Source organism: Polymorphum gilvum SL003B-26A1, assembly GCF_000192745.1.
Lineage (GTDB): Bacteria > Pseudomonadota > Alphaproteobacteria > Rhizobiales > Stappiaceae > Polymorphum > Polymorphum gilvum.
The window spans coordinates 1,144,726-1,201,073 of the sequence record NC_015259.1 but is presented as its reverse complement, the minus strand read 5'-3'; the positions used below and the strand labels follow the sequence as shown (position 1 = coordinate 1,201,073).

Annotated in this window: 51 protein-coding genes (2 of these 51 only partly in view); 33 read left to right on the top strand and 18 right to left on the bottom strand. The window is 68.9% G+C overall.

The features are described from left to right. The 3 genes in view from SL003B_RS05650 to SL003B_RS05640 are tightly spaced (at most 24 nt apart) and all read left to right on the top strand, a layout consistent with a single transcriptional unit that may run on beyond the window. On the top strand, positions 1-1,396 hold the 3' portion of the coding sequence (locus tag SL003B_RS05650) for a tripartite tricarboxylate transporter permease (protein WP_013651863.1). The gene continues 143 nt to the left of window position 1, outside the view; the window shows 1,396 of its 1,539 coding nt (coding positions 144-1,539); the start codon falls outside the window, past its left edge; its stop codon occupies positions 1,394-1,396. A gap of 16 nt (positions 1,397-1,412) precedes the next feature. Continuing rightward, positions 1,413-2,870: an aldehyde dehydrogenase family protein gene (locus SL003B_RS05645; RefSeq protein ID WP_013651862.1), complete on the top strand. Its 1,458-nt coding sequence runs from the start codon at positions 1,413-1,415 to the stop codon at positions 2,868-2,870. A 24-nt stretch (positions 2,871-2,894) separates the two neighbouring features. Continuing rightward, the gene (locus tag SL003B_RS05640) at positions 2,895-3,983 is read left to right on the top strand and encodes an AbrB family transcriptional regulator (protein ID WP_013651861.1); all 1,089 of its coding nucleotides are present in this window, start codon (positions 2,895-2,897) and stop codon (positions 3,981-3,983) included. A gap of 64 nt (positions 3,984-4,047) precedes the next feature. On the opposite strand, the gene SL003B_RS05635 is transcribed toward SL003B_RS05640, so the two are convergent. Beyond that, the gene (locus SL003B_RS05635) at positions 4,048-5,082 is read right to left on the bottom strand and encodes an ABC transporter substrate-binding protein (protein ID WP_013651860.1); all 1,035 of its coding nucleotides are present in this window, start codon (positions 5,080-5,082) and stop codon (positions 4,048-4,050) included. Between the two features lie 241 nt (positions 5,083-5,323). Between SL003B_RS05635 and SL003B_RS05630 the strand changes: the two genes are divergently transcribed. From SL003B_RS05630 to SL003B_RS05605, 6 genes are all read left to right on the top strand, one after another. Next, positions 5,324-6,178, top strand: a complete 855-nt coding sequence (locus SL003B_RS05630; protein WP_013651859.1) for an ABC transporter permease — start codon at positions 5,324-5,326, stop codon at positions 6,176-6,178. Next, positions 6,175-6,951: an ABC transporter permease gene (locus tag SL003B_RS05625; RefSeq protein ID WP_013651858.1), complete on the top strand. Its 777-nt coding sequence runs from the start codon at positions 6,175-6,177 to the stop codon at positions 6,949-6,951. Before SL003B_RS05630 ends, SL003B_RS05625 begins: the two co-directional genes overlap by 4 nt. Positions 6,952-6,967: 16 nt before the next feature. Continuing rightward, positions 6,968-7,723, top strand: a complete 756-nt coding sequence (locus SL003B_RS05620) for an ABC transporter ATP-binding protein (RefSeq protein WP_013651857.1) — start codon at positions 6,968-6,970, stop codon at positions 7,721-7,723. A gap of 48 nt (positions 7,724-7,771) precedes the next feature. Next, entirely contained in the window at positions 7,772-8,602 is an 831-nt protein-coding gene (locus SL003B_RS05615; protein ID WP_013651856.1) for a DODA-type extradiol aromatic ring-opening family dioxygenase, read from the top strand. Between the two features lie 2 nt (positions 8,603-8,604). Further along, on the top strand, positions 8,605-8,889 hold the full coding sequence (locus tag SL003B_RS05610) for a hypothetical protein (RefSeq protein ID WP_013651855.1): 285 nt from the start codon (positions 8,605-8,607) through the stop codon (positions 8,887-8,889). A gap of 68 nt (positions 8,890-8,957) precedes the next feature. Continuing rightward, positions 8,958-9,947: an ABC transporter substrate-binding protein gene (locus SL003B_RS05605; protein ID WP_041375872.1), complete on the top strand. Its 990-nt coding sequence runs from the start codon at positions 8,958-8,960 to the stop codon at positions 9,945-9,947. Here the strand turns inward: SL003B_RS05605 and SL003B_RS05600 are convergent. The 4 genes from SL003B_RS05600 to SL003B_RS05585 form a co-directional block, all read right to left on the bottom strand. Continuing rightward, the gene (locus SL003B_RS05600; RefSeq protein ID WP_013651853.1) at positions 9,944-10,915 is read right to left on the bottom strand and encodes a LysR family transcriptional regulator; all 972 of its coding nucleotides are present in this window, start codon (positions 10,913-10,915) and stop codon (positions 9,944-9,946) included. The genes SL003B_RS05605 and SL003B_RS05600 overlap by 4 nt on opposite strands. Before the next feature lie 93 nt (positions 10,916-11,008). Further along, entirely contained in the window at positions 11,009-11,980 is a 972-nt protein-coding gene (locus SL003B_RS05595) for a Gfo/Idh/MocA family protein (protein WP_041375871.1), read from the bottom strand. A gap of 180 nt (positions 11,981-12,160) precedes the next feature. Beyond that, positions 12,161-13,048, bottom strand: coding sequence for an intradiol ring-cleavage dioxygenase (locus tag SL003B_RS05590; protein WP_013651851.1), 888 nt, complete (start codon positions 13,046-13,048; stop codon positions 12,161-12,163). Positions 13,049-13,123: 75 nt separating this feature from the next. Further along, on the bottom strand, positions 13,124-14,185 hold the full coding sequence (locus tag SL003B_RS05585; protein ID WP_013651850.1) for a maleylacetate reductase: 1,062 nt from the start codon (positions 14,183-14,185) through the stop codon (positions 13,124-13,126). A gap of 182 nt (positions 14,186-14,367) precedes the next feature. On the opposite strand from SL003B_RS05585, the gene SL003B_RS05580 reads away from it, so the two are divergent. After that, a complete protein-coding gene (locus SL003B_RS05580) occupies positions 14,368-15,318 on the top strand; it encodes a LysR family transcriptional regulator (protein WP_013651849.1) in 951 nt (316 codons plus the stop codon). 113 nt (positions 15,319-15,431) lie between these two features. Here SL003B_RS05580 and SL003B_RS05575 read toward each other — a convergent pair whose 3' ends face one another. Further along, positions 15,432-16,352, bottom strand: coding sequence for a MurR/RpiR family transcriptional regulator (locus SL003B_RS05575; RefSeq protein WP_013651848.1), 921 nt, complete (start codon positions 16,350-16,352; stop codon positions 15,432-15,434). A 167-nt stretch (positions 16,353-16,519) separates the two neighbouring features. Here SL003B_RS05575 and SL003B_RS05570 point away from each other — a divergent pair, with 167 nt between their 5' ends. The 6 genes from SL003B_RS05570 (at position 16,520) to SL003B_RS05545 (ending at position 23,633) form a co-directional block, all read left to right on the top strand. Beyond that, positions 16,520-17,485, top strand: coding sequence for a TAXI family TRAP transporter solute-binding subunit (locus tag SL003B_RS05570; RefSeq protein WP_013651847.1), 966 nt, complete (start codon positions 16,520-16,522; stop codon positions 17,483-17,485). Positions 17,486-17,585: 100 nt separating this feature from the next. After that, positions 17,586-20,231 (top strand): TRAP transporter permease, encoded by a 2,646-nt coding sequence (locus tag SL003B_RS05565; RefSeq protein ID WP_013651846.1) that lies wholly within the window; start codon positions 17,586-17,588, stop codon positions 20,229-20,231. A 10-nt stretch (positions 20,232-20,241) separates the two neighbouring features. Next, entirely contained in the window at positions 20,242-20,667 is a 426-nt protein-coding gene (locus SL003B_RS05560) for a universal stress protein (protein WP_013651845.1), read from the top strand. 7 nt (positions 20,668-20,674) lie between these two features. Further along, positions 20,675-22,000 carry an aspartate aminotransferase family protein gene (locus SL003B_RS05555; protein WP_013651844.1) on the top strand — a complete coding sequence of 442 codons (1,326 nt, stop codon included), beginning with the start codon at positions 20,675-20,677 and terminating at the stop codon, positions 21,998-22,000. Between the two features lie 139 nt (positions 22,001-22,139). After that, positions 22,140-22,568: a DUF2267 domain-containing protein gene (locus SL003B_RS05550; RefSeq protein WP_013651843.1), complete on the top strand. Its 429-nt coding sequence runs from the start codon at positions 22,140-22,142 to the stop codon at positions 22,566-22,568. Positions 22,569-22,604: 36 nt separating this feature from the next. Further along, a complete protein-coding gene (locus tag SL003B_RS05545) occupies positions 22,605-23,633 on the top strand; it encodes a hypothetical protein (protein WP_013651842.1) in 1,029 nt (342 codons plus the stop codon). On the opposite strand, the gene SL003B_RS05540 is transcribed toward SL003B_RS05545, so the two are convergent. Genes SL003B_RS05540 through acsA form a run of 5 tightly spaced genes read right to left on the bottom strand, consistent with a single transcriptional unit; the run spans position 23,607 to position 29,879 of the window. Next, positions 23,607-24,578: a ribose-phosphate diphosphokinase gene (locus SL003B_RS05540; RefSeq protein WP_013651841.1), complete on the bottom strand. Its 972-nt coding sequence runs from the start codon at positions 24,576-24,578 to the stop codon at positions 23,607-23,609. The genes SL003B_RS05545 and SL003B_RS05540 overlap by 27 nt on opposite strands. 44 nt (positions 24,579-24,622) lie before the next feature. Continuing rightward, complete coding sequence (locus SL003B_RS05535; protein WP_013651840.1) at positions 24,623-24,868, bottom strand: acyl carrier protein; 246 nt, start codon at positions 24,866-24,868, stop codon at positions 24,623-24,625. Beyond that, positions 24,865-26,100, bottom strand: a complete 1,236-nt coding sequence (locus SL003B_RS05530) for a dihydrolipoamide acetyltransferase family protein (protein ID WP_013651839.1) — start codon at positions 26,098-26,100, stop codon at positions 24,865-24,867. The genes SL003B_RS05535 and SL003B_RS05530 overlap by 4 nt, the downstream gene beginning before the upstream one ends. 3 nt (positions 26,101-26,103) lie before the next feature. Further along, positions 26,104-28,101: a pyruvate dehydrogenase (acetyl-transferring) E1 component subunit alpha gene (pdhA, locus tag SL003B_RS22685; RefSeq protein WP_013651838.1), complete on the bottom strand. Its 1,998-nt coding sequence runs from the start codon at positions 28,099-28,101 to the stop codon at positions 26,104-26,106. After that, positions 28,098-29,879 carry an acetate--CoA ligase gene (gene acsA / locus SL003B_RS05520; protein ID WP_013651837.1) on the bottom strand — a complete coding sequence of 594 codons (1,782 nt, stop codon included), beginning with the start codon at positions 29,877-29,879 and terminating at the stop codon, positions 28,098-28,100. Before acsA ends, pdhA (SL003B_RS22685) begins: the two co-directional genes overlap by 4 nt. Before the next feature lie 149 nt (positions 29,880-30,028). On the opposite strand from acsA, the gene SL003B_RS05515 reads away from it, so the two are divergent. The 4 genes from SL003B_RS05515 to SL003B_RS05500 all read left to right on the top strand — a co-directional run bounded on the left by SL003B_RS05515 (position 30,029) and on the right by SL003B_RS05500 (position 34,879). Further along, entirely contained in the window at positions 30,029-31,147 is a 1,119-nt protein-coding gene (locus tag SL003B_RS05515; RefSeq protein ID WP_013651836.1) for a CapA family protein, read from the top strand. Positions 31,148-31,362: 215 nt separating this feature from the next. Then, the gene (locus SL003B_RS05510) at positions 31,363-32,316 is read left to right on the top strand and encodes a TAXI family TRAP transporter solute-binding subunit (protein WP_013651835.1); all 954 of its coding nucleotides are present in this window, start codon (positions 31,363-31,365) and stop codon (positions 32,314-32,316) included. 101 nt (positions 32,317-32,417) lie between these two features. Then, positions 32,418-34,496 carry a TRAP transporter permease gene (locus SL003B_RS05505; RefSeq protein ID WP_013651834.1) on the top strand — a complete coding sequence of 693 codons (2,079 nt, stop codon included), beginning with the start codon at positions 32,418-32,420 and terminating at the stop codon, positions 34,494-34,496. Further along, positions 34,493-34,879 carry a DUF1850 domain-containing protein gene (locus SL003B_RS05500; RefSeq protein ID WP_013651833.1) on the top strand — a complete coding sequence of 129 codons (387 nt, stop codon included), beginning with the start codon at positions 34,493-34,495 and terminating at the stop codon, positions 34,877-34,879. The genes SL003B_RS05505 and SL003B_RS05500 overlap by 4 nt, the downstream gene beginning before the upstream one ends. A 27-nt stretch (positions 34,880-34,906) precedes the next feature. Here the strand turns inward: SL003B_RS05500 and SL003B_RS05495 are convergent, their stop codons facing one another. The 5 genes from SL003B_RS05495 to pdhA (SL003B_RS05475) form a co-directional block, all read right to left on the bottom strand. Then, positions 34,907-35,119 carry a hypothetical protein gene (locus SL003B_RS05495; RefSeq protein WP_013651832.1) on the bottom strand — a complete coding sequence of 71 codons (213 nt, stop codon included), beginning with the start codon at positions 35,117-35,119 and terminating at the stop codon, positions 34,907-34,909. A 118-nt stretch (positions 35,120-35,237) separates the two neighbouring features. Further along, positions 35,238-36,356, bottom strand: a complete 1,119-nt coding sequence (locus tag SL003B_RS05490) for a Glu/Leu/Phe/Val family dehydrogenase (protein WP_013651831.1) — start codon at positions 36,354-36,356, stop codon at positions 35,238-35,240. After that, positions 36,357-37,454, bottom strand: coding sequence for a dihydrolipoamide acetyltransferase family protein (locus tag SL003B_RS05485; RefSeq protein ID WP_013651830.1), 1,098 nt, complete (start codon positions 37,452-37,454; stop codon positions 36,357-36,359). It lies immediately after the preceding gene. Next, the gene (locus SL003B_RS05480) at positions 37,451-38,431 is read right to left on the bottom strand and encodes an alpha-ketoacid dehydrogenase subunit beta (protein ID WP_013651829.1); all 981 of its coding nucleotides are present in this window, start codon (positions 38,429-38,431) and stop codon (positions 37,451-37,453) included. The genes SL003B_RS05485 and SL003B_RS05480 overlap by 4 nt, the downstream gene beginning before the upstream one ends. Continuing rightward, positions 38,424-39,524, bottom strand: coding sequence for a pyruvate dehydrogenase (acetyl-transferring) E1 component subunit alpha (gene pdhA, locus SL003B_RS05475; protein ID WP_013651828.1), 1,101 nt, complete (start codon positions 39,522-39,524; stop codon positions 38,424-38,426). The genes SL003B_RS05480 and pdhA (SL003B_RS05475) overlap by 8 nt, the downstream gene beginning before the upstream one ends. Positions 39,525-39,940: 416 nt before the next feature. Between pdhA (SL003B_RS05475) and SL003B_RS05470 the strand changes: the two genes are divergently transcribed. From SL003B_RS05470 to SL003B_RS05430, 9 genes are all read left to right on the top strand, one after another. After that, positions 39,941-40,612: a TetR/AcrR family transcriptional regulator gene (locus SL003B_RS05470; protein WP_013651827.1), complete on the top strand. Its 672-nt coding sequence runs from the start codon at positions 39,941-39,943 to the stop codon at positions 40,610-40,612. Between the two features lie 24 nt (positions 40,613-40,636). Beyond that, positions 40,637-41,800, top strand: a complete 1,164-nt coding sequence (locus SL003B_RS05465) for an acyl-CoA dehydrogenase family protein (RefSeq protein ID WP_013651826.1) — start codon at positions 40,637-40,639, stop codon at positions 41,798-41,800. 76 nt (positions 41,801-41,876) lie between these two features. Then, positions 41,877-42,668 carry an ABC transporter ATP-binding protein gene (locus SL003B_RS05460; protein WP_013651825.1) on the top strand — a complete coding sequence of 264 codons (792 nt, stop codon included), beginning with the start codon at positions 41,877-41,879 and terminating at the stop codon, positions 42,666-42,668. Further along, positions 42,665-44,617, top strand: coding sequence for an AMP-dependent synthetase/ligase (locus SL003B_RS05455; RefSeq protein ID WP_013651824.1), 1,953 nt, complete (start codon positions 42,665-42,667; stop codon positions 44,615-44,617). The genes SL003B_RS05460 and SL003B_RS05455 overlap by 4 nt, the downstream gene beginning before the upstream one ends. After that, entirely contained in the window at positions 44,614-45,513 is a 900-nt protein-coding gene (locus SL003B_RS05450) for a branched-chain amino acid ABC transporter permease (protein WP_013651823.1), read from the top strand. Before SL003B_RS05455 ends, SL003B_RS05450 begins: the two co-directional genes overlap by 4 nt. Before the next feature lie 3 nt (positions 45,514-45,516). Beyond that, entirely contained in the window at positions 45,517-46,569 is a 1,053-nt protein-coding gene (locus SL003B_RS05445; protein WP_013651822.1) for a branched-chain amino acid ABC transporter permease, read from the top strand. Positions 46,570-46,623: 54 nt separating this feature from the next. After that, entirely contained in the window at positions 46,624-47,817 is a 1,194-nt protein-coding gene (locus SL003B_RS05440; protein WP_013651821.1) for an ABC transporter substrate-binding protein, read from the top strand. Between the two features lie 24 nt (positions 47,818-47,841). Then, the gene (locus SL003B_RS05435; RefSeq protein ID WP_013651820.1) at positions 47,842-48,639 is read left to right on the top strand and encodes an ABC transporter ATP-binding protein; all 798 of its coding nucleotides are present in this window, start codon (positions 47,842-47,844) and stop codon (positions 48,637-48,639) included. 8 nt (positions 48,640-48,647) lie between these two features. Further along, a complete protein-coding gene (locus tag SL003B_RS05430; RefSeq protein WP_013651819.1) occupies positions 48,648-49,856 on the top strand; it encodes a phenylacetate--CoA ligase family protein in 1,209 nt (402 codons plus the stop codon). On the opposite strand, the gene SL003B_RS05425 is transcribed toward SL003B_RS05430, so the two are convergent. Together SL003B_RS05425 and SL003B_RS05420 are read right to left on the bottom strand one after the other, a co-directional pair. Continuing rightward, positions 49,853-51,037: a CaiB/BaiF CoA transferase family protein gene (locus SL003B_RS05425; protein WP_013651818.1), complete on the bottom strand. Its 1,185-nt coding sequence runs from the start codon at positions 51,035-51,037 to the stop codon at positions 49,853-49,855. The two genes, SL003B_RS05430 and SL003B_RS05425, sit on opposite strands and share 4 nt — an antisense overlap. Further along, a complete protein-coding gene (locus SL003B_RS05420; RefSeq protein WP_013651817.1) occupies positions 51,030-51,662 on the bottom strand; it encodes a TetR/AcrR family transcriptional regulator in 633 nt (210 codons plus the stop codon). Before SL003B_RS05420 ends, SL003B_RS05425 begins: the two co-directional genes overlap by 8 nt. A 176-nt stretch (positions 51,663-51,838) precedes the next feature. Between SL003B_RS05420 and SL003B_RS05415 the strand changes: the two genes are divergently transcribed. The 4 genes in view from SL003B_RS05415 to SL003B_RS05400 are tightly spaced (at most 7 nt apart) and all read left to right on the top strand, a layout consistent with a single transcriptional unit that may run on beyond the window. Beyond that, positions 51,839-53,440 carry an acyl-CoA carboxylase subunit beta gene (locus SL003B_RS05415; RefSeq protein WP_013651816.1) on the top strand — a complete coding sequence of 534 codons (1,602 nt, stop codon included), beginning with the start codon at positions 51,839-51,841 and terminating at the stop codon, positions 53,438-53,440. Positions 53,441-53,447: 7 nt separating this feature from the next. Beyond that, positions 53,448-55,442 (top strand): acetyl/propionyl/methylcrotonyl-CoA carboxylase subunit alpha, encoded by a 1,995-nt coding sequence (locus SL003B_RS05410; RefSeq protein ID WP_013651815.1) that lies wholly within the window; start codon positions 53,448-53,450, stop codon positions 55,440-55,442. A 3-nt stretch (positions 55,443-55,445) separates the two neighbouring features. After that, a complete protein-coding gene (locus tag SL003B_RS05405) occupies positions 55,446-55,931 on the top strand; it encodes a MaoC family dehydratase (RefSeq protein WP_013651814.1) in 486 nt (161 codons plus the stop codon). Continuing rightward, positions 55,931-56,348, top strand: the 5' end (the start) of a protein-coding gene (locus SL003B_RS05400) for an HpcH/HpaI aldolase/citrate lyase family protein (RefSeq protein ID WP_013651813.1). The gene runs 440 nt beyond the window's last position; only the first 418 of its 858 coding nucleotides appear in the window; its start codon is at positions 55,931-55,933; its stop codon lies beyond the right edge, outside the window. The genes SL003B_RS05405 and SL003B_RS05400 overlap by 1 nt, the downstream gene beginning before the upstream one ends.

Below are 56,348 nucleotides of genomic sequence, written 5' to 3'. Positions count from 1 at the left end.
GACCTTCTACATGAGCCCGCTGTCCGCCATCGCCTTCCTGATCGCGATCGCCAAGGGCGGCGCCTTCGGCGGAGCGATCTCGGCCATCCTGCTCAACACGCCGGGATCGCCGGAAGCAACCTCAACCGCCTTTGACGGTTACCCGCTGGCGCAAAGAGGCAAGGGCCTGAAGGCGCTGAAGATGGCACTCTACGCCTCGTTCACCGGCGACACCTTCAGCGACCTCGTCCTGTTCACGGTTGCCGCGCCTCTTGCCATCCTGGCGTTGCGCATGGGACCGCCCGAACTGGCCGGCGTATTCGCCTTCTCGCTGACGATCATCGCGGGACTGGCCGGCCGCTCGCTGCTTCGCGGACTGATCGCGGCCCTGCTCGGCGCCTTCGTCGCCTGCGTAGGGCTCGACATCGAGACCGCACAGCCACGCCTGACCTTCGGCTATGCCAACCTGATCGAGGGCGTGCCGCTGATCCCGATGTCCATCGGCCTGCTGGCGCTGTCGGAAATCCTGATCCAGATCGAGGCCTACACGCTCGGACGCAATCCGCCGGCCAAACGCATCTCGGCCTTCTCCAAGAGCATCCCCGCCGAGGACCGGCGGGTCAGTTTCAAGGAATATTTCGAATGCCGGCGCACGCTGGTGCGCTCGGCGTTGATCGGAACCAGTGTCGGCGCCGTGCCCGGCATCGGCGCCATCATTGCCGGTTTTCTCGGCTATGGCGCGGCCAAGCGAGCGTCGAGGACACCAGAGGAATTCGGCAAGGGCAAGCTGGAGGGCATTGCCGCAACAGAGGCGGCAAACAGCGCCGTCAACGGCGCCAACCTAATCCCCCTGCTGTCCCTCGGGATCCCCGGCAGCCTGTCGGCAGCAATCCTTATCGGCGCCTTCCTTATCCACGGCGTCAATCCGGGGCCGCTGATCTTCAAGGACCATGGCCAGTTGGTCTACGGCATCTTCGCCGCCATGTTCCTCGCCAATTTTGCCAATTTCATCGTCGGCAACATCGGTCTGCGGCTGTTCGCACTCATCGTCAACGTGCCCAAGACGGTCATCCTGCCGGTTGTCGTAGTGCTGTGCGTCGCCGGCGCCTACTCCAACGGCAACACAATGTTCGCCGTGGCGGTCATGATGATCTTCGCGGTGGTCGGCTATTTCATGCGCAAGCTGGACTACCCCTTCGCCACTTTCATCATCGGTTTCGCCCTCGGTGGTACCTTCGAGGAGGCCGTGCGGCAGACCGTGGTCCTCTTCGGCCGGCGCCCGGAAGCGCTTCTCAGCCGGCCGATCTTCATGGCCTTTGTGGCGATGACCGTGTTCGTCATTGCACGCATCGCCTGGCGCGGCTGGCGCGACACACAACGACGCCGCGCGGTCCCGGCAGACGGACCCCAATCGTGATCTCCAGGAGTTCCTCATGACCCACAGCCTGATCCTGCCCGAGCGGCGCGCCCTGTACTACGGCGGCGCCTGGCACGACGCACGCGGCGGCGCGACATGCGAGTGCACAAGCCCGGCCACTGGCGAGAGTTTCGGCCCGGCGAGTTTCGGCGCGGCCGAGGACATGGCGGCGGCGATCGAGGCCGCAGCAGTTGCCTTTCCCGCGTGGAGAGACGCCCCACCGCTCGAGCGCGGACGGCGGCTGCGGGAGATCGCCGCCGTCATGCGCGCCCACAAGGACGAACTTGCGTTGATCGACGCCGCAGACAGTGGCAATCCGGTCGCCGCGATGTTGAAGGACATCGACATCGCCACCAGCCAGCTCGACTTCTTCGCCGGCCTTGTGACCGAAATGAAGGGCGATACGATTCCGATGGGGCCGAACGCGCTCAACCTGACCGTTCGCGAACCGCTCGGTGTGGTCGGGCGCATCGTCGCCTTCAATCATCCCCTGATGTTCTGCGCCGGCAAGATGGCCGCGCCGCTCGCCGCAGGCAACACGGTGGTGCTCAAGCCCGCCGAACAGGCACCCTTGTCGGTTCTGCGCTTCCTGGAACTGATCGACGGCATCCTGCCGCCGGGTGTGCTCAACGTCGTCCATGGCGGACCGGAGGCCGGCGCCGTGCTGGCCAGCCACCCCAAGGTCGCCAAGGTCGGCCTGATCGGCAGCGTCCCGACCGGACGGGCCGTAATGGCCGGCGCCAGCGCGACGGTCAAGGACGTCATGCTGGAACTTGGCGGCAAGAACGCGCTGATCGCCTGCCCCGATGCGGATATCGAAAAGACGGCGCGCGGTATCGTCGCCGGCATGAACTTCGCCTGGTGCGGCCAGTCCTGCGGCTCGACCAGCCGGGCCTTTCTGCATGCAGACGTCCATGACGCGATCCTGGAACGCGTCGTCGCGCTATGTGGTGCGTTCAAGCCCGGAGACCCGACACAGATGGACACGACGATGGGCGCGCTGATCAGCCGGACGCAGCGTGACAAGATCCTGCGCTACATCGCCAAGGGCATCGAGGAGGGTGCCCGCCTGATGTGCGGCGGAAAGGTCCCGGACGACCCGGCGCTTTCGAACGGCAACTTCGTCGAGCCGACGGTGTTCGCCGACGTGACCCAGAACATGACCATCGCCCGGGAGGAGATCTTCGGGCCGGTCCTGTCCGTGCTGCGCTGGCAGGACGAGGCAACGATGCTGGAGGAGGCCAACTCCGTCGAATACGGCCTGACCTGCTCGATCTGGACGCGCGACCTCGCCACGGCGCACCGGCTGGCCGCGCGGGCGGATGCCGGTTTCGTCTGGGTCAACAAGTCCGGCGCCCATTTCCTCGGCGCGCCGTTCGGAGGTGTGAAGCAGTCCGGCATCGGCCGCGAGGAATGCATCGGCGAACTGATCGCCTTTACGCGGGAAAAGAACATCCATATTGCTCTGGACTGACCGCTCCTCCCGCCAGGTCCCAGCATGCTGCCAGTATCATCCCTCGCCGCCGTCCGCACGCCGCTTGCCACCCTTGCCGTGGCTGCCTCCGGCGGCGCGGTTGCGGCCTGGATCGGCGCCCCCCTGCCCTGGCTCATCGGCGCGCAGGTGTCTCTGTGCCTGCTGGCGCTCTCCGGCCGCCAACTGTTCGGCGCGCCGCCGTCCTGGCCACGCAGCAGCCGCCAGATCTTCCTGCCGATCCTCGGCCTGATGATCAGCAACGCGTTCACCTCGGAGATCCTGCGCCAGATTCCCGACTGGTGGTCGAGCCTGCTGCTGCTGTCGGTCTTTCTCGTGCTGGTCCATGCGGCCGTCTTCCTGCTGTTTCTGAAATTCGGCCGCTACGACCTGCCGACCGCATTTTTCGCCTCCTTCCCAGGCGGTTTCGTCGAGGCGACGCTGCTTGGCACCGAGCGGGGCGGCAACCAGCGCCTGATCCTGATCCAGCACTTCCTGCGCATCTCGCTCATCGTTCTGATCATCCCGCTTGTCTTCTGGTGGTTCGGCGGACAAGTGGTCGGCAGCATGGTCCAGTCCGACCTCGTCGGACCCCGTACGCCGCTGAGTGTCTCAGACGTGATCGTGCTGGCCGGCGCCGGCATCGGCGGCACCCTTTTCGCCCGCAGGCTGCGGTTGCCAGCCGCCGACATTTCCGGTGCCATCCTGTTCGGTGCCATCGTCCATCTCGTCGGCTGGACCGACGGAACGCCGCCGGCCGTCCTGATCGCCGTCACCCAGCTGGTGGTCGGGACCTCGCTTGGCGTCGGCTTCGTCGGCATCGCCGCACGCGATCTCGTCCAGGCCCTCGGACTGGCGCTTGCCGCTTTCGCCCTGATGATGACGATGGCCGTTCTGGCAGCCTTTGGATTGCACGGCCTGCTCGGCATGCGCTTCGAGGCCCTGCTGCTCGCCTTCGCCCCCGGCGGTCTGGCGGAGATGAGCCTGATCGCCCTGTCGCTGCACCTCAGCGTCCCCTTCGTGACGCTGCATCACCTCTACCGGATCTTCTTTGCCGTCGCCGTGCTGCCTCAGGCCTACCGGTTCGTCGAACGCACCCGGAGCGGCGCGCCCTGACAGCAGATGCGTCCGGCAAGGAGACTTGCCGGCGCTGAGGCTTCCAGCCGTCCGTGACGGCGTCTCACTCGGGGATCTTGACGAAGGCCTCCAAGTCAGGGACCTCGTCGATGAAGCCGTACCTCTTGGCCAGTTCCGCGCCCATCTCGAAGTCTGCCGCTGAAAGCTCGAACTTCCAGAAGGGGAGCGCCATCGCCTGGGCTACCTTCGGGTTGGCGTTCTCGTTGAACTTGGGAAACGAGTCGCGAACCACCTGCGGGTTCTCGCTGGCATACTTCATCGCCCTGTTGATCGCCCGAGCGAAGGCGGCGACCACGTCCGGCCGCTCGGCGATCAGCTTGTCGGAGGTGAAATAGGCCGACATGAGGAAGCTCGGCGCCGTTTCGATCAGGAGATGCATGACGATCCTGGTATCGCCGAACATCCGCCCGACGGTCACGAACGGCTCGACCACCCAGGCGGCATCCACCCGGCCCTGGCTGACCGCGCCGACCGCGTCGGGGAACTGCACCTCGATGAACGTGATCTGGCGCTCCGGGTTCTCGATGCCGGCGTTCTCAAGCGCCTTCAAGAGCACCATGTGCGGGGTATTGTTGAGCGTGTTCACCGACACCGTCTTGCCGATCAGGTCTTTCGGCTCCTTGATCGGGCTGTCGTTCCTGACGATCAGTCCGTCCCAGGCCGAAGCGACGTCCGGCGAGCCGACCACGCCATTGGCGAAGGCCGAGATCGGCAGGCCACGCGAGCGCGCGATCAGCAGCGATGTCTGGTTGGAAAAGCCGAAGTCGAATTCCTGCGCGACGACGGCGGTGACGATATCCTGTCCGCCCGGCTCCGGCTTCAGTTCGACATCGAGGCCTTCTTCCTTGAACCAGCCTTGCTCCATGGCGATGAAGGCCGGAATCAGCGGCGCGATCGGGATGGTGCCGAGCGTGACCTTGTACGGATCGTTCGGATCCAGCGGCTTGGTTTCGGCAGCCGTTGCCGGCACGCCTGTGCTGGCCAGAAGCGCCAGCACGGCGGCGACGCAGGTGCCGGCGGCCAGCTGGCGCCGATTGATCTTGGGTTGAGCCGACAGCCCCTTGATGAGCGCGTGCATTGTTTCCTCCCATGCGACAACCGGCGGTTTCTCCCGCCTTATGAGCGTATTGATCGCATGGTCGCGCCGGTCGCCCCACTACTTAAGAAGAAGGGCAGGCCTGCAAAAAACCTAGGTCGGCTGCCGGTCCAGACAGGCGGAAATTTGAAGAGCTGCCCTAAGCAAACTGTAGTGGGTTTCGCCCCGCCTGCCTGTCATCACAAGCAGGCACGCGGCCACGGAGCCGTGCCGGGGAGGATCAATGACCAGGACTGCGGATGGTTGCGACGCCGGAAATGTGACACCGGTCCGGCCGGAACGGCAGATCGCCAGCGACATCGGGCGCCGGCTGTGCCGCGACGCGACCCTGCCGTGGCTCGGCACGCTCTCCTTCATCCTGTTCGTCGAAGCGGTGACCCGCACCGACATCGTGCCGCAGCAGTTCTTTCCGGCGCCGACCATCATGTTCGTCACGCTCGCGAAGCAGTTCGTCCTGCCGAGCTTCTGGCTGGCCTTGTGGGACACGCTGTGGACCTGGGGCGTCAGCCTGGTCATCGCCGGCGTCCTCGGCATTGCGCTCGGCATCGCCATGGGCGCATCGCGAACGGTCTACTACGCGCTGCGCCTGGTGGTCGAGTTCCTGCGGCCGGTGCCCTCGGTGGCCCTGATTCCGGCAGTGATTCTGGTCATCGGCATCAGTTACGAAAGCAAGATCTTCCTCGCCGCCTTCGCCGCCTTCTGGCCGATCCTGATCCAGAGCGTCTACGGCATGCACGACGTCGAGCCGCTGGCACTGGATACGGCGCGGTCCTTCGGTTTCCGCCCGCTGCAGCGGCTGGTGCTGATCTCGCTGCCGTTGGCCCTGCCCTATGTCGCGACGGGCATCCGCATCGGCTCGGCGGTGGCCCTGATCATCGTCGTCACCATGGAGATCGTCATCGGCGTTCCCGGCATCGGCAAGATCATCCTGGAGGCCCGCCAGGGCGCCAACGTGGAACGCGCCTATGCGCTGATCCTGGCCACAGGCCTGCTCGGCTGGGGACTGAACACCGGTCTCGCCCGCATCGAGGCCCAGCTCCTGTTCTGGCATCCCTCCTTTCGCAAGGAGCACGCATGAGGCGCCCCGGTTCCATCCTGCTGATTGCGCTGGAAGTCCTGACGCCATCGCTCCTGATCGGTGCCTATGCGCTCTGGGCCGGCGGCCAGAACAACTTCTTCTTCCCGCCACTGGGCAAGATCCTGGAAGAATTCGCCGAAGGCTGGATCGGCGCGCGGTTCCTGAGCGACATCTGGCCGAGCCTGTGGCGCACCCTGGCCGGCTTCGCGCTGTCGGCAGCCCTCGCAGTCAGCCTGGGCACGGTTCTGGGACTGTCGCGTCGGACACGACTGGCGGTGACGCCGCTAGTGGAGTTCTTCCGGGCCTTGCCACCGCCGGCGCTGCTGCCGCTGACGCTGCTGGTCCTCGGCGTCGGCGACAGCGCCAAGGTCCTGCTGATCGCCCTGGTCTGCGTCTTCCCGATCCTGCTCAACACCATCGCCGGGGTATCCGGCATCGATCCGACCCTGCGCGATACCGCCAGGATGTACGGCATCGGCCGGCGTGACATGCTCGTGCACGTCATCCTGCCCGGGGCTCTGCCGAGCATCTTCGCCGGCCTGAGGACCAGCCTGTCGCTGGCCGTGATCATGATGGTGATCAGCGAGTTCGTCGCCGCATCCAACGGCATCGGCTTCGGCATCTGGAAGGCCAAGCGCATGTTCGACATTCCGTCCATGTGGGCCGGCATCCTCCTGCTCGGCCTCCTCGGTTACGCGTTGAACATGGCGCTGATCCTGATCCAGCACCGCGTGCTGCGCTGGCACCGCAGTGCCCGCCGGGCCGCGCACTGACAAGTGGAGAGTTCGTGTGCTTCGTGTCGAACAGCTAAGCAAGAGCTTCGGTCAGGTCGAGGCGATCAAGGACATCACGGTGGAATTCGCCCAGGGCGAGTTCAACTGCATCGTCGGGCCATCCGGCTGCGGCAAGACCACCCTGCTCAAATGCCTGTCCGGCCTGATGCCACCGACCGGTGGCCGGGTGGCCCTCGATGGTGTGACGGTCACCCGGCCGCCCAAGCAGATGGCGCTGGTGTTCCAGGACTATTCACGCTCCCTGTTTCCCTGGATGACCGTGCGCCAGAACGTGGCGTTCCCGTTGCGCAACAAGGGGCTGGCCAAATCCGAGATCACGCGGCTGGTAGAGGAGGCGGTTGAAGCCGTTGGCCTCACGCACGCCATCGACCGCTATCCCTGGCAGCTGTCCGGCGGCATGCAGCAGCGCACCTCGATCGCGCGGGCCATCGCTTACCAGCCGGAGATCCTGCTGATGGACGAGCCCTTCGCCTCGGTCGACGCGCAGACGCGCGCCAACCTGGAAGACCTGATGCTGTCGATCAAGGCACGCTACGGCATGACCATCCTGTTCGTCACCCACGACATCGACGAGTCCGTCTATCTGGGCGACCGCATCGTCGTGCTGAGTTCGTCGCCGACCGTGGTGCAGGAGATCCTGACGGTGCCGCTGCCGGTCGCGCGCGACCAGATCACCACCAAGGAAGACCCGCAGTTCCTGCACCTGCGCAGCCATGTGTTCAGGGAAATCATGGCCGCGCAGGCGGGCTGAGACACGACGACTGACAGTCCGGCACGGTCCGGACACGAAGGAGGAAGAATGGCCAGGATCGTTGGCGGCATCGGTGTGCCGCATACGCCCTATTTTCCGCGGTTCGCCGCCCAGGAGGGGTCGAACGGCGAGATCAACACGTTCTTCGGCAAGGTGCGCGCCGATCTGGAGGCGCATCGGCCCGACGTCATCCTGATGATCGACACCGACCATTTCAACACGTTCTATTTCGACACCTATCCGACCTTCGCGGTCGGCGTCGATCACGGCTTCTACGGTCCGGTGGACGACGTCGCCCTGATGCCGCCGCGCGTCATCCGTTCGCACAAGACGCTGGCGCTGCATCTGCATCGCGAACTGATCGCCCGCGACTTCGATTCCGCGCTGGTCACCAACTTCAAGGTCGGCCATTCCGTCTGCGTGCCGTTCCATTTCCTGACGCCGGGCTTCGAGCAGCCGATCATCCCGATCTTCCTGAACGGCCACCTGCCGCCGATGCCGTCGGCCCGGCGCGCCTATGCCTTCGGCAAGGCGCTACGCCTGGCGATCCTGTCCTGGCCGGAGGACATCCGCGTGGAGGTGATCGGCACCGGCAGCTTCTCGCTCGACGTGGCCGGGCCGAAGATGTTCCCGGGCGAGAACTACGGCGTGCCCGACCTGCCCTGGGCGAAGCGGGTGATCGAGCTGATGCTCACCGGCGACATCGAGACGCTTCTTGATGAGGCGTCCGAGGAACGCATGCTGGCGGCCGGCAATGTCGGCGGCGAACTGCTCAACTGGATCGCGATGATCGGCGCCGTCGCCAACGATCGGGCGTCCTGGATCGATATCCAGGAAATACGCGGCCACGCCTTCGGCGTCTGGGAAGCGGAGGAGTGATCATGAGCATCTACGCCGTCAACCGCATGTGCCACAACCTCATGCACGACAAGAATTTCCGCTACGCCATGCAGAATTACCCGGAGCAGGTCGTGGCCGGTCTCGACTTGACCGAAGAGGAGCGCGCGGCGGTGCTCGCCGGCGATGTCGGCACGCTCTACCTGCTCGGCGCCAACGCCTTCCTGCTGGGGTATCTCACCCGGTTCGAGGTGCTCGGCCTGACGTTGCCCGTCTATAACGCGCGCATGCGCGCCGTGGATGGCATGACCCCGAGAACCGATCTGTGAAGTCATGGCCGGAGCGCCTTGCGCAGCGTCCGGCCGAGCCAACCATCCGTCCAAGCGAGGCCCATTTGATGAGTGATTTGCGTCTGTCCATTGCCATCGGCGACTACGACCGGGTGCGCCCCATGTTCAACGGCGACGTCAGGATCGACGGCGTCGATCCGGTGTTCCTGCGGCTGTGTCCCGAAGAGATCTTCTTCCGCGCCTTCCGCCATGCGGACTTCGACATCTGCGAGCTGTCGCTCAGTTCCTACACGGTCAAGACGGCGCTCGACGACTGCCCCTATGTCGGCATTCCGGTCTATCCCTCGCGCGCCTTCCGGCACACCTCTATCTACGTCCGCAAGGATCGCGGCATCGCCAGCCCGGCCGACCTGAAGGGCAAGCGGATCGGCCTGCCGGAATACCAGCTGACCGCCAACGTCTGGGCACGGGCGCTGATGGAGGACGAGTATGGCGTGCGTCCGAGCGACGTGGAATGGGTGCGCGCGGGCATCGAGGAGCCGGGCCGGCCGGAGAAGATCAAGCTCGACCTGCCCCCGGACGTGACGCTGACCGACGCCCCCGAGGGCAGCACCCTGTCCGGACTGCTGCTGAAGGGCGAGATCGACGGCATGATCGGGCCGCGCATTCCCTCCTGCTTCGGCTACGACAACAAGGTCGGCTGGGTGTTCGACGACCCGCGCGCGGCCGCACTGGACTATTACAGGCGCACCAAGATCTTCCCGATCATGCACATTGTCGGCATCCGCCGGGACCTGGTCGAGGCGCATCCCTGGCTGCCCGCCACCCTGTTCAAGGCCCTCAACCGGTCGAAGGCGGTATGCGCGGAGCATCTTTCGGACACCTCCGCAACCAAGGTCATGCTGCCTTTCGTCGAGGAACAGGTGCACGATGCCCGCAAGCTGATGGGAGCCGACTACTGGTCCTACGGCTTCCACAACAACCGCCACGTGCTCGAAACCTTCCTGCGCCATCACCATGCGCAGGGACTGTCGCCGCGCCAGGTTCAGCCGGAAGAGCTGTTCCATCCGAGCACGTTCGAAAGCGTCGTGATCTAGGGTGTACGTCCGGAAATGGCCTGGGCCTTCTCGGTGCCCGTTTCGCAGAGCTCGGCCAGGTCTTCCAGGTCGAGCGCGAGCTGCTTTACCACCGAGCGCATCAGCTTCATGATGCCGTCCTCGTTGGCAAAGGGCGCGCGCCCGGACGGGCGGGCCAGATAGAGCGTCCGGCGCAGGTGCGGCTCGACGATGCGGCAGGCCTTCAGCTTGCCGCTCGCCAGTTCCTGGGCGACCGTGCCATAAGGCAGGACGCCGGCCGCCGCGCCTTCCAGAACCACCCGCTGGGTCGCCTGCAGGGACTGCACCTCGTAGGCTACCTTGACCGGCCGGCCCATCTCGCGAGCTGCCTCCTCCACCAGAATGCGGATCGGGTCGCGACCATGGGCGAGCACCAGTTCCATGTCGAGGACGTCGGAGAAGGCCATGACATCGCTCACGGGAGCCTGATCGGGATGGGCGACCAGGAGCAGGTCTTCCACCAGGAGCGGCGTGTTGTTGAGCGGCGTGCCGGCCGGCAGCTGGTAGGTCAGCGCCAGATCGACCTCCTCGCGTTGCAGGCTGCCTTCGAGGACCGAACTCGTTTCCTCGATCAGACACAGATGGACGTCCGGCAGGTCGCGGCGCACGGCGGTCAGGATCTCGCTGCCGACCAGGCGCATGATGCTGGGTGTGACGCCGAAGGTAAGCGTTTCCCGACGGCTTTCGCCGAAGCTGCGTATCTCGCTTTCCGCCTCTTCCATCAGCCGCAGGATGGTGCAGGCCCGTTCATGGAGCCGTTGCCCCGCGGGCGTCATCGACACGCCGCGGGAATGGCGATCGAACAGCGGCACGCCGAGCGATTCTTCGAGCTGACGGATCTGGATCCCGAGCGCCGGCTGGGCGACACGCAGGAGGGCAGCCGCCCGGGTCATGTTCCCGGTCTCGGCAACTTTCACGAAATACCGCAGTTGCCGGTCGTTGATGTGCATGGCCCGCGTTTGCGCCTTCCAAGCTCGCCACCCTGACGAATCCCATTATTCCTGCAGCGCCGGCGCATGCAAGTCGGACGGAGTGTGTGGAGGCTAACGGATCGATTGCGGCGCGCCAGAGACCGCCGAAGCGACCATCGCCTCGATGACCGCGATGCCGTTGAGCGCCTGGGCATTGGTGACCGGATACGGGCGGCTGCCGGCAACCGCATCGGCAAAGGCCTCGAGTTCCGCCCGTTCCTTGTCGAGCGGAGCCATGGCAATGGCCTCGGGCTCGTTGCCGAGCGTGCGGATAAGCAGGTCGCCGTCGCCGCGCATCTCCATCCAGCCCTTGGAGCCATAGACCTGGAGCCGCCAGATCTCGCCGGTGGCATGGTGGGACGCGATGTAGCCGGTCGCCCCGCTGGCGAAGCGCAGCAGGGCGGAGGTCACGTCGTCGACGTCGACCGGCAGGACACGGGTCTCGCTGTGGCAATAGACGGTCTTCACCGGGCCGGCCATGGCGATCATGGCGTCGAGAGCGTGGATGCCGCGCGCCGTCATGGCGCCGGCCGGACACTCGGCCCGCTCCGCCCGCCACATGCCGGGCTTGAGCATGTAGCCGGAAGGACCGGAGAACTGGCCTTCCAGGTGCAGCAGCTCGCCGATCTCGGAGCCGTACAGGCGCCTCAGCATGTCCTGGTAGGCCGGAGCGAAGCGGCGGTTGAAGCCGTGGGCGATCACCACGCCGGCCTTGTCGCAGGCCTGGATCATCGCCCTGGCGTCGGCGCTGGTCAGCGCCAGCGGCTTTTCGACGAAGACATGCTTGCCCGCCGCTGCGGCGCTCACCGCCAGGTCGCGATGATCGGAATGGGCCGTTGCGATCACCACCGCATCGATTGCCGGATCGGCGATGGCCTCGTCGCGGCTGACGACCGCAAGACCGAACTCCTCGCCGAAGTCCCGGTGCGCATCGGGAGTGCGGCTGGCAGCGGCCTTGAAGGCGACCCTGTCGCTTTTGCCCTGGACCGAGCCGACGAGCCGTTCGGCCCAGCGGCCGGAACCGAAGATTGCGAGGTTGAGCATGTCCTGACGCACCGTCCGCGTTTCAAGGAAGGAGAGATCCGAGGCCGCGAGGGAAGCAAAATCGACCTCTGACCGCCAAGACATTCCGTGACGCGGAGCGATCGCTTTTCGTTTCGGACACCCCGGACCGGGAGGCACGCCGACGCCGTCCGGTGCGGCCGCCGGCGGCCGCAGACGCTCTCAGGACCCGGCCGACCGCGCCAGCACGAAGTCGTGCTCCACCTCCCAGAAGCGCCCCGCAAAGCCGAGTTCGGCGGCACGGGTCGGATCGTCAATGCTCTTGAAGGCGGCCAGCAGGCTCGCCTTGACGCCGAACACAGCATCCGAGCCGATGTAAGGATCGTCCGGATCGAAGATGTGCGTGATCAGCGTCTCGAAGCCGTCGGCCTTGATCATGTAGTGCAGGTGCGCCGGCCGGAACGGATGCCGGCCGAGACGCCGCAACAACTTGCCGACCGTGCCGTCGTCGGGGATCGAATAGAACTTCGGCTTCACCGCACGGAACCAGTAGCAGCCGTCCGCGCCCGTGCGGAACACACCGCGCAGATTGAAGTCCGGCTGGATGCCCTTCTGCTGGACGTCGTAGAAGCCTTCGTCGTTGGCTTGCCAGACGTCGAGGATCGCGCCGGCGATCGGGCGGCCGTCGGTGTCGAGGATGCGGCCGCGGACAAGCATGTCCTCGCCCTTCTGGTCGAGGCAGATGTTATCCCCCATTGCGCGCAGCGGCGCGTCGGCGACATGGAACGGCCCGAGCACCGTGCTTTCCGAGGCGCCCGACGGCTTGCGGTTGTTGATGGCGTCGACCAGCATCGACACGCCGAGCACGTCCGACAGCAGGATGAACTCCTGCCGCCATTCGTTGCACAGGTGCCCGGTTTCGGTCAGGAAGCGGATCGCCTCGAACCATTCCTCCTGGGTCGGCTCGAGCTCCTTGACCGCCTCGTGCAGCTTGCGGGTGACGACCTCCATGACCTGCTTCAGGCGCTCGTCCGAGGCCGAGCGGTTACGGCCGGTGACGACCTCGATGGAGGTTTCCTCCGTGAAATAGCCCGTCTCGTGCTCGCTCATTGCGCTTCAGTCCTCGCGATTCCGGCGGCGCAGCCCCTGCTGTCCACCTCGATTCATCCCAAGAAAATCAATTACCTAGACGGCAGGGCGGCGCCCTTCCCAAGCATCCTGCAGCAGCGCGCGGATCGACTCGCGATCGATCGGGCGCGGATTCCAGTACGGATTGCGCACGGCCAGATCCGCCGCCCGGTCGAGGTCGGCCTCGCTCAGGCCAAGGTCCCTGAGCGCCGACGGCGCCCCGATCGACGCGGCGAAATCGAACAGTGCCGCCCCGGGCGACCCGCCGAAGACGGCAGAGACCGGTGCCAGCAGCTCCGGTACGGCACCGGCGTTGTAGCCGATCGTGTGCGGCAGCAGGATCGCATGGGTTTCCGCATGCGGGGTGTCGAAGCTGCCGCCGAGCGTGTGGCAGATCTTGTGGTGCAGCGCCATGCCGACGGTGCCGAGCACGGTGCCGCACAGCCAGGCGCCGTAGAGCGCCTCGCCGCGCGCCTCGGCATTGGCCGGATCGCGGACGATGACCGGCAGGGCGTCGCGGAAGGCGCGCAGGCCCTCGGCCGCCATCAGCGTCGAGACCGGGTTGCGGTCCTGCGCATAGAGCCCTTCGGCGGCGTGGGCCATGGCGTTGAGGCCGCTGGTCACGCTCATGGCGAGCGGCAGGCCGAGGGTAAGGTCCGGATCGTAGATGACCACTTCCGGCAGGATGCTCGGATCGCGGACGGTGGTCTTCACGCCGTTCTCGGTCTGGCCGAGGATCGGCGTCACCTCCGATCCGGCATAGGTGGTTGCGATCACGATCTGCGGGATATCCGTGCGATAGGCGATGGCCTTACCGAGGCCGGTGGTCGAGCCGCCGCCGAGGGCTACCACACAGTCGGCAGAGACGGCGCGCACCTGCTCCAGGGCGGATTCGGTCACCTCCACAGGGGTATGCATGGCGGCGCCGGCAAAGACGCCGACGGCCTTGTCCCCCAGCCGACCCGCGAGCGCCTCGGCCTCCGCCCGCTGCGCGGGGGTGGACAGGATCAGCGCGCGGGCGCAGCCGATCTTGTCCATCCATCCCGCCACGCCGTCGCGCTGGCCGGGGCCGAACACGATTTTGGCCGGATTGCCGGTGTAGGTGAAGGGAGCGATCATCGTCAGGTCTCCGGCTTGCGCGCCCGGGGATAAGGTCGACGCCGAACCCGCAGCCGGCATTCGGCCAGGCGGTGGGTTTCGGTTGGTCAGAAGGATCGGACAACGAACGGTCCGAAGGCAAGGATAGCAGGGTGACGCGTATCGATTGATGATTTCTTTTTGATTTTATATAGCAGATCGCTATGAAACTCGACGAACGGCACCTGATCCAGCTCGCCGCCGTGGTCCAGGCCGGCAGCGTCACCGAGGGCGCGGCGCTGCTCGGCCTGTCGCAGCCCGCCGTGTCGCGGACCCTGGCGATGCTGGAAAGGCGGCTGGGAGAACCTCTGTTCCTCAAGGGGCACCGGCCGTTGCAGCCGACCCCGCTCGGCCGGGCACTCGCCGAGCACGGCCAGACGATGCGTGCCGCGTCGCGCAAAGCATCGGAAACATTGGTGAATTTCCGGCGAGGCGAAGCCGGTGTGGTGCGCATCGGCGGCACGCCGTTCTTCATGGACGCGCTGATTTCGGGGATGGCGGCCGATTTCCAGACCCTGTGCCCGGACGTGCGCATCGACCAGTCCTATGGTTACCTGGCCGACCTGCGGGCGGCGCTGGAAAGCGACCGCATCGATCTCGCCGTCTGCCCGATCGACCTCCTGGACGAGGGCTCGGGCCTGACGTTCCAGGAACTGCTGCCGGGCCGCAACGTCATCGCCTGCGCCGCGACTCATCCCCTGCTCGCCAAGCCGGATCCCAAAGCCCTGGATCTACTGGACTTTCCCTGGATCGCGCCGCCCCCCGACAGCCCGCTGCACGCCGACCTGCACGCCATCCTGCTGTCGCTCGGGGTGAGCGGGATCAAGATCCGCTACTCCGGCGGCTCGCTCGCCAGCGTGCTCACCTACATGACGCGGACCGACGCGCTGACGATACTCCCCCATGGCGCGGTTTTCGCGTTCCACCGCGACCGGGGGATATCTGCCTTGCCGTTCCGGATTCCGCATCCGGACCGGGCACTCGGCCTGCTACGCCTGACGGGCGCCCCCAACGCGCCGGCCGTCGACACCTTCTCCAGGCATATTCGCAAAGAATTCGAGACACTTAGACACCAGATCAAGCGCCACGAACAGGCCCTCGTGCCGGGATCGTGAGCCTGTTTCGACCGACACCTGAGACCGTCCCACTTCCCTCCTGAGACTCGCCGGCTTCCTGCCGAAGACCCGCCGGAAGCCGGCTGGAGACCTGCTGGCGCGGCCGGCCCGGACTACCGGTCGGCCTGGCCGCGCCGGACGTAGCCGCCGTAGTGGAGCAGGCGCGCCTCGAAATCGCGCACGCGCGCCTCCGTCTTCGGATCGCGCGCGGAAAGCTCGGCCAGCAGCAGTTCGACCAGGTGGAAGGCGGTCACCAGCGAGGGCAGCAAGTGCGGACCGGCCATCGGCAGACGGATCACCTGCCAGGCGCCCTCGGCGATCGGCGAGGCATAGCTGTCGGTCAGCGCCAGCACGCGCGCGCCGCTTTCCCGCGCGATCTGGCAGCCGCGCACGACCTCAAGCGAATAGTCCTCATAGGAGACGGCGATGACCACATCGTCGGGCGTGCAGGCAGACAGCGTGTCGAGGATCTGGCCCGGCTGGCCCGGCGCGGGACGGATATTGGGAAAGGCCATCGCGCCGACATAGGTGAAGTAGTGGGCGACGGCGAAACAGCTGCGCACGCCGATGCAGTGGACCTGGCGGGCGTTGAGCAGCGCGTCGATGCACTCCGACAGCCCGGCCGACAGTTCGGGCGTGAACAGCAGGTCGATGTTGGCGTGGGCGGCCGACTTCATTTCCGCAAAGACGTCGGCCGCGCCCCGGGTCGCCAGCGCCGCTGCCCGCGCCGCATAGCCGGACGGCGGCGTCCGCAGCATCTCCTGCACGGCCGCACGCAAGGGATCGTAGCCGGTGTGACCGAGCGTGCGGGCAAGACGCACGACCGTGTTGGCGTTGCAGTCGGCGAGGGCAGCGAGCATGCGCACCGAATTGAAGGCGATCTCTTCCGGCCGATCGATCAGCCAGTGGGCGAGCTTGGCCAGTTGCGGCGGCGCGTCGGTGGCCAGGCCGGCAAGGCACTGGCGCAGAGCCGGCATGGTCTCGGGACACCGGCAGGCGTCGGCGCCGGTCTCCCTCGGCAGGCTGTCCGTCATCGGGCCGCATTCTCCTCCGCACCGTTGCGACGAGCGCAAGATAACACATTCGATTTGGCGAGTTGACGATTACAACACATTTGTATTCTATCGCACAGAGGGATCCCGAGAGAGGCTTAGCTGGCCTTTACGCATGTGACCAGTTTCAAGCAACAGGAGGTAATGTCATGAAAAGAACGATCCTGGGGGCGACCACCGCGCTCGCCCTGATGACCGGTGCCGTTTCGGCCGCCGAGCAGAGCTTCATCTCGATCGGCACCGGCGGCGTGACCGGCGTCTACTATCCGGCGGGCGGCGCGATTTGCAGCCTGGTGAACCGCGGTCGCGCCGAGCACGGCATCCGCTGCGGCGTGGAATCGACCGGCGGCTCGATCTTCAACATCAACGCCATCCGCTCGGGCGAGCTGGAATTCGGCGTCGCCCAGTCCGACTGGCAGTACCATGCCTACAACGGCTCCTCCCGCTTCGAGGAAGGCGGCGCCTTCGAGGGCCTGCGCGCGGTCTTCTCGCTGCACCCAGAACCTTTCACCGTAGTCGCTCGCGCCGATTCCGGGATCAAGGACTTCGACGACATGAAGGGCAAGCGCGTCAACATCGGCAACCCGGGCTCCGGCCAGCGCGGCACGATGGACGTGGTGCTGGCGGCCAAGGGTTGGACCACCGGCGACTTCTCGGTCGCCTCCGAACTGCCGCCGGCCGAACAGGCCGCCGCCCTGTGCGACAACAACGTCGACGCCATGGTCTACACCGTCGGCCACCCCTCCGGCGCGATCCAGGAAGCGACCACCTCCTGCGACGCGGTGCTGGTCAACGTCACCGGCGAGGCGATCGACACGCTGATCGCCGACAATCCGTTCTACCGCACCGCGGTCATCCCGGGCGGCATGTATCGCGGCACAGACGCGGACGTGACCACCTTCGGTGTCGGCGCGACCTTCGTGTCCTCCGCAGAGGTGCCGGACGACGTGGTCTATGCGGTGGTCAAGTCTGTGTTCGAGAACCTCGACCAGTTCAAGAGCCTGCATCCGGCGCTCGCCAACCTCGACCCCAAGGCGATGGTCACCGACGGCAACTCGGCGCCGCTGCATCCGGGCGCGGAGCGCTACTACCGCGAAGCGGGCCTGCTCAACTAGGCTGAGCGCGACGGACGCGGGCGCCGCCGGCGGCCCGCGTCCGTCCGCGGCGCCGCGGACGGGCGCCGGATCGACCAACCGCAGTGCCGGGAGCGCCCCGATGACGGATCAGAATGCGCCGCAGGGGCGCCAGTTCACCGAAGACGAACTCCAGGACCTGGTCGCCAGCACCGATTCCGGCGCGCGCGCGCCGACCAGCCGGCCCGTCGCGCTGCTGATCGCGGGCATCGCGCTGTTCTGGTCCCTGTTCCAGATCTGGATCGCCGAACCGCAGTTCTGGTTCGCCCAGTCGCTGGACTTCCTGAAGATCCTCGGTTCGGCCGAAACCCGCCCGATGCACCTGGCGCTGGCCCTGTTCCTGGCCTTCCTCGCCTATCCCGCCTACAGGAACGCGCCGCGCCGTCACGTCCCGCTCTACGACTGGGCGCTCGCCCTCGCCGCCGGCGGCTGCGCCCTGTACGTGTTCTGGTTCGCGCGCGAGATCTCGGCCTCGGCCCGCGAGGGCCTGCCGACCCAGACCCAGATCGTCGTCGGCTCGATCGGCATTCTGGTGCTGCTGGAAGCATCGCGTCGCGCGCTCGGCCCGGCACTCACGGTGGTCGCCTCCATCTTCCTCGCCTATTCCTATTTCGGCCAAGGCTGGCTCATTCCTGAACTGATCGAGCACGAGGGCCGTTCCTTCACCGCCATCGTCAACGCCCAGTGGCTGAGCACCGAGGGCGTGTTCGGCATCCCGCTCGGCGTGTCGACCGCCTTCGTATTCCTGTTCGTCCTGTTCGGCGCACTGCTCGACAAGGCCGGCGCCGGCAACTACTTCATCCAGATGGCCTTCGCCGGCCTCGGCCACCTGCGCGGTGGGCCGGCCAAGGCCGCCGTCGTCGGCTCGGGCGCGACCGGCCTGATCTCCGGCTCCTCGATCGCCAACGTGGTCACCACCGGCACCTTCACCATCCCGCTGATGAAGCGCGTCGGGTTCAGCGCCGAGAAGGCCGGCGCGGTCGAGGTCGCCTCGTCGGTCAACGGCCAGATCATGCCGCCGGTGATGGGCGCCGCCGCCTTCCTGATGGTCGAGTTCGTCGGCATCTCCTATGTCGAGGTGATCAAGCACGCGCTCATCCCGGCGGTGATCTCCTACATCGCGCTGATCTACATCGTGCACCTCGAGGCGCTGAAGAACGACATGCCGGCGCTGGGGGAGTCGAAGAGCCTGCTGCAGATGTTCCTCAAAGTGGCAATCGGCTTCGTCGCCGCCGGCGCCGTCTTCTACGGCGCGATCTGGGCCGTCGGCGCGCTGCGTGCGGCCGCCCCCGGTCTCGCCGGACCGGTCGTCGCCGCGGTGCTGGCCGCCCTCTACCTCGGCGCGCTCGCGATCGCCGCGCGCCGGCCTGACCTGGAACTGGACGACCCCAACGCCCGCCAGATCCACCTGCCGAAGATGCAGGACGTGGTGCCGGCCGGCCTGCACTTCCTGCTGCCGATCGTGGTGCTGGTGTGGTTCCTGATGGTCGAGCGCCAGTCGCCGGCCAAGTCCGCCTTCTACGCGGTCGCGATGATGCTGGCGATCATCCTGACCCAGCGGCCGATCAAGGCGCTGCTGCGCGGCCGGCGCGACCTCGCCGCGGAATTCCGCGCCGGCGTCGGCGACCTCATCGACGGCCTGATCGCCGGCGCGCGCAACATGATCGGCATCGCGGTCGCCACCGGCGCCGCCGGCATCATCGTCGCCACCGTCACCCGCACGCCGATCGGCACCGAACTCGCCGGCCTGGTCGAGCAGCTGTCGATGGGCAACCTGTTCCTCATGCTGCTGCTGGTCGGTCTGTTCTCGCTGATCCTCGGCCTCGGCCTGCCAACCACCGCCAACTACATCGTCGTATCGTCGCTGATGGCCTCCGTGGTGGTCAGCCTCGGCGCACAGGAGGGCCTCATCGTGCCGCTGATCGCGGCGCATCTGTTCGTGTTCTACTTCGGCATCATGGCCGACGTGACGCCGCCCGTCGGCCTCGCCAGCTTCGCCGCCGCCGCGGTTTCCGGCGGCGATCCGATCCGCACCGGTTTCACCGCCTTCTTCTATTCCATGCGCACCGTCGCGCTGCCGTTCCTGTTCATCTACAATCCGGCGCTGATCCTCTACGGCGTCGATCTCGGCACGGCGGCCGGGATGGCGCAGGCGGCGCTCGTCTTCGTCACCGCGACCGTGGCGATGCTGCTGTTCGCGGCCGCGACGCAGGGCTATTTCCTCGCCCGCTCGCGCCTGTACGAATCCGTGCTGCTGCTGCTCGTCGCCTTCACGCTGTTCGTGCCCAACTTCTGGCTCAACCGCATCCAGCCCGCCCACGAGGACCTGCCGCCGGCCGCCTTCGAACAGGAACTGGCCGAGGCCGAACCGGGCGCGGAGTTCCGCCTGCGCGTCGCCGGGCCCGATTTCAACACCGGCAACCAGACCGAGACCAGCCTGCAGCTGATCGTCGCCGACACGCCGGCACCGCAGCGGCTGGCCGAGACCGGGCTCATGATCATGCGCGACGGCGACCGCCTGCTGCTGGACGAACCGCGCTTCGGCTCGCCGATGCAGCAGGCGCTGCGGGGCTTCGACTTCTACCATCCCGAGCGCAAGGTCGAACTCGTCGCCCTGCGCATCCCGGCCGAACGCATGCCGAAGGAAGTATTCTACATTCCGGCACTGCTGGTGCTGGCGCTGGTGGTCGCCCTGCAGCGCCGGCGCCAGACCAAGCCCGCCTTCTGAGGAGAGCCCGATGCCCCGCACGATCCTCCTGCCCGTCGACCTGTCGGTGGAAAAGACCTGGCGGCGCCCGCTCGCCGAGGCGCTGGATATGCTGCGCGACGGCGGCGTGCTGCATGTCGTCTCCGTGCTGCCGGACTTCGGCATGCCCGCCGTCGGCGGCTTCTTCAGGAAGGGCTTCGAGAAGGAGGCGCTTCACGCCTTCGGCGTCGCTCTGGCCGACTGGGTCAAGACCAACGTGCCGGACGGCGTCGAGGTGCATCCGCACGTGCTTCACGGCTCGATCTACGACGAGATCCTGCGCGCGGCCGACAAGCTGAACGTGGACGTCATCGTCATCGGCGCGCACCGACCGGAATTGCGCGACTATCTTCTGGGACCCAACGCCGCCCGCGTGGTACGCCACGCCCGGCAGTCGGTCTACGTCGTCAGGGACTAACGAGACCATGCCCCATCACATCTTCGGCCGCAGCACCAGCGGCCAGCTTCCCGTCGCCGTCGCCGGCGACGGCTGCTACATCGTCGACGCCGCCGGCAAGCGCTACCTCGACGGTTCCGGCGGCGCCGCCGTGTCCTGCCTCGGCCATTCCGACGAGGCCGTGCGCGCCGCCCTGCACGCCCAGCTCGACCGCATCGCCTTCGCCCACACCGGCTTCTTCACCTCGCAGGCAGCCGAGGACCTGGCCGACCTGCTGGTCGCCAACGCGCCGGAGGGCCTGGAGCGGGTCTATCTGGTCTCCGGCGGCTCCGAGGCGGTCGAGGCCGCGCTCAAGCTCGCCCGGCAGTATTTCCTGGAGATCGGCCAGCCGCAGCGCCACCGCGTCATCGCCCGCCGGCAGAGCTACCACGGCAACACGCTCGGCGCGCTGGCGGCCGGCGGCAACGCCTGGCGGCGGGCACAGTTCGCCCCGCTGCTGGTCGAGACCTCCCACATCGCGCCGTGCTACGAATACCGCGACCGCGCCGAGGGCGAGAGTGCGGAAGCCTACGGGCTTCGGGTCGCCGACGAGCTGGACGCGGAGATCCGCCGGCTCGGTCCGGAAACGGTGATGGCCTTCATCGCCGAGCCGGTGGTCGGCGCCACCGCCGGCGCGGTGCCCGCCGTTCCGGGCTACCTGAAGCGCATCCGGGAAATCTGCGACCGCCACGGCGTGCTGCTGATCCTCGACGAGGTGATGTGTGGCATGGGCCGGACCGGCCACCTGTTCGCCTGCGAGGAGGACGGCGTCGCCCCGGACATGATCGCCATCGCCAAAGGCCTGGGTGCGGGCTACCAGCCGATCGGCGCGCTGCTGACTTCCGGACGCCTCTACGACGCCATCGCCAGTGGCAGCGGTTTCTTCCAGCACGGCCACACCTACATGGGCCACGCCATGGCCGCCGCCGGCGCGAAGGCGGTGCTCGACGCAATCCTCGGCCGCGGCCTGCTGGCGCGCGTGCGCAGCCAGGGCGACAAGCTCGACGCCGCGCTGCGCGCCGCCTTCGCCCAGCATCCCCATGTCGGCGACATCCGCGGCCGCGGCCTGTTCCGCGGCCTGGAACTGGTCGCCGACCGGGAGACCAAGGCGCCGTTCGAGCCGGCGCGCAGGCTTGCCGCGCGCATCAAGGCGGAGGCCTTCCAGGCGGGCCTGATCTGCTACCCGATGGGCGGCACGATCGACGGTGTGAACGGCGACCACATTCTGCTCGCGCCGCCCTTCATCATTTCCGACGACCAGATCGGCGAACTGGTCGACAAGCTGGCGGGCGCCGTGACGCGCGCGCTGGCCTGAGGTCGCACTCGCCCCAAGGTCGCACAACGTCTCTTTTCGACCCCCGGTTTGATCAGGGACAATGCGCGCCGTCGCGCTTCCGCCACCATGGACGCCGGAACGCGGCCGTGACGACCGCGCCACGGGGAAGGAGACCGACATGGCAACGACAGGCATCACCGCCCTCGACCATTCCGTCCAGGTCGCGGCGGAATGGCTGAACGAGCTTTCCGACAGGCTCGACTGGCCGCGCGACAACCGCGCCTCCTATCTGCTGCTGCGCACGGTGCTGCACGCGGTGCGCGACTGGCTCAACCCGGACGAGGCGGCGGATCTCGCGGCGCAGCTGCCCCTGCTGGTGCGCGGCGTCTATTACGAGGGCTGGAACCCGTCGTCGACGCCGGTCCACCCGCGCAGCAAGACCGCCTTCATGGAGCGGATCGACAAGGCCTTCTCCAAGGACAGCCTGGCGGACCCGGAGGCCGCCGTGTCGGCGGTGTTCTGGCTGCTCGACCGGCACGTCTCCGGCGGCGAGATCGAACAGGTTCGCCACGCCATGCGCAAGGAACTGCGCGATCTCTGGCCGTAGGGCGAGGCGGACGACGCGGCGCGAGGACATCCGGTCTTGAACGAGGCGGCGGCGATCACCCTTTCGGACAAGGTCGGGTTCCTGTCCCGGCCGGAGAGCCATGCCCGTCCGACGGCTGCCGTCGACGTGAAGGAAACCCACACGTCCTTCGTGTTCCTGACCGATGACCGGGTCTACAAGCTGAAGAAGCCGGTCCACTTTCCGTTTCTCGACTTCCGCAGCCTGGAGGCGCGTGCCCATGTCTGTCGCGAGGAGGTGCGGCTGAACCGGGTGCTGGCCGGCGATATCTATCTCGGCACCGTGCCGCTGATGCTCGACGCCGACGGCAGCCTGTCGCTCGGGGGCGCGGGGCTGGTCGTCGACTGGCTGGTCGAGATGGTCCGCCTGCCGGAGGCGGACCTGCTCGACCACCGGCTCAAGGCCGGGCGAGTCAGCCGGCCGGAGATCGACGCGCTCGCCGACAAGATGGCCCGTTTCTATGCGGCGCGGATCCCGGCACGGAGTTCCGGCACCCCCTACCTTGCCCATCTCGACGACGAAAGCGCCCAGAACACCGGCCATCTGCACGCGCTTCACGACCATCTCGACGGCCGCTTCACCGATGCCCTGGTGGAGACGGCCCAAGCCCGGCTGGACCGCTGCCGCGGCGAGATCGAAGACCGGATCGCCGCCGGCCTGATCGTCGAGGGTCACGGCGACCTGAGGCCGGAGCACGTCTGCCTGCTGTCGCCGCCGGTGGTCATCGACTGCCTGGAATTCAGCGCGGACATGCGCTTCATCGACCCCTACGACGAAATGAACTATCTCGGGCTCGAATGCACCATGCTCGGCGCCGACTGGATCGCTCCGGTGCTGCTGGGAACGCTGGAAAGGGCGCTCGGCCACCCGCCGTCTGCCGATCTCATGACGGCCTACGGCCTGTTCCGCGCCCTGCTGAGGGCGCGGCTCGCCATCGACCACCTGCTCGACGCCCATCCGCGCACGCCGGAAAAATGGCCGCGGCAGGCGCGCGCCTATCTCGACGTCGCCGCGCGCCTGTCAGGGCTGCAGCAACGCCTCGATTGACCCGCCGCCGGCAAGGCGCGCCACCGCACCGGCAAGAAGCGGCGCGACGGACAGAACCTCGAGCTTGCCGGCGAAGCGCTCCGGCGCGACGGCGAAGGGTGCGGCGCTGTCGGTGACGATCATGCCGTCGAGCGCCGGGTCGCTCAGCAGCGGCAGCGCAGGCTCCTCGAACAGGCCGTGTGTCGCCACGGCATGCACGGCGGCCGCGCCGTGCGCGCGGCAGGCCTTCGCCGCGCGCAGCAGCGTGCCGCCGCTGGCGATCAGGTCGTCGACGATGAAGGCGGAGCGACCCTCGATGTCGCCGGCGAACAGCGCACCCGAGACGACGCCGGCACTGCGCCGCTTCTCCATGAAGCCGAAGTCGACCTGTTGCCCGGTGCGCGCCTCCAGCGCTTCCTTGAGCAGCTGGGCCCGCTTGATGCCGCCGCCGTCGGGCGAGACGATCGCCACCGGTCCGGCCACGACATGGGGCGCCAGCCTGTCGGCGAACAGCGCCCGCGTGTCGAGATGCACGGTGCGGCAGCGGAAGGCGTTCTGGAACGCGGTGATCGAGTGCACGTCCAGCGTCACCACCTGGTCGGTGCCGACGGCCTCGAACAGGCGCGCGACATAGGCCGTGGTGACCGGATCGCGCGGCTTGGTCTGGCGGTCCTTGCGGGAATAGGCGAGATAGGGCACGAGCGCGGTCACGCGCGCCGCGCCGTTCTCCTTGCAGGCGGCGATGAAGAACAGCAGCCGGCACAGGCGGTCGTTGGCCGAGGCCCCGGGGCGCCCCTGCAGGCCGTGCAGGACGTAGACGTCGGCGCCGCGCACGCCGACCAGCGGCCGGGCCTTGTGCTCGCCGCCCTCGAACTCGCGCTCCTCATGCTCGGCGACGGCGAAGCCGCCCGCCGCCGCCATGGCGCGGCCGAGATCGTCGGACCCGTGGAGCGCGAAGAACAGCATGCGTTTCCTTTCCCTTGCCGGAGGGACCACTCCCTGGCGCCAGCCTAGCCGAGATGCGCCGAAAGGTAATCCAGCAGCGCGTCGAAAGAACCCATCTCGCCGTAGTCGGCCTCCGGCATCGGCAGGCCGAGGCGCTTCGACAAGGCCGTGACGAGCGTGAGGAAATCCATGGAATCGATGTCGAATTGGTCGCGCAGATCGGCCGAGCGGTCGATCGCGTCGACGTCGATGTCGGGCGCGATCCGGCGCAGTTCCGCGCGCAGCACGGCTTCGAGATCGGCACGGGTCATAGGGCCTCCGGATGCTGCAGAAGGGTGGAGATCTCGGCCAGGAAGCGGGCGCCGGCATGGCCGTCGCTGACGCGGTGATCGGCGGCAAGCGTCAGCGTCACGATCCGCCGCACTGCCAGGTTTCCTTCGTGTTCCCAAGGTCTTGAGATCGGCGTCCCGAACCCGACGATGGCCACCTGGGGCGGATAGATGACGCCGTAGAGCGCCTCGACGCCGCGTTCGCCGAGGCTCGACACGGTGATTGTCGGGTCGGATAGCTCGGAGGCGCGGAAGCGGCCGGCGCGCACGCGCACGACCAGGTCGCGCATGCGCGCCATCAAGGTGTCGAGGTCGAGGCTGTCGGCGTCGTGCAGCGCCGGGGCGACCAGGCCGCCGCCGCGGATGGCAACCGCCATGCCCGCGTGGACCGCCTCCGACGGGCGGAAGACACCGGCCTCGAAATGGCCGTTGAAGCCGGCGTGCTTGCGGGCGGCGCGTGCCACCGCCTTAACGAAGAGCGCGCCGAGCAGCAGCCGCGTTTCCGGCGGACGGGAAGAATTGACTTCAGAAACAAAGGCCTCGGCGGCGGTGACGTCGGCGGTATGGCCGAGGTAGTAGTGCGGGATCTCGCGCTTGGAGCGCGCCATGGCGGCGGCGATGGCGGCCCGCATGCCGGTCAGGCCTTCGCCGCCGTCCGGCCGCATCGCGGCGACCTCCGGCCCGCCCTTGTGTGCCTCGATGGCGGCGAGCACATCGGCGAGGACGATGGACCCTTGCGGCCCGGTGGCGGCGAGCGTGGCCGGATCGAGCGACAGGGTCTGCGCCAGCCGGCGCGCCGCCGGCGAGATCTTCAGCCTTCCTCCGGAGTCCATTCCAGACACGATCCCGGGTGCGACCGCGACACCGGAGACTGTCCGGGGCGGCTCCGGAGGCCGTCCGATCCCTGTCCGATCCGCTCCGGCTTCGGAGGCGGGCCGCGCGACCGGCGGCACCAGGTCGGCCGCTTCCCCGGTTTCGCCTTCCTCCCGGATGACGGCGAGCGGCGTGCCGACCGGAACCTTCTGGCCGAGATCGACCAGATAGCCGGTGAGCAAGCCCTCCTGGAACGACTCGACCTCGATGGCGCCCTTGTCGGTCTCGACCACGGCGACGACGTCGCCGCGCCGCACCGCGTCGCCCGGCTGCTTCAGCCATTCGACCAGCGTGCCCGCCGCCATGTCGGCGCCGAGCGAGGGCATGACGAAGGCGGCCATGGCTCAGCGGCTCCCGAACAGCGACTTCGCCGCCGCGACGATGGCCGGCACCTGGGGAATGGACGCCTCCTCCAGATGGCGGGCGTAGGGGATCGGCACCTCGGCGCTGCACACGCGCGCGGGCGGGGCGTCGAGGTCGTAGAAGGCCCGTTCGGTGACCTGCATGCCGATCTCGGCGGCCAGGCTGCCGGTCCGCCAGCCTTCGTCGACGACGAGCAGGCGGTGGGTCCTGGCGACCGAGGCCAGCACCGTGTCCATGTCGAGCGGGCGCAGCGTGCGCAGATCGACGACCTCCGCCTCGATGCCCTCGCCGGCCAGCACCTCGGCCGCCTCCAGGCACTTGTGGAGCGAGCCGCCGTAGGTGACCAGCGACAGGTCCCGCCCCTCCCGGCGCACGGCGGCGCGATCGATGTCGACCGGTCCGGCGTCGGCGGCGAGCCGTCCGGTGCGGTTGTAGAGCATGACGTTCTCGAAGATCAGCACCGGGTCGGGATCTTGCAGCGCGGTCCACAGCATGCCGCGCGCGTCCTCCAGGGTTGCCGGCGCCAGCACGCGCAGGCCGGGGATGTGGGCGTACCAGCCCTCCAGGCTGTGCGAGTGCTGGGCGGCGAGTTGGCGGCCGGCTCCGGTCGCCATGCGGATCACCACCGGCACGCCGAACTGGTTGTTCGACATGTGCCGGTAGGTCGCTGCGGTGTTGAGGATCTGGTCGAGCGCCAGCAGCGAGAAGTTGACCGTCATGACCTCGACGATCGGCCGCATGCCGGCCATCGCCGCGCCGATGCCGGCACCGGTGAACCCGGATTCCGACAGCGGCGTATCGCGGATGCGCTCGGGACCGAACTCGGACAGCAGACCCTTGCTGACCGCGTAGCAGCCGCCGTAGCGACCGACGTCCTCGCCCATCAGGAAGACGCGCTCGTCGCGGGTCATGGCGTCGACGATCGCCGCACGCACCGCCTCGCGATAGGTCGTCTCGACCGTCTCGGCGGACGGCGCGGGCGCAGTGGGCGCAAGCGGCCGCTCCGGCGCCATGACGTATTTGGTCAGGTCCTCGACCGGCTCCAGGGTGCCGGCCTCGGAGAAGGCGACCGCCTCGGCGATCTCGGCCTCGACCTCGGTCTCGATCGCCGCGATCTCGTCCACATGGACGAGGCCGCTCTGTTCCAGCCAGCCCTGGAAGCGCACGATCGGCCCCTTGCGGCGCCATTCCTCCACTTCCGCCTTGTCGCGGTAGAGCTGGGCGTCAAACATGGAATGGGCGCGGAACCGGTAGGTCCGGCATTCCAGGAAACGGGGCCTGCCGGTGTCCCGGATGGCTTCCAGCGCGCGCCGCGTCGCGGCCTCGACCGCGACCACGTCCATACCGTCGGCCACCTCGCCGTCGACGGCATAGGCGGCCGCCTTGGCGCGGATGTCGGTCACCGCCTCCGACAGGTCGAGCGCCGTGCCCATGGCGTAGCCGTTGTTCTCGCACACGAACAGCACCGGCAGCTGCCACAGCGAGGCGAGATTGAGGCTCTCGTGGAACTCGCCCTCGGCGACGGCGCCCTCGCCGAAGAAGCAGGCGGTCACCCGGTCCTCGCCGCGCATGCGGTCGGCGAGCGCGAGCCCGGCGGCGAGCGGCAGGCCGCCGCCGACGATGGCGTTGCCGCCGTAGAAATTGGCCTCGCGGCTGAACAGGTGCATCGAGCCGCCCCGCCCGCCGGCGCAGCCTTCCGCCACGCCGTACATCTCGGCCAGAACGGCGCCCATCGGCAGGCCGCGCGCCAGCGCGTGACCGTGCTCGCGGTAGGTGGCGACGATGCGGTCGCGCTCCGTTAGCAGCGGGATGACACCGACCGCGATCGCCTCCTCGCCGTCGTACAGATGCAGGAAGCCGCGGATCTTCTCCTGGGTGTAGAGTTCCGCGCACTTGGCCTCGAAGCGGCGGATGCGGATCATCGCGCGGAGCAGGTCGAGCGCGTGGGCGCGGCTGAGATGCGGTTTGGTGCCGGTCATGCTTCGTCGCCCTCCAGCGTCGACAGGTCGCCTTCGGGCAGGCCCAGTTCGCGTGCCTTCAGCAGCCGGCGCATGATCTTGCCGCTGCGCGTCCTCGGCAGCGCGGGGCGAAAGACGATCTCCTTGGGCGCGACCGCCGGACCGAGCCGTCGGCGCGCGTGGCCGAGCAGGTCGAGACGCAGGTCCTCGCTTTCCCGATGGCCGGGCTTGAGCGCGACATAGGCCTTGACGATCTCGCCCGCCGTCTCGTCGGGAATGCCGATGACGCCGACCTCGGCGACGGCGGGATGCTCCATCAGCGCGCTCTCGACCTCGAACGGGCCGATCAGATGGCCGGAACTCTTGATGACGTCGTCGGCGCGACCGACGAACCAGTAGTAGCCGTCCTCGTCGCGCAGGGCGAGGTCGCCGGTCAGGTACCAGCCGCAGGAGAAGCACTTGTCGTAGCGCGCCTCTTCGTGGAGATAGGCGCGCATCATCGACGGCCAGCCGGGCCTGAGCGCCAGTTCGCCGATCGCCCCCGCCCGCGTCACCTCGCGCACGCCCGCCGCGCTCGCCTCGACGATGCCGGCGACGATGCCCGGCAGCGGCTTGCCCATCGAGCCGGGCTTGACGTCCATCGAAGCGTAGTTGGCGATCATGATGCCGCCGGTCTCGGTCTGCCACCAGTTGTCGTGGAACGGCCGGCCGAACACGACGTCGCTCCACACCACCGCCTCCGGATTGAGCGGCTCGCCGACGCTCGCCATGAAGCGCAGGTGCGACAGGTCGCGCGCCTTCGCCATCTCCGCGCCGGCCTTCATCAGCATGCGGATCGCCGTCGGCGCGGTGTACCAGACGGTGACCTTCTCCTCCTCCAGGATCCGGTACCAGCGTTCGGCATCGTACTCGGCCTGGTCGACGATCATCGTCGCGCCGACGGTCAGCGGCGCGACGATGCCGTAGGAGGTACCGGTCACCCAGCCGGGATCGGCCGTGCACCAGAACACGTCGTCGGGCCGCAGGTCGAGCGCCAGGACGCCCGTGACGTGATGGGCGACGACCGCCTCGTGGACATGGACGGCGCCCTTCGGCCGGCCGGTCGTGCCGCTGGTGAAATGCAGCAACGCCATGTCCTCCGGCGCCATCGGCTCGGCCGGAAACTCTGCCGGCGCCGCCGCCATCAGCGCGGCAAGGTCGCGGGTGCCCTCGATCGAGCCGTCGCCGTCGATCAGCAGCACGTCCTTCAGCTCCGGCAGCCGGTCGCGCACCGGGGCGACCTTCTTGCGGTAGAGCGCCTGCGAGGTAACCAGCACCCGGGCGCCGCCGATCTCCATGCGCGCCTGGATCGGCTCCGGGCCGAAAGCGGAGAACATCGGGCAGAACACGCTGCCGGCCTTCAGCGTGCCGAGTGCGGCAACGTAGAGCTCCGGGACCCGGCCGAGCAGGGAATAAACCCGCTCGCCGCGTGCAACGCCCAGCGCCCTGAGCACGCCGGCGAAGCGCGCCGTCTCGGCAACCAGGGCGCGGTAGGTGAAGTCGCGGCGCGTGCCGTCCCGGGCGATCCAGCGCAGGGCGATCCGGTCGGCGGCCGGCGTGGCGAGATGACGGTCGAGCGCCTCGTGGGCGATGTTGAGCCGGCCGCCCGGCAGGCCGGAAAGCCGCGCCCGCGCCGCTTGCCAGGTGAAGGTCGCAGCCTCGCGGGCGTAGTCCGGCATGTTCGCCGTAGCGGCGTAGGCCGGATCCTTGCGGATGATCTCCCGGGTCATGTCCTCGCCCTGAAAGCGGGGCCGCTCCATGGCAGCCGTTCTCGTTGACTTTGACGCTACAGGCCGGAGACGGCCGCGCAAATGACGTGGATCAAGGGCAACGACGCGCCGCGGCGCGACCATGGCGCGCAAACCCGCGCGGAGGCGGCGCGCGCCATCGCGGAGGACGGCGACCGATCATGACCACGGATCCCGGGTTCACTCTTTTCCTGTGCGGCGACGTGATGACCGGCCGCGGCATCGACCAGATCCTGCCGCACCCTGCTCCGCCCGGGATCTACGAAGGCTATCTGCGCTCGGCCCGCGACTACGTGCGCCTCGCCGAGCGGGCCAGCGGGCCGATCCCCGCGCCGGTCGCGCCAGACCATGTCTGGGGCGAGGCGCTGGACGAACTGGCGCGCGCGGCCCCGCTGGCGCGCATCGTCAACCTGGAGACCGCGATCACGCTCAGCGAGGACTTCGAGCCCAAGGGCATCAACTACCGCATGAGCCCGGACAACATCGCCTGCCTGAGCGCTGCCGGCATCGACTGCTGCGTGCTTGCCAACAACCACGTGCTGGACTGGGGCCGCAGGGGCCTTGCCGACACGCTCGACAGCCTCGACGCCGCCGGCATCGGCCACGCCGGCGCCGGACGCGACGCCGCTTCGGCGGCCACGCCCTGGGTCAGGCCGCTGCCCGCCGGCGGACGCCTGCTGGTGTTCGGCGCCGGCCACGGCTCCAGCGGCATCCCGGGCCACTGGGCCGCCGGGCCGGCGCGGCCGGGCGTCGCGCTGCTTCCCGATCTGTCCAACGCGAGCGCCGAACGCCTCGCCGAGCGGGTCCTTGCCGAACGCCGGCCGGGCGACGTCGTCGTGGTCTCGGTCCACTGGGGCGGCAACTGGGGCTACGAAGTGCCCGCGGAGCAACGCCGCTTCGCCCATCTCCTGATCGATTCGGGCGCCGCCGACATCGTCCACGGCCATTCCTCCCACCATGCCAAGGCACTGGAGATGCGCGACGGCAGGCCGGTGTTCTACGGCTGCGGCGACTTCATCACCGACTACGAGGGCATCGAGGGCCACGAGAGCTTCCGCAGCGACCTGTCGGTCATGTATCTGGTCACCTTTCGCGGCACGCCGCCCATCCCCCACCGGGTCCGGATGGTGCCGTTCCGGATGCAGCGCTTCCGCCTCAACCGCGCCTGCGCCGCCGATACCGCCTGGCTCGCCGACAGGCTCAATGCCGAATGCCGCCGCTTCGGCGCAACGCTGCGCCGGGACGCGGCCGGCGGGCTCGTCGTCGACGGCGCCGGCTGAGGTATCGGCCGGCCGGTCAAGGCCGGCTCCCGTCCGGACATCTTGCCGCCGGCGTCTGCGTGGAAACACGGTTGCCGGCAGCCGCCGCGGGCGGCTAGGTTGCTCCGGACGTCGTGCCACCCTGGTGCCATGACCTCCTGCCGCCGACCGCGGCGGCGGGGCCGGGTGCCGGGCGGGGCGACGCAAACAGCAACCAGTAAAGGGGAGGACGCTTCATGACCCTCATCGCACGATCGCTCGGCCTTGCCGCTGCGGCCGCCACCGCCCTGACGCTCGCCACCGCACCGGTGCGGGCGGACTTCATCAACGTGCTGACCGGCGGCACGTCGGGCGTCTACTATCCGCTCGGCGTCGCGCTGGCGAAGATCTACGGCGAGAAGATCCCCGGCGCCCGCACCCAGGTGCAGTCGACCAAGGCTTCGGTCGAGAACCTGAACCTGCTGCAGCAGGGCAAGGGTGAGCTCGCCCTGTCGCTCGGCGACAGCGTCAAGCTCGCCTGGGAAGGCAACGAGGAAGCCGGCTTCAAGGCGCCGCTGTCGAAGCTGCGCGGCATCGCCGCCGTCTATCCCAACTACATCCAGATCGTCGCTTCCAAGGACAGCGGCATCACCTCGCTCGACGGCCTGAAGGGCAAGAGCCTGTCGGTCGGCGCGCCGAAGTCCGGCACCGAACTGAACGCGCGCGCCATCTTCGGCGCCGCCGGCATGGGCTACGGCGACCTCGGCAAGACCGAGTATCTGCCCTTCGCGGAATCGGTCGAACTGATCAAGAACCGCCAGCTCGACGCCACGCTGCAGTCCGCCGGCCTCGGCGTCGCCTCGATCAAGGACCTGGCAACCTCGGTGCCGATCAACGTCGTCGCAGTTCCCGAATCCGTCGTGACCGCGCTCGGCGCGCCCTACATCGCCGCCACCATCCCGGCCGGCACCTACGAGGGCCAGAGCGAGGACGTGCCGACCGTCGCCGTGGTCAATTTCCTGGTCACCCATGACGGCGTCTCCGAGGAGACCGCCTATCAGATGACCAAGCTGCTGTTCGAGAACCTACCCGAACTGGTCGCCGCCCACTCGGCCGCCAGGGCGATCAGCCTCGACAACGCGCTCAACGGCATGCCGATCCCGCTGCATCCGGGCGCCGAGCGCTTCTACAAGGAAAAGGGCATGATGTAAGGCCGGACGTCCGGCTGTCGGGGGCGCGGTTCGCCGCGCCCCCGTTTTCATGGGCGGCGAACGGAAAGCAAGAACAAGCGGGCAAGAACGAGCGGAACGTCATGACGAACGAGACATCCCCCCAGGCAGCGGCGCATCACGACCCCCATGCCGCGGGCTTCCCGGCCGGCCGGGAGGGCCGCCTCCTGTTCTGGATCGCTGTCCTGTTCTCGACGTTCCAGATCGCTACCGCCGCCCATGTGATCGACCTGCCGAGCCAGGTCGTGCGCGCGTTTCACGTCGGTTTCCTCGGCCTGCTCGCCTTTCCGCTGATCACCGCCGTCCGCCACCGGCCGGTCCCGCTGCGCGCGCTAGCCTGGGCGCTGGCCGGCATCAGCGTCGCCGTGGCGCTCTACCAGTGGGTCGAATATGTCGACCTGCTGCTGCGCGCCGGCGACCCCCTGCCGCGCGACATCGTCGTCGGCGTCGCCGCGCTCGTCGTGGTGTTCCTCGCCGCCTGGGGCATGATGGGTCCGGCGTTGCCGATCATCGCCGGCCTGTTCCTCGCCTATTGCCTGTTCGGCCAGCACCTGCCGGCGCCGTTCGACCATCGCGGCTACGACTTCGCCCAGGTCATCGACCACATGGCCTACGGCACCGAAGGCATCTACGGCATTCCCGTCTACGTCAGCTCGACCTACATCTTCCTGTTCATCCTGTTCGGCTCGTTCCTGGAACAGGCCGGCATGATCCGCCTGTTCACTGACGTCAGCCTCGGCCTGGTCGGCCACCGCACCGGCGGCGCGGCAAAGGTCTCGGTCGTCTCCTCGGGCCTGATGGGCACGATCTCCGGCTCCGGCGTGGCCAATGTCGTCACCACCGGCCAGTTCACCATCCCGCTGATGAAGCGCTTCGGCTACCGCCCCGCCTTTGCCGGCGGCGTCGAGGCGACCAGTTCCATGGGCGGCCAGATCATGCCGCCGGTGATGGGCGCAGTCGCCTTCATCATGGCCGAGACGCTCGGCGTTCCCTATTACGAGGTCGTCAAGGCGGCGCTGATCCCCGCCATGCTCTATTTCGCCTCGGCGTTCTGGATGGTCCACCTGGAGGCAGGCAAGCACAACCTGCGCGGCATGGCGCGGGAGGACCTGCCGTCGCCGCTGCGCGCGATCCGGGCCGGCTGGCATCTGATCCTGCCGCTGGCGGTGCTGGTCTACCTGCTGTTCACCGGCTTCACGCCGCTCTACGCCGGCACCATCGGCCTGGCGCTGACCGTGCTCTTGATCCTCGGCGGCTCGGCCGCGCTCGGCCTGCCGGCCGGCGTCATCCGCTACCTGTTCTGGATCGGCCTCGGTCTCGTCGCCGCCGCCTTCTTCCAGTTCGGCATCTGGGTGGTGCTGGCAGCCGTCGGCGTGCTGATCGCCTGGAACGCGCTGTCGAACGGCGGCCGCCAGACGTTGGCGATCTGCCGCGACGGCCTCGCCGAGGGCGCCAAGACGGCCCTGCCGGTCGGCATCGCCTGCGCGCTGGTCGGCATCATCATCGGCACCATGACGCTGACCGGCGCGGCCAACACCTTCGGCCAGTTCATCGTCAGCGTCGGCCGCGAGAGCCTGTTCCTGTCGCTGGTGCTGACCATGCTCACCTGCATCGTGCTCGGCATGGGCATCCCGACCATCCCGAACTACATCATCACCTCGTCGATCGCCGGCCCGGCGCTGCTCGAACTGGGCGTGCCGCTGATCGTCAGCCACATGTTCGTGTTCTATTTCGGCATCCTCGCCGATCTGACGCCGCCGGTGGCGCTGGCCTGCTTCGCCGCCGGTCCGATCGCGCGCGAGAGCGGACTGAAGATCTCCTTCGAGGCGATCAAGGTCGCCGCCGCCGGCTTCGTCATTCCCTTCATGGCCGTCTACACCCCGACGCTGATGCTGCAGGACGGCGGCGCGCTGGCCGGCGCCATCGGCTACGTGCCGGCGGTGATCTACATCGTGTTCAAGGTCGCCGTCGCCATCGGCCTGTGGGGCACGGCGGTGATCGGCTGGCTCGGCGTGCCGCTGCCGCTGTGGATGCGGGCGCTGGCCATGGCCGCGGCCTTCACCCTGGTCGCCGCACTGCCGGTCACCGACGAGATCGGCCTTGCGCTCGCCGCCGTCTTCGCCCTGCTGGCGTGGCGGGCGAACCGCCGCGCCGCGGCATGAGCCTGTGCCTCGCCGTCGGCGCCAAGGCGCTCGCGGTCGCCGCCGGCTTCACCCTGTCCTGGACCCATTCGGTGGAACGGACCGGTTGGCAGGAACGCTGGTCGATCACCCCGGCCGGGCTGGTGCTCGAAGAGGCGCGCGTGCGCGGCTCGGGCGCCGGCATGGAGCCGGGCGACGGCGCATGGCTCGAGGAGGGCTGGTGGGTATGGCAACCCGACCTGCCGCCGCAACCGCGCATCGTACTGGCCGCGTCCGGCGCGACCGGTGCCGGCTGGACGCTGTGCTCGGCCGGCGACTGCCACGACATCGGCGCTGAGGCCGGCGCACCGGTCGTCATCGCTCCCTGCCCCACGGACCAACCGGACCGGCTTCCCTCCCGATAGGGCTCCTGCGCAACGACACGCCGGGCGTCAGGGCGCGCGCGGCGTCGGGATATGGACCTCGGCGGTCAGTTCCTGGAGCGCGCGCGTGATGCGGTGACGCTCTGACAGGAGCTGGTTGAACTGCTGGTCGCAGCCGGCGATCGGCGCCGGATAGGCCGAAATCTCCTCGTTGACCAACCGCTTGGCCACTTCCAGTTCGACCCTGGCGAGCACCATGCATTCGGAATAGGTCGTCGACATGCTCTCCTCCATCAATCGTATACATTAGTGTACGATTTTTCGGACCGAGATCAATCCGTCCCGCCGCCGCCAAGCATCCCTGCAGCGCATGGCGCCTTCCAAATCTGCAGGGCTGACGCTACCGCGCACGCCCCCAGCGGCGCAGGCTCATGGCCGTCCTGACGCGCTCGCCGGCCAGCAGCACCGCCGCTTCGCGCGGCTTAAGGTCCTCGTCGCGGGCCCGCCGCAGCACGGCGGCGGTGTTGGCGCGCAGCTTTTCCTCGATCACGGCGAAGGCGGCGGCCTGCGTGCCGCCGGCATGCTCGACCGCCGCGCAGATGACGCCGCCGGCGTTGGCGATGAAGTCGGGCACCACGAGGATGCCCCGCGCGTGCAGGCGTTCCTCCGCCTCGACCGTCGCCGGGATGTTGGCGCCCTGCAGCACCATCCTGCAATCGAGCCGGTCGACATTGTCGGCGCGCAGCACGTCCGGCCGCGCGGCCGGGATCCAGATGTCGCAGGCGACGCCGACGATGGCGTCGCCGGCAAGCGCCCGTCCGCCCGCAAACGCGGCGATCGGCTCGCCGGCCTCCTTGTGCGCGACGAGGGCGGCAACGTCGAGGCCGTCGGGGTTGACGGTGGCGCCGCGCGAATCCGACGCCGCAACGAGAACGGCACCCTGACGGGTCAGGAAGCGGGCGGCATGCTTGCCGACGGCCCCAAAGCCCTGGATCGCCACCTGCGCGCCGTTCAGCGACACACCGCAGAACGCCTGCGCGACCTCGGCGGCGATCGACAGGCCGAAGCCGGTGGCGCCGATCTCGTCGAGCGGAATGCCGCCGATCTCCCGCGGCAGGCCGACCGCGCGGCCGATCTCGTCCCGGATCCAGGCCATCGCCGTCTCGTCGGTGCCCATGTCCGGACCCGGGATGTAATCGGCGAGTTCGCGGATGGCGACCGCGAAGGCGCGGATCACCTGTTCCTTGTCGGCCGCCGGCATGGCCGGGTCGGCGACGATCACCGACTTGGCGCCGCCGTGCGACAGGCCGGCGGCGGCATTCTTGAAGGTCATGGCACGGGCGAGGCGGAAGCACTCCTCGACGCTGACGTCGGCGGCCATGCGCGTGCCGCCGATCGCCGGGCCCGCAGCGGTGTTGTCGACCACCACGATCGCCTTCAGACCGAGGCCCGGGTGATGCAGATGGACGATCTTTTCCGGTCCGTAGCCGTCCGCGAAACGGAACAGGTCCTCAGCCATTCATTCTTTCTCCAGGCTCCGCACGACCGCCATCAGGAACCGGGCGGCTTCCGCCCCGGTGACGGCGCGGTGATCGAAGGTCAGCGACAGGGGCAGCACCCGGCACGGCCGCACCGAGCCGTCGACCACCCTCGGCTCCTCGGTGATGCGCCCGGCGCCCAGGATCGCCACCTGCGGCGGCAGCACGACGAGGGCCGCGTGGCGTCCGCCGATCATGCCGAAGTTCGACAGGGTGATGGTCTGCCCCTGCAACTCGCGCGGCGGGATGGTGCGGGCGCGGATGTCGGCCTTCATGGCCTTGAGCCCGGCACGCAAATCGTCGGCCGACCGGCTGCCGACGTCACGCAGCACCGGCACGAACAGGCCGTCGTCGGTGTTGGTGGCGATGCCGAGGTCGACCACCGCATGCAGACGGCGCGCCGCACGCGCGCCGTCGTACCAGGCGTTGAGCGCCGGCTCGACCTGACACGCCACCGCCATCGCCTGCACCAGGCGCAGCGTGACGTCCTCGCCGGCCGGCCAGCGGTCGAGGCGTGCCTCGTCGGTGACCGTCGCCGCCGCGATCTCCGCATGGGCGCGCGCCATGTTCTGCGCCATCGCGCGGCGCACGCCGCGCAGCGGCTCGTAGCCGCCGCCCGGCCTGCCGCCGGCGGCAGCCTCCACGTCCGCCGTCGTGATCGCGCCGCCCGGCCCGGTGCCGGCGACGGCGGCGAGGTCGACGCCGCGCTCGGCCGCCAGACGGCGCACCGCAGGGGCGGCCCTGACGCCGGCGGCGGGCGCCGGCGGTTGCTTCGCGGTTGATGCAGCCGCCGGCGCGGCCGCCTCGAGCGTGCCGACGACGGAGCCGGCATCGGTGCCCGCGTCCTCGAGGTCGAAGTCGGCCAGCGGCGCGCCGACAGCGACCACATCTCCCGGCGCCGCGCACAGGCGCGTCACCGTGCCCGACCACGGCGAGGGCACCTCGACCACCGCCTTCTGCGTCTCGACCGAGACCAGCGGCTGGTCGGCGACAACGCGCGCGCCTTCATCGACATGCCAGGCGACGATCTCGGCGTCCTGCAGCCCTTCCCCCAAGTCTGGCAGCATGAAGGTCTTCATGTGAACTCCATTACCTTACGCACGGCGGCGGCGATGCGCGCTGCCGACGGCATATAGCGGTGTTCCGTGCGCGGCAGCGGCATCACCGTGTCGTAGCCGGCGACCCGGCGCACCGGCGCGAGCAGGCTGGTCAGCGCGCCGTCGGCCAGACGCGCGGCGATCTCGGCGCCGAAGCCGCCGGTCAGCGGCGCCTCCTGCACGACGACGCAGCGCCCGGTCCGCTCCACCGAGGCGAGGATCGTGTCCGCATCAAGCGGCTTCAGCGTGGCGACGTCGATCACCTCCGCGGAGATCCCCTCCCCGGCCAGCGTCTCGGCGGCCTGCAGCGTCTCGACCGTCATCGCGCCCCAGGTAACCAGCGTCACGTCGGCCCCCTCGCGCAGCGCGAAGCAGCGGTCGAGCGCCAGCGCCTCGCCCGTGTCGGCGACCTCCTCGCGCAGTGCCCGGTAGATCCGCTTCGGCTCCAGGAACACGACCGGGTCGGGATCGCGGATCGCCGCCAGCAGCAGGCCGTAGGCGCGGGCCGGCGAGGACGGGATCACCACCCGCAGGCCCGGCACGTGGGCGAACAGCGCCTCCATGCTTTCCGAATGGTGCTCCGGCGCCTTGATGCCACCGCCGTAGGGCGCGCGCAGCACCATCGGGCAGCTCAGCCGGCCGCGCGTGCGCGTGCGCAGCCGCGCCGCGTGGTTCACCATCTGGTCGAGCGCGGGATAGATGAAGCCCATGAACTGGATCTCGCCGACCGGGCGAAACCCCTGCGCGGCGAGGCCGACCGAGACGCCGGCGATGGCGGCCTCGGCGAGCGGCGTGTCGCGCACCCGCTCCGCCCCGAAGCGTTCGATCAGGCCGGCCGTGGCGCGGAACACGCCGCCGTCGACGCCGACGTCCTCGCCCAGCACCAGGACGCGCTCGTCTTCCTCCATGGCGCGGGCAAGCGCCAGCGTGACCGCCTCGACCAGGGTCAGCTCAGCCATGGGAAGCCTCCTGCGCCAGCGCCTCGGCCCGTTGCGCCGCAAGGGCGGCCGGCAGCGTCTCGTAAAGATGGTCGAACATGGCGGTCGCGGGCGCGGGCGGGGTGGCCAGATAGGCCTCGGCCGCCTCGGCGACCAGGCGCTGGCTGTCCTCCAGCGCGCGTTCCTCGTCCTCGCGCGTCCAGGCGCCAAGAGCGATGAGATGGTTGCGCAGCCTTGCGACCGGTTCCTCCTTCCAGTGCTCGGAAACCTCGGCCGGATCGCGGTAGCGGCGGGCGTCGTCGGCGGTCGTGTGGTCGGCGAGGCGGTAGGTGATCGCCTCGACGAGGCTAGGCCCCTCGCCCAGGCGGGCGCGCTCCACCGCCCGCGCCACCACCGCGCGCACTGCGACGACGTCGTTGCCGTCGACCTGCTCGCCTGGAATGCCGGCGGCGACCGCCTTCTGGGCCAGCGTCCCGGCCGCCGTCTGCGCCTGCCGCCGAACCGAGATCGCCCACTGGTTGTCGGCGATGACGAACACGGCCGGCACCGCCCAGGCGCCGGCGATGTTGAGCGCCTCGTAGAAGTCGCCCTTGGAGGTGGCGCCGTCGCCGGCGACGCAGACCGCGACGCGCGGCTCGCCACGCAGCTTCAGCGCCAGCGCGGCACCGACCGCATGCGGGAACTGGCTGGCAACGGGGATGCAGACGGGGAAATCCTGGCGCGGACCGGCGAAGTCGCTGCCGCGCTCGTCGCCGCCCCAGAACAGGAAGATTTCCGTCGCGCTGACGCCGCGCCACAACTGCGCGCCCTGCTCGCGAAACGACGGCACCAGGATGTCTTCGGCGCGCATCGCGGCGGCGAGCCCGACGCTGACCGCCTCCTGGCCGAGCGAGGAGGCGAAGGTGCCGAGCCGGCCGGTGCGCTGCAGGGCGACCGCCTTCTCGTCGAAGGCACGGGTCAGCACCATGGCGCGATAGAGCCGCTCCAGTTCGGCCGGATCGCGGGCGAAATCGGGCAGCGTGCCGACCGGCGTGCCGTCGGGCAGCAGATGGCGCGTCATGCGCACGTCGAACCGCACCACGGTGCGCACCGTTGGGTCTGTCTCCTCGGCCATCGGGTCCTCCTCCCGGATCGGAGCGGGTTGCAGGGTCGTGACGCCCGGATCGCCCCCCCCCCGGATCGTCCCCGGATCGCCCCACGGCACCCGTCCCGAAACCGTAGCCGGCCCCGCAGGCGATGGGATTGATACACGTCAATCTGGGGGGGGGGGCCGTGATCGCCCACCCCGGCCCCTCTCCAGCCCCTCGCCAAGGCCTTCCCGGGGCCTGTGCCGGAGCAGCGCCCGGCCTGCGCTCGATCCTCGCCGGTCTCGGACGGACGCGGGGCAGAAAAATTTTCATAAACGTTAGTTACTCACGAGTAACTTATGTTGACAGGTGTTATTTTTCGCATACAGTCATTCACAAGCGGGCATTCAAGTCCCGGAGCGCCTATCCTTGGGCGTCCTGTGAACAAGCGACGGGGAGTGACATGAACCGCTGGGCCAATGCAGTACCGGACCGCGAACAGCAGCTGGAAAGCAAACGCAAGGCGATCATCCGCGAGGCCGCCAGGGTGTTCAGCCGCCGCGGCAGCCACGGCACGACGCTCGACGACGTCGCCGAGCGCCTCGGCGTGACCAAGACGGCGCTGTACCGCTACGTCCGCAACAAGAACGACCTTCTGTTCGCCTGCCACGAGGAGGCGATGGAGATCGCCCGGGAGGCACTGGACATCGGCGAGGCGGAAGGCCGTACCGGCCTGGAGAAGATCCAGATCGGCATGAAGGAATACCTGCGCGAGATGATCGGATCGATGGGCGTGCCCGTGCTGATCCTGGAGGAGAACGCCCTGACGGGAGAACGGGCGCAGAAGATCATCGCCCTGCGCGACGCCTTCGAAAAGCGCCTGCGCGGCCTGTTCGAGGAAGGCGTCCGGGACGGCAGCGTCGTGCCGCTCAACTCCAAGCTGGCGGTGTTCATGCTGCTCGGCGCGGTCCACTGGGTCACCAAGTGGTATTCGCCGGACGGCCCCTGGACCGCGGACGACGTCTCCGACGCCCTGATCGAAATGGCCACGCGAGGCCTTGCCGCCCACCCGGCGGAGGGCCTGCAGGCAAAGATCCACCACGTCACGCTGCCATTCGAGCGGCCATCGGAATAGCCTTAAGACCATCGGGAGGAAACCTTGGACTTCGAACTTACCCCTGACCAGAAAGCCCTGCAGGCCAACATCCGCGACTTCGCCCAGGCCGAGATCGCGCCGCACGCCGAACAGCTCGACCGCGACGGCGTGTTCCCGACCGACCTGTTCCACAGGCTCGGCGAGCTGGGGGTGATGTCGATTCCGTTTTCCGAGGATCTCGGCGGCATGGGCCTCGGCGTTTTCGACGCTGTCCTCGCCATCGAGGAAATCGCCCGCGCCGACCAGTCGCTCGCCGTCTCGGCCATGGTCTCCATGGCGACCGGCCTGACCGTCGCCCGCTTCGGCTCCGAGGAGCAGAAGCGCACCTGGCTCCCCGACATCGTGTCCGGCCGCAAGATCTGCTCCATCGCCGGCACCGAGCCGGACGCCGGCAGCGACACCGCCGGCTTCAAGACCCGCGCGGTCGAGGGCGCCGACGGCACCTGGACCCTGAACGGCGAGAAGGCCTATATCACCAATCCGGGCACCGACATCTCCTCCTTCACCATCATCCTCGCCGTGTCGAGCCCGAAGGAGGCCGAGAAGAAGCAGTACACCCTGTTCCTCGTGCCCAACGACACGCCCGGCTACAGCCGCGGCGAGAAGTACCGCAAGATGGGCTGGCGCTCCTCCGACACCCGCCCGCTCTATCTGGACGACTGCCGGGTGCCGGCTTCCGCCATCGTCGGCGGTGCGCACAAGGGCCGCTGGGTGCTGCACAAGGGCTACCAGGCCGCCCGCCTCTTCCTGTCCGCCTGCTCGCTCGGCCTCGCCCAGGCCAGCCTCGACCATTCCATCGCCTACGCCAAGACCCGCCAGGCCTTCGGCGGCAGCCTCGGCCGCCTGCAGCTGGTCCAGGAGATGATCGCCAAGATGGCGCTCAAGGTCGACAGCGCGCGTCTGGTCACTTACCGCGCCGCCTGGAAGGTCGACCAGGGCCAGGACGACCTGATGGCCCTGTCGATGGCCAAGCTGCACGCCACCGAGACCGGCTCGGAGGTCGCCAACATGGCGATCCAGGTCCACGGCGGCTGGGGCTTCATGGACGACTGCCCGGTGTCCCGCTACCTGCGCGACAACCGCATCTGCACCATCGGCGACGGCAGTTCGCAGATCCAGACGCTGCTGATTGCCCGCGAATGCGGGCTGGACGTAACGTTCCAGTAGCCCTTCCGCCCTTCCGACATTGTCCCAAGGCCGAGCAGGCGCCGCATGCGGCGCGCTGCACAGGAAAGCCATGTCCATGCACACGCCATCCGCCCCAGCGAAAGACGTGCTGTCCGCGGACCGCCTCTGCCTCCGCTTCGGCGCCGTCGAGGCGCTGAAGTCGGTGTCGCTGACCGTGAGGGAACGCGAGATCCACGCCGTCATCGGCCCGAACGGAGCCGGCAAGTCCAGCCTGCTCAACTGCTTGTCGGGCTTCTACAAACCGCAGTCGGGCGCCGTCCGCTTCAACGGCGCCGACATTTCAGCCCTGGTGCCGCACAAGCGCGCGGGCCTCGGCATCAGCCGGACCTTCCAGGGCATCCAGACCTATCCGTCGATGACCGCCAGGGAGAATATCCTGACCGGCTATCACCTGCGCATGAAGACCGGCCTGTTCTCGGCCCTGCTCTACTGGGGTCGGGTGCGCGCCGAGGAGGAGGCCTTCGCCCGGCGCGCCGAGGAGATCATCGACTTCCTCGAACTGGAGGAGCGCCGGCACGAGATCGTCGGCGACATGTCCTACGGCCTGCGCAAGCGCGTCGACCTCGGCCGGGCGCTCGCGCTCGACCCCAAGATCCTGATCATGGACGAGCCGATGGCCGGCATGAGCGCCGAGGAGAAGGGCGACCTCGCCCGCTTCATCCTCGACATCCGCGACGGCCTCGGCATCCCGGTCGTGCTCGTCGAGCACGACATGGAAGTCGTGATGGACATTTCCGACCGGATCACGGTGATCGACTTCGGTCAGGTCATCGCCTGCGGCACGCCGGCCGAGATCCGCACCAACGACGCGGTGATCGCCGCCTATCTGGGAGGTGCGCAGCAATGATCCCGACCCTCATGCGCGCCGAGCCGGTCGCCGCGGCGCGGCAATCCAACGGCCGCACCCTGCCGCAGATCCTGCGCGACAACGCGAAGGACTTCGCCACGCGGCCGGCCATCAAGTCAAAGCGCGCCGGCATCTGGCAGGCGAAGACCTGGGCCGACACCTTCACGCTGGTGCTGCGCGCCGCGCGCGGCCTCGCCGCCCTCGGCCTGCGGCGCGACGAGGTGCTCGCCCTCGTTTCGGAGAACATCGAGGAACAGCTCGTGCTCGAGCTGGCGGCGCTCGCCATCGGCGCGCGCACGGTCAGCGTCTATCCGGACGCCACCGCCGACGAGCTCGGCTACGTGCTGACCCATGCCCGCGCCGCCATGGTGCTCGGCGAGGACCAGGAACAGGTCGACAAGACCCTCGCCTGCCTGTCCGACGCGCCGGCGGTGCGCAAGGTGATCTACGTCGACGGCCGCGGCCTGTGGACCTACGGCGACGAGCGGCTGGTCTCCTTCGGCCAGATGCTGCGCGCCGGCGACGGCTTCGCCGAGGACGCCTGGGTGCTCGACGAACTCGCCAGGGGCCGCCAGGACGACGTCGCCGTCTACTGCTACACCTCGGGCACGACCGGCCGGCCGAAGGCGGCGATGCTGTCGCACGCCTTCATCCTCGACAACGCCTACCGTCTGATGGGCGCGCTCGAGATCCAGGACGGCGACAACTATCTCTCCTACATCTCGCCGGCCTGGGCGGCCGAGCAGTTCTTCGGCGTCGCCCTGCCGCTGCTCGCGCCGATGGTGGTGCATTTCGCCGAGAAGCCGGAGACGATCCAGAAGGACCTGCGCGAGATCGGCCCCGAGTTCCTGATGTTCACCCCGCGCCAGTGGGAGATGCAGGCCTCCGGCGTCGAGGCGCGCATGATGGACGCCAGGCCCTGGCAGCGCCGTCTCTACCAGTGGGGCCTCGAACAGGGCCGAGCGCGCGCCAGGGGTCGCGGCGGGCTGCTGTCGCGCGCCGTGCTGTGGCCGCTGGCCGACCAGTTGGTGCTGAAGGGCATCCGCGACGTCCTCGGCCTGACCCGCGCCCGCGCGGTGCTGTCCGGCGGCGCCGGCCTGTCGGCCGAACTGTTCGAGCGCTACCACGCCTTCGGCGTGCCGCTCGGCAACCTCTATGGCTCCAGCGAGCTCGGCCTGATCTCGACCCACCGGCCGGGGCGTAGCAATCCGCAGACCATGGGCGCGCTGATGCCTTCCGATCCGTCGATCACGGACCCGATGGAGGCCTTTGTCGCCGACGACGGCGAGTTGCGCCTCAAGGTGCTCGCCTTCTCCGGATACCTCGACGACGACGCCTCGACCGGGAAGATGGGCCGTGCCGACGAGGGCTACCGCACCGGCGACGCGGTGCGCGTCGACGAGGCCGGCGAACTGATCTTCCTCGACCGCATCAAGGACCTGCGCCGGCTGAGCAACGGCCAGGCCTATCCGCCGCAGTTCATCGAGAACCACTTGCGGGCTTCGCCGCTGATCCGCGACGCCATCGTCATCGGCGACGAGAACCACGACAGCGTCGTCGCCCTGGTCAACATCGACGCCGAGATCTGCGGCCGTTTCGCCGAGATGCACGGCCTCGCCTTCGGCACCTTCCCCGAACTCAGCCAGTTGCCGGCCGTGCGCGAGGAGATCGCCAGGGCGATCGGCCGGGTCAACGCCCTGGTCGATCCGAGCGCGCGCATCGTCGCCTTCGCCAACCTGCCCAAGGAACTGGACGCCGACGACAGCGAACTGACCCGCTCGCGCAAGCTGCGCCGCGAGCAGATCCATGCCCGCTACCAGGCGATGATCGACGCGCTCTACCGCGGCGAGGCCGTCCTGCGCACCGACATCGAGGTCAAGTACCAGGACGGCACCACGAGCGTGCTGTCGACGGCGGTCGCCCTGAACCGCGTGGGAGAGCCCGCATGATCAACTTGTTCCAGATCCTGATCGAAGGGTCGCTGGTCGGCCTGGTCTATGGCCTCGTCGCGATTTCCTTCGTCGTCATCTACCGCGCCTCGCGCATCATCAACCTGGCCCAGGGCGAAGTGCTGGTGTTCGGCGCGCTGTTCCTGTGGACCTTCACGCTCGGCGCGCAGGCCGCCGGCTACCCCCTGCCGCTGCCGGTCGGCATCGCGCTGACCGTGCTCGGCTGCGTCGGCTTCGGCCTGGTGCTGGAACGTTTCGTGTTCCGCCCGCTGATCGGCCAGTCGGCCTTCGCCATCTTCATGGCCAGCGTCGCCCTGCTGATCCTGCTGCGCGGCGTCGCCCAGTTCGTCTGGTCGGCCGAGACCCGTCCCGCGCCGACCATCCTGCCGGAGGGTGCGCTGCAGGTCGGGCCCTTCCTGATCAACACCGGCCTGCTGATCGGCGGCATCTTCACGCTGGCGCTGATGGTCGCCCTGCAGCTGTTCTTCACCCGCTCGCGCCACGGTCTCAGGCTCGCCGCCGTCGCCGAGGACCATTCGACCGCGCTGTCGCTCGGCATCTCGGTCCGCCAGGCGATCGCCGTCGCCTGGATCCTGGGGGCGGTGGTCGCCACCTTCGCCGCCATGGTGCTGCTGTCGGGACGGATCATCTCGCTGGAGGTCGCCCACATCGGCTTCAAGGCGCTTCCGGTCGCCCTGCTCGGCGGGCTGGAGTCGATCCGCGGCGCCCCGCTCGCCGGCGTCATGATCGGCGTCGGCGAGGCGCTCGCCATCGCCTATCTCGATCCGCTCACCAACGGCGCCGCCTCCGGCATCCTTCCCTACGTCGTGATGATCGCCGTTCTGCTGGTCCGTCCGCAGGGCCTGTTCGGCTGGAAGAAAATCGAAAGGCTCTGACCCATGCTTCCGACAGGAATCCATTTCGGCACCTATGCCGGCGAGGCGAAGATCCTCAAGACCCGCCGCGCCGGACTGTGGGCAGCGGCGCTCGTCGCCGGCCTCATCGCCCTGCCGCTCGCCTCCGGTCCCTACCTGCTCGGCGTGATGACCCACATGTTCATCACCCTGATGGCGGTCTACGGGCTCTACGTCACCGTCGGCATGGCCGGCCAGATCAACATCGCCCAGTCGGCCTTCGTCGGCATTGGTGCCTTCACCGCCGCCAAGCTGTCCGGATACGGCCTGCCCGTGTGGGTGATCGTGCCCGCCGCCGCGCTGGTCACCGGCGCGATCTCCGTGCTGTTCGCCCTGCCGGCAGCACGGGTCAAGGGCTTCTACCTCGCGCTCACCACCCTGGCAGCCCAGGTGATGTTCCCGATCGTCATCCTCGCCCTGCCGATGGACTGGCTCGGCGGCCTGGTCGGCCTGTCGGTCGAGCCGGTCCGCCTCGGCGGGCTGACCCTGACGACGCCGCTGCACTACTACTACTTCACCCTCGTCCTCGCCGCCGTGCTGACCGTCGCCGCCTTCAACCTGCAGCGCTCGCGCTTCGGCCGCTCGCTGATGGCAGTACGCGACAACGACGTCGTGGCCGAGGTCATGGGCATCCCCGTGTTCCGCACCAAGATCCTGGCCTTCTTCGCCGGCTCCCTGTTCGCCGGGGTGGCCGGCGCCTGCACCGCCTATGTGCTGCAGTTCGTCACCGTGTCGAGCTTCACGCTGTTCGCCTCGGTCTGGTACCTCGGCATGCTGATCGTCGGCGGCGCTCACAGCGCGCTTGGCGCCGTCCTCGGCGTGGTCTTCATCACCCTGGTGCAGGAAGGCCTGCACGGGGTCGCCAACAAGGTGGTGCAGGCCGGCGCGGCGACCAGCGGCGGCATGCTGTTCGCCCTGACCTCGATCGCCCTCGGCGGCTGCATCCTGATCGCCCTCATCTTCGAACCCCGCGGCCTCGCGCACCGCTGGCACGTGCTGCGCACCGCATTCCAGCTCTGGCCGTTCCCGCGCAGCTAGCGCACGGCCGCTCGCCCGACGGGACACCCGCGGGCCTTTCCAGGGAGGACTGACATGAGACTGAAATCGATGCTTCTGGCGGCGACGCTCGCCGCGGTGATGAGCCTGCCGGCAGCGGCCAAGGACTATGTCATCAGCGCCAGCGCCGACTATTCCGGCCCCTTCGCCGACGTCATGCCCAACGCCATGGCCGGCATCAACGCCGTCGCCGACTGGTGGAACAAGGCGGTCGGCGACAAGCTCGGCGTCAAGGCCCAGATCAAGATCTACGACATGCGCTATGACGCCGCCGTCGTCGCCAAGACCTGGCCGGCGATCCTGAGCGCCGACGCCCCGATCGCCCATCTCGGTTTCGGCACGCCCGACCTCGTGACGCTGATGAAGCGCCTGCCCAACGACAAGGTGCCGATGATCATGGGCACGGCCATGGTCGGCCTGGTCTGGGCGCCGGACGGCTGGCACTATTCGATCCGGCCGACCTACAGCCACGAGTTCGCCGGCCTGTTCGCCGACATCCAGGAAAAGAGCGGCAAGAAACTGCGCATTGGCGCCATCAGCACGCAGAACCAGGCCGGCTTCGTCGACCAGGTCAACGGCATCAAGAAGCTGGCCGAGACCTATCCGGACCGCTTCGAGGTCGTCGACGTCCAGTGGGCGGAGACCTCGCCGGTGTCCCTGTCCAGCAACCTGCGCGCCCTGTCGTCGGCCGGCGCCGAGATCCTGCTGATCGGCGGCACCACCGCCCAGGTCATCGCCGCCGCCAAGGCGATGGAGGAACTCGGCCTCTCGATCCCGATCGTCACGTCGACCCACAACGGCCTTTACGAGGTCGCCAAGGGCATCGACCTCGCCAAGCTGAACGGCTCCTACGCGGCCTTCTCCTTCGCCCCGCCCGCCAGGGCCGACCTGCCGCTGCGCGACGTCTTCGAGGCCAACAAGAAGGACGGCTCCTGGGGCCTGATCACCGCCCAGGCCGCCGCCCAGGCCCTGCTCGCCCTGCGCATGCTGGAAAAGGCGGTCGCCAAGGTCGGCGCCGACGAGGTCGACGGCGAGGCGATGCGCGCCGCCCTGCTCGACAACGTCTTCACCGAGGAGGAACTGCTCGGCGCGCTGCCGACGCTCGACTTCGACGACACCGCACCCTTCCCGATCGGCGACATCAAGGCGAGTGCGGAGATCGTCCAGGACGGCAAGATCGTTCCCGTCGGCGACGGCTGGATGAGCGTTCCGGCCCTGGAAAAATGGTAACGGCGTAACTTCGGGAGCAGGCCGATGGGATTGTCCTTGAGCAATGTCGACGTCGTCTATGGCGGCGTCATCCAGGTTCTCAGATCGACGAACCTGGAAGTTCCGGACGGGCAGATGGTGGTGCTGCTGGGTTCCAACGGCGCCGGCAAGACCACCACCCTGCGGGCCATCTCCGGCCTGCTCCACGCCGATCTCGGCGAGGTGACGGCCGGCCGGATCCTGTTCGACGGCGAGGACATCACCAACGGCGATCCGGCCACCATCTTCCGCAAAGGCATCGTGCAGGTGCTCGAGGGCCGCAAGGTCCTCGAGCACCTGACGGTGGAACAGAACCTGATGGTCGGGGCCCATGCCCGCTCCGACCATCGCGCCGTCAAGACCGACCTGGAGCGCATCTTCGGCTACTTCCCCCGCCTGCCCGCCCTGCTCAGGCGCACCGCCGGCTATCTGTCCGGCGGCGAGATGCAGATGCTGCTGATCGGCCGGGCGCTGATGGCGCGGCCGAAGCTGCTGATCCTCGACGAGCCGTCCATGGGTCTCGCCCCGATCCTGGTCGAGCAACTGTTCGAGATCATCGGCCGCATCAAGCGCGAGGAGGGCCTGACGGTGCTGCTGGTCGAGCAGAACGCACGCGCGGCGATCGCCCAGTGCGACTACGGCTACGTCATGGACGGCGGCCGCATCGTGCTGCACGGCAGCCGCGAGCAGCTGGAGAACAACCAGGACGTCCAGGAATTCTACCTCGGCTTCTCCGGCGCAGAGGAGCGGACCAGCTTCCGCGACATCAAGCACTACCGCCGCCGCAAGCGGTGGCTGGGATAGGGATCGCCATGAGCAGATTTGCGCGCATCCGCCGCGTCTATGCGCAGGCGGTCGAACGGGCGCCGGCGCTGGCCGCCCGCTTCGCCGCCGCCGGGCTGACGCCGGACGACCTGACCGACGCGGACGCCCTGACGCGCCTGCCGGTGCTGAAGAAGGAACGCCTTCTGGAACTGCAGGCCGCCGAGCCGCCCTTCGCCGGCTTCCTCGCCTGCGATCCGGTCGAACTCGGCCACATCTACGTCTCGCCGGGGCCGATCTTCGAGCCCTCGCTCGCCGACGACGGCACCGGCCACGGCATGAACATGATGTTCCAGAGCGCCGGCGTCGGCCCCGGTGACGTGGCGCTGAACACCTGGTCCTACCATCTGGTGCCCGCCGGCCTGCTGTTCGACAAAGGCCTGCAGGCGGTCGGCGCCACGGTCGTCCCGTCCGGCACCGGCAACACCGAACTGCAGGCGTCGCTGCTGCTGACCCTGAGGCCCAACGTCTTCCTCGGCAGCACCGCCTATTTCCAGACCCTGTGCGACCACCTGCGGGCGGCTGGCCACCGGCTGCCGGATGCCTGGGCGCTGAAACACGCCTTCCTCGGCGGCGAGTTCGGCGACTGGAGCGCCAAACGCGCGCGCATCGAGGCCGAACTCGGCCTCAAGACCTGGTCCTGCTACGCCACCGCGGATTTCGGCCTGATCGGCTACGAGACGCCGGGCGAGGCCGGCTATGCCATTCACGCCGACCGCTACGTGCAGATCTGCGATCCGCACACCGGCGCGCCGCTGCCGGAGGGCCAGCCCGGCGAGATCGTCGTCACCACGCTTGCCCGCGGCTGGCCGATGATCCGCTTCGGCACCGGCGACGCCGCCCGGGCGCTGGCGACCGCACAAGACGGCGGCGTGGCGCGCATCGGACCGCTCGAAGGCCGCGTCGGCGCAGCGGTGAAGGCCCGCGAGATCTTCGTCTATCCGGCCCATGTCGAGGCCCTGGCGAAACGCGTCGAGGGCATCCTGGAGGCTCGCGCGGCGGTCGAGCGCATCGACGGGCGCGAGTCGATCCTGCTCGAACTGCTGGCCGGGGCGGGGCACATCCCGCAGGCGCTCGAGCCGGCCGTGACCGATGCCTTCCGCCAGCTGACGCGGCTGAAGGCGGACCGGCTGCGCTGGGTCGGCGGCACGCAGGACTTCACCATCGACGCCAGCCTCGTCGACCGCAAGGACGTCTAGCCCGCCTCGACGATGCCGTCGGCGATCAGGGCCTCGATCTCGTCTTCCGAAAGCCCCCAGTCGCGCAAGGCTCCGGGCGTGTTCCGCGTGCCCTGCGCCGGCGACACGGCGACCGCACCCGGCGTGCGCGAAAAGCGCGGCACCGGCGCGTGCTGGGCGACGTCGTCGATCGTGACGATGGCGCCGCGCGCCGCCGCCTGCGGATGGCCGTCCGCCTCCTCCAGGCCCAGCACCGGGGTCACGCAGGCGTCGGTGGCGGCGAACAGATCGGCCCAGTGGTCCCGGTCGCGGGAGGCGAAGATCTCCTCCAGCCGCCGCGTGCAATGGGCTTCGTCGTCCTCCCGGCCCAACAGGAACCGCGGATCGTCGAGGAGGCCGAGCCCGTCCAGCAGCGCCGTGCGGAACGCCGGCTCGATCGCCCCGACCGCCACGAAACGGCCGTCGGCGCAGCGGTACTGGCGGTAGTAGTGGCGACCGCCGTCGAGCGTGCCGGTGCCGGCCGGTCCCGCCCAGGCGCCGGCGAGCCTGAGCGCCTTTGGCAATGCGCACAGGGCCGCCGCACCGTCGACGATGGCCGCATCGAGCACCTGACCCAGTCCCGACTGGCGCGCCTCGAGGATGCCGGCGAGCAACCCGAAGGCCATCATCAGCCCGCCGCCGCCCATGTCGCCGACCAGCGGCGGGATCGCGCGCGGCACCGTGCCGTCCTGGCCGAACAACGACAGGGCCCCGGACAGGCCGACATAGTTGAGGTCGTGGCCGGCCGTCAGCGCCAGCGGCCCGGTCTGCCCCCAGCCGGTCATGCGCGCATAGACGAGGCGCGGATTGGCGGCGAGGCACGGCTGCGGGCCGAGCCCCAGACGCTCCATCGTGCCGGGACGGTAGCCCTCGATCAGCGCGTCGGCCGCACCGACCAGCCGCAGCACCAGGTCCCGGCTCGCCGGTGCCTTCAGGTCGAGCCGCACCGCATGCCGGCCGCGGTTGAAGATCGCGTGGCGGCCCATCTCGTTGAAGTCGAGGCCGGGATCGGGCGGCGGATAGCCGCCGGGCCGGTCGATGCGCAGCACACGGGCACCGAGATCGGCGAGCAGCATGGCCGCGAAGGGCGCCGGACCGATGCCGGTGAATTCCACCACCGAGATGCCTGACAGCGGGCCCTGGCGCGCGCCGCCGTCAGCCATCCGCCAGCGCTCCGGCGAAGGCGATGGCGTAGAACTGGGCGGCGAGATCCTCCGCCGACGGGCTCGCCCCGCGGCGCCATTCCAGCGTCCAGTTCATCATGCCGATCAGCGCGTAGCGCAGGGCCGGCGGATCGACCTCCGCCCGGATCCGGCCGGCCGCGCGCGCCGCGGCGATCAACCCCGCCCACAGGTCCTCGTAGGTCGCGCGCACCTTGCGCAAGCGGTCCTTCACGTCGGGCGGCACATGGGCGTAGCAGCGGATATTGGCCGAGGCGTAGTCGCCCCGATCGTGCAGGGCCTTCAGATGCGCCGTCATCGCATGGCGGATGACCTCGACCGGATCGGTCCCCTCCGGCAGCGCGGCGATCGCCGCACGCACCCGGTCCTCGACCAGCGCGATGCCCTGCGACATCACCTCCTCGGCGAGTTCCTCCTTGGACGCGAAATGGTAGTACAGGCTGCCGGCCTTCATGCCGGTCGCGGTCGCGATGTCGCGCAGCGAGGTCGACGCGTAGCCGCGCTCCCGGAACAGCCGGGCCGCATGGTCGAGGATCGTCCTGCGGGTCCGCTCCTGAATCGAGCCCTTGCCAGAGGATTTCGATTTCTCGTTGTTTTTCATGTCCATCGCATCGCTCGCACCGCCCGCCCAATCGGGACTCTACCGGAAGGATCCGCCTCCGCAAGACCGCCGGCCGATCCGTTGTCGCGTTTGCGGGGTTGCTTTTCCGGGTTCGATATTCTAACAAACGTTAGATTGAAAAATCGACCGAGTCAATTCGGCACCCGGTAAAGGGCAGGCGTATGGCCATATTGAGAACCAAGTGCGATCCCGCGGATCCGGTCTATCAGGACAACCGGCGCGCCTATCAGGCGCTGCTCGACGACCTCTACCGCAAGTACGAATGGGCGCTCGGCGGCGGCGGCGCCAGGATGATCGGCCGCCACCACGCCCGCGGCAAGATCCTGGTCCGCGACCGCATCGACCTGCTGGTCGACCCGCTGACGCCGTTCATGGAGCTGTCGCCGCTCGCCGCCTGGGGTCTCTACGACAACGAGGTGCCGTCGGCCGGCATCGTCACCGGCATCGGCACCATCCGTGGGGTGACCTGCGTCATCATCGCCAACGACGCCACCGTGAAAGGCGGCTCGTTCTTCCGCGAGACCGTGCGCAAACACATCCGCGCCCAGGACATCGCGCTCGAGAATCGCCTGCCGGTCGTCTACCTGGTCGACTGCGGCGGCGCCAACCTGAAGAACCTCGAGGACGTGTTCCCCGACCAGGAGCACTTCGGCGGCACTTTCTACCGCCAGTGCCGCATGTCGGCCGAAGGCCTGCCGCAGATCGCCGCCGTGTTCGGCGAATGCACCGCCGGCGGCGCCTACATACCCGCGCTTGCCGACGAGTTCGTCATGGTCGCCGGGAACGCCTCGATCCATCTCGGCGGCCCGCAGATCGTGCGCGCGGCGATCCGCGAGACGGTCGACCGCGACACGCTCGGCGGCGCGCTGATGCACTCGACCGTCTCCGGCGTCTCGGACTACTGCGCCGCCGACGAGCGCGAGGCGATCGCCCGGCTGCGCGACATGGTCGGCGCACTGAACTATCCGCAGCCGCTCGCCGGCGACATCCGCATCCCGCGCGCGCCGCTCTACGACCCGGCGGAGCTGCCCGGCATCGTCGGCACCGACCTGTCGCGCCCGCTCGACCAGCGCGAGATCATCGCCCGCATCGTCGACGGCAGCGAGTTCCACGAGTTCAAGCCCCAGTTCGCCACCACCATCGTCTGCGGCTTCGCCCACATCGAGGGCCTGCCGGTCGGCATCGTCGCCAACAACGGCGTGCTGTTCTCCGAAACCACGCTGAAGGCGGTGCATTTCATCGAACTGTGCGACCAGCGCGGCGTGCCGCTGCTGTTCCTGCAGAACACCACGGGCTTCATGGTCGGTTCGGACGCCGAGCGCGGCGGCATCTCCAAGCATTCCGCCAAGCTGGTCTATGCCGTCTCCAACACCCGCGTGCCGCGCTACACCCTGGTCACCGGCGGCTCCTACGGCGCGGGCAACTACGGCATGAGCGGGCGCGGCTTCCGGCCGCGCTTCATGTTCATGTGGCCGAACGCCCGCCTCGGCGGCATGAATCCGGACGTAGGCTCCTCGGTGCTGATGGACCTGCGCCGCGCCAGCATCTCGCGCCATCCGGCGACAGAGGAGGAACTGGCCGCCTACGAGGCCGAGCTGCGCGCCATGTTCGAGACCAAGTCGGACCCCTACTACTGCACGGCGCGTATCTGGGACGACGGCATCATCGATCCGCGCGACACCCGCAAGGTCCTCGCCCTGTGCCTGGCGACCGGGGCGATGCGTCCCGAGATCCCCGGCAATCGTCCCGTTTACCGGATGTGAGGTCGCCATGACGGTCCTGTTCAATGCCCCGCGCCCGATCCGCAGCGTGCTCGTCGCCAACCGTGGCGAGATCGCCTGCCGGGTGATGCGCACCTGCCGCCGCCTCGGCCTGCGCACCGTCGCGGTCCATTCCGACGCCGACGCCGACGCCTTGCATGTGCGCAGCGCCGACGACAGCCACCGCATCGGTGCCGGCCCCGCCACCGAGAGCTATCTCGACATGGACGCCGTGCTCGCCGCCGCGCGGGCGAGCGGCGCCGACGCGATCCATCCCGGCTACGGCTTCCTGTCCGAAAACGCCGCCTTCGCGCGCCGCTGCGAGGAAGCGGGCATCGTCTTCATCGGCCCGACGCCCGACGCCGTCGCGGCCATGGGCTCCAAGATCGAGGCCAAGCGCATCGCGGTCGAGGCTGGCGTGCCGACCGTGCCCGGCTATCACGGCGACGACCAGGACCCGGTCCGGCTGGCCGCCGAGGCGGAGCGCATCGGCTATCCCGTGCTGATCAAGGCCTCGGCCGGCGGCGGCGGCCGCGGCATGCGGCTGGTCGAACGACCGCAGGACTTTGCCGCCGCCCTCGAGACCGCCAGGACCGAGGCCCGCTCGGCCTTCGGCGACGACAGCGTCCTGCTGGAACGCTACATCGCCAACCCGCGGCACCTGGAGGTCCAGCTCGTCGGCGACAGCCACGGCAACCTGGTGCACCTGTTCGAGCGCGACTGTTCGGTCCAGCGTAACAACCAGAAGGTTCTCGAGGAGGCCCCGGCGCCGAACCTTCCCGGCGCGGTGCGCGCGCGGCTGCACGACACCGCCCTGAAGCTTGGCCGCGCGATCGGCTACCGCTCCGCCGGCACGGTCGAGTTCATCATGGAGGCTGGCGGCAGCGAGCCGTATTTCCTCGAGATGAACACCCGCCTGCAGGTCGAGCACCCGGTCACCGAGGCGATCACCGGCATCGACCTGGTCGAATGGCAGCTGCTCGTCGCCGCCGGACTGCCTCTGCCGCTTGACCAGGACGCCATCCGCGCCGTCGGCCACGCCATCGAGGCGCGCGTCGCCGCCGAACGGCCCGAGGCCTCGTTCCAGCCCTCCATCGGTCGCATCGCCGCGCTCCAGGCGCCGGTCGGCCTGCGCTTCGACACCGGCGTCGAGGGCGGCTCGCAGGTGACGCCCTTCTACGACAGCATGCTTGCCAAGCTGATCGCCCACGGGCCGGACCGCAGCGCCGCGCGCGACCGGCTGGAACAGGGCCTGTCGGAGCTGTCCGTGCTGGGTCTGGCCACCAACCAGGCCTTCCTGCGCGACTGCGTCGCCCGGCCCGCCTTTGCCGAGGGCCGCGCCACCACCCGCTTCCTCGTCGAGAACTTTCCGGACGGCTGGAAGCCCCAGGGCGTCGACCGTTTGCGCGCTCTCGCCGCCGCGATCTGGGCAACCCGCCTGCCCGCCGCCCAAAGTCCCTGGCAGGAGCGCGGCGGTTTCCGCGTCACCGGCGCCCGCCGGCCCGCCTCCGTCGAGCTGGAGCTCTCCGACGACCACGGCACCGCCTCCGCGCGCCTGACGCTCGGCCCCGACGGCTTCGCGCTGCGCATCGACGACCGGGACATCGTGCTCGGCCCGCTCGACCTCGGCTCCGGCCCAGTCGAGGTCGGCGGCGCCCCGGTCGCCTTCCGCTGCGCGGACGACGTCGTCCACCTGTCGCACCGCGGCCTTGCCGCCTCCGTGCGCCTGCGCCCGGCCATCGACGTCGACCGCAGCGCGACGCTGTCCGCCGCCAGCGACGGCACCGTCGTCGCCCCGCTCCACGGCCTGGTCACGGACATCTCCGTCTCCGCCGGCGAGCGCGTCGAAAAGGGCCGGCCGCTGATGAAGATGGAGGCAATGAAACTGGTCCACACGCTCGTCGCGCCCATCGACGGCACCGTCGCGGCGCTGCGCTGCGCGGTCGGCGACACCGTGCCGGCCGACCACCACCTGATCGAGATTGCACCACTTGGGGAGGAATGACCGATGGCAGGACTTTGGTTCGAGGACTTCCGGGACGGCATGGTGTTCGACCATGAATGGACCCGCACCATCACCGAGACCGACAATCGCTGGTTCTCGCTGCTGACCATGAACACCCAGCCGGTCCACATCGACGCCCACGCGGCGGCGAAGAGCGTCTGGGGCCGGCCGCTGGTCAACAGCCTGCTGACCCTCGGCCTGATGGTCGGCATGTCGGTCAACGACACCACCTTCGGCACCACCATCGCCAATCTCGGCATGACCAACGTGGCCTTCCCGCACCCGCTGTTCGAGGGCGACACGATCAGGATCCGCACCACCGTGCTCGGCAAGCGGCCGAGCAGGTCGCGCCCCGGCGAGGGCATCGTCACCCTGCGCCACGAGGCCTTCAACCAGGACGGCGTGCTGTGCGGCACCTGCGAGCGCGCTGCGCTGATGCGCATGCGCCCCGCCGCCAACGACCCCGCCGCCGGCAACGCCGCCGCCTGATGCGCTCGCTGCTGTTCGTGCCGGGCGTCTCGGCAAAGATGATGGCGAAGGCAGCCGACTGCGCCGCCGACGTCGTCATCCTCGACCTGGAGGACGCCGTCCAGCCGCAGGCCAAGGCCGAAGCGCGTGCGCTCGTCGCCGGCCACCTCGCCGCCCGCCCGGCCGATCGGCGACCGGACGGGCCGCGGATCGCCGTGCGCGTCAACGGCCTCGACACGCCGTGGTGCGCCGCGGACGTCGCCGCCGTCGTCCCGCATGCGCCCGATCTGCTGATGCTGCCCAAGGCGACCGGACCGCAGGACGTCGCCCGCCTCGCCGGCCTGCTCGCGCCGTTCGAATCCGACCCGGGCCGCACCGGCATCCTGGTCGTGGCGACCGAGACCGCCGAGGCGACCGTCTCCCTGCTGACCCGCTCCT

Excerpts from the sequence above, each read along its gene's own strand:
- SL003B_RS05560 (WP_013651845.1), top strand. The coding sequence starts at position 20,242 with ATGCCCCGCACGATCCTCCTGCCCGTCGACCTGTCGGTGGAAAAGACC.
- SL003B_RS05485 (WP_013651830.1), bottom strand. The coding sequence starts at position 37,454 with ATGAAGACCTTCATGCTGCCAGACTTGGGGGAAGGGCTGCAGGACGCC.
- SL003B_RS05435 (WP_013651820.1), top strand. The coding sequence starts at position 47,842 with ATGGGATTGTCCTTGAGCAATGTCGACGTCGTCTATGGCGGCGTCATC.
- SL003B_RS05445 (WP_013651822.1), top strand. The coding sequence starts at position 45,517 with ATGCTTCCGACAGGAATCCATTTCGGCACCTATGCCGGCGAGGCGAAG.
- SL003B_RS05425 (WP_013651818.1), bottom strand. The coding sequence starts at position 51,037 with ATGGCTGACGGCGGCGCGCGCCAGGGCCCGCTGTCAGGCATCTCGGTG.
- SL003B_RS05460 (WP_013651825.1), top strand. The coding sequence starts at position 41,877 with ATGCACACGCCATCCGCCCCAGCGAAAGACGTGCTGTCCGCGGACCGC.
- SL003B_RS05595 (WP_041375871.1), bottom strand. The coding sequence starts at position 11,980 with ATGCTCAACCTCGCAATCTTCGGTTCCGGCCGCTGGGCCGAACGGCTC.
- SL003B_RS05430 (WP_013651819.1), top strand. The coding sequence starts at position 48,648 with ATGAGCAGATTTGCGCGCATCCGCCGCGTCTATGCGCAGGCGGTCGAA.
- SL003B_RS05625 (WP_013651858.1), top strand. The coding sequence starts at position 6,175 with ATGAGGCGCCCCGGTTCCATCCTGCTGATTGCGCTGGAAGTCCTGACG.
- SL003B_RS05450 (WP_013651823.1), top strand. The coding sequence starts at position 44,614 with ATGATCAACTTGTTCCAGATCCTGATCGAAGGGTCGCTGGTCGGCCTG.
- SL003B_RS05500 (WP_013651833.1), top strand. The coding sequence starts at position 34,493 with ATGAGCCTGTGCCTCGCCGTCGGCGCCAAGGCGCTCGCGGTCGCCGCC.
- SL003B_RS05605 (WP_041375872.1), top strand. The coding sequence starts at position 8,958 with ATGAGTGATTTGCGTCTGTCCATTGCCATCGGCGACTACGACCGGGTG.
- SL003B_RS05495 (WP_013651832.1), bottom strand. The coding sequence starts at position 35,119 with ATGTCGACGACCTATTCCGAATGCATGGTGCTCGCCAGGGTCGAACTG.
- SL003B_RS05490 (WP_013651831.1), bottom strand. The coding sequence starts at position 36,356 with ATGGCTGAGGACCTGTTCCGTTTCGCGGACGGCTACGGACCGGAAAAG.
- SL003B_RS05440 (WP_013651821.1), top strand. The coding sequence starts at position 46,624 with ATGAGACTGAAATCGATGCTTCTGGCGGCGACGCTCGCCGCGGTGATG.
- SL003B_RS05640 (WP_013651861.1), top strand. The coding sequence starts at position 2,895 with ATGCTGCCAGTATCATCCCTCGCCGCCGTCCGCACGCCGCTTGCCACC.
- SL003B_RS05635 (WP_013651860.1), bottom strand. The coding sequence starts at position 5,082 with ATGCACGCGCTCATCAAGGGGCTGTCGGCTCAACCCAAGATCAATCGG.
- SL003B_RS05580 (WP_013651849.1), top strand. The coding sequence starts at position 14,368 with ATGAAACTCGACGAACGGCACCTGATCCAGCTCGCCGCCGTGGTCCAG.
- SL003B_RS05515 (WP_013651836.1), top strand. The coding sequence starts at position 30,029 with ATGACCACGGATCCCGGGTTCACTCTTTTCCTGTGCGGCGACGTGATG.
- SL003B_RS05630 (WP_013651859.1), top strand. The coding sequence starts at position 5,324 with ATGACCAGGACTGCGGATGGTTGCGACGCCGGAAATGTGACACCGGTC.
- SL003B_RS05510 (WP_013651835.1), top strand. The coding sequence starts at position 31,363 with ATGACCCTCATCGCACGATCGCTCGGCCTTGCCGCTGCGGCCGCCACC.
- SL003B_RS05420 (WP_013651817.1), bottom strand. The coding sequence starts at position 51,662 with ATGGACATGAAAAACAACGAGAAATCGAAATCCTCTGGCAAGGGCTCG.
- SL003B_RS05555 (WP_013651844.1), top strand. The coding sequence starts at position 20,675 with ATGCCCCATCACATCTTCGGCCGCAGCACCAGCGGCCAGCTTCCCGTC.
- SL003B_RS05530 (WP_013651839.1), bottom strand. The coding sequence starts at position 26,100 with ATGGCCGCCTTCGTCATGCCCTCGCTCGGCGCCGACATGGCGGCGGGC.
- SL003B_RS05590 (WP_013651851.1), bottom strand. The coding sequence starts at position 13,048 with ATGAGCGAGCACGAGACGGGCTATTTCACGGAGGAAACCTCCATCGAG.
- SL003B_RS05415 (WP_013651816.1), top strand. The coding sequence starts at position 51,839 with ATGGCCATATTGAGAACCAAGTGCGATCCCGCGGATCCGGTCTATCAG.
- SL003B_RS05570 (WP_013651847.1), top strand. The coding sequence starts at position 16,520 with ATGAAAAGAACGATCCTGGGGGCGACCACCGCGCTCGCCCTGATGACC.
- pdhA (WP_013651838.1), bottom strand. The coding sequence starts at position 28,101 with ATGACCGGCACCAAACCGCATCTCAGCCGCGCCCACGCGCTCGACCTG.
- SL003B_RS05585 (WP_013651850.1), bottom strand. The coding sequence starts at position 14,185 with ATGATCGCTCCCTTCACCTACACCGGCAATCCGGCCAAAATCGTGTTC.
- SL003B_RS05540 (WP_013651841.1), bottom strand. The coding sequence starts at position 24,578 with ATGCTGTTCTTCGCGCTCCACGGGTCCGACGATCTCGGCCGCGCCATG.
- SL003B_RS05410 (WP_013651815.1), top strand. The coding sequence starts at position 53,448 with ATGACGGTCCTGTTCAATGCCCCGCGCCCGATCCGCAGCGTGCTCGTC.
- acsA (WP_013651837.1), bottom strand. The coding sequence starts at position 29,879 with ATGGAGCGGCCCCGCTTTCAGGGCGAGGACATGACCCGGGAGATCATC.
- SL003B_RS05550 (WP_013651843.1), top strand. The coding sequence starts at position 22,140 with ATGGCAACGACAGGCATCACCGCCCTCGACCATTCCGTCCAGGTCGCG.
- SL003B_RS05505 (WP_013651834.1), top strand. The coding sequence starts at position 32,418 with ATGACGAACGAGACATCCCCCCAGGCAGCGGCGCATCACGACCCCCAT.
- SL003B_RS05535 (WP_013651840.1), bottom strand. The coding sequence starts at position 24,868 with ATGACCCGTGCCGATCTCGAAGCCGTGCTGCGCGCGGAACTGCGCCGG.
- SL003B_RS05455 (WP_013651824.1), top strand. The coding sequence starts at position 42,665 with ATGATCCCGACCCTCATGCGCGCCGAGCCGGTCGCCGCGGCGCGGCAA.
- pdhA (WP_013651828.1), bottom strand. The coding sequence starts at position 39,524 with ATGGCCGAGGAGACAGACCCAACGGTGCGCACCGTGGTGCGGTTCGAC.
- SL003B_RS05470 (WP_013651827.1), top strand. The coding sequence starts at position 39,941 with ATGAACCGCTGGGCCAATGCAGTACCGGACCGCGAACAGCAGCTGGAA.
- SL003B_RS05480 (WP_013651829.1), bottom strand. The coding sequence starts at position 38,431 with ATGGCTGAGCTGACCCTGGTCGAGGCGGTCACGCTGGCGCTTGCCCGC.
- SL003B_RS05405 (WP_013651814.1), top strand. The coding sequence starts at position 55,446 with ATGGCAGGACTTTGGTTCGAGGACTTCCGGGACGGCATGGTGTTCGAC.
- SL003B_RS05615 (WP_013651856.1), top strand. The coding sequence starts at position 7,772 with ATGGCCAGGATCGTTGGCGGCATCGGTGTGCCGCATACGCCCTATTTT.
- SL003B_RS05600 (WP_013651853.1), bottom strand. The coding sequence starts at position 10,915 with ATGCACATCAACGACCGGCAACTGCGGTATTTCGTGAAAGTTGCCGAG.
- SL003B_RS05645 (WP_013651862.1), top strand. The coding sequence starts at position 1,413 with ATGACCCACAGCCTGATCCTGCCCGAGCGGCGCGCCCTGTACTACGGC.
- SL003B_RS05575 (WP_013651848.1), bottom strand. The coding sequence starts at position 16,352 with ATGACGGACAGCCTGCCGAGGGAGACCGGCGCCGACGCCTGCCGGTGT.
- SL003B_RS05610 (WP_013651855.1), top strand. The coding sequence starts at position 8,605 with ATGAGCATCTACGCCGTCAACCGCATGTGCCACAACCTCATGCACGAC.
- SL003B_RS05565 (WP_013651846.1), top strand. The coding sequence starts at position 17,586 with ATGACGGATCAGAATGCGCCGCAGGGGCGCCAGTTCACCGAAGACGAA.